The organism is Pandoraea thiooxydans, assembly GCF_001931675.1.
Taxonomy (GTDB): Bacteria; Pseudomonadota; Gammaproteobacteria; order Burkholderiales; family Burkholderiaceae; genus Pandoraea; species Pandoraea thiooxydans.
In genome coordinates, this window is sequence record NZ_CP014839.1 from 2,737,919 (window position 1) to 2,793,611 (window position 55,693).

Annotated in this window: 57 protein-coding genes (2 of these 57 cut by a window edge); 24 read left to right on the top strand and 33 right to left on the bottom strand. The window is 64.9% G+C overall.

Annotated elements, in window-relative coordinates:
- Both PATSB16_RS12570 and alaS read right to left on the bottom strand, forming a co-directional pair.
- A protein-coding gene (locus PATSB16_RS12570) for a YbfB/YjiJ family MFS transporter (protein ID WP_047214455.1) crosses the window boundary here: on the bottom strand, positions 1–1,116 show its 5' portion. Its footprint begins 99 nt before the window's first position; the window shows 1,116 of its 1,215 coding nt (coding positions 1–1,116); the start codon lies at positions 1,114–1,116; the stop codon falls past the left edge of the window.
- Between the two features lie 180 nt (positions 1,117–1,296).
- Positions 1,297–3,921, bottom strand: coding sequence for an alanine--tRNA ligase (alaS, locus tag PATSB16_RS12575; RefSeq protein ID WP_047214456.1), 2,625 nt, complete (start codon positions 3,919–3,921; stop codon positions 1,297–1,299).
- A gap of 205 nt (positions 3,922–4,126) precedes the next feature.
- Here alaS and PATSB16_RS12580 point away from each other — a divergent pair, with 205 nt between their 5' ends.
- Entirely contained in the window at positions 4,127–5,347 is a 1,221-nt protein-coding gene (locus PATSB16_RS12580) for a CaiB/BaiF CoA transferase family protein (protein ID WP_047214457.1), read from the top strand.
- 76 nt (positions 5,348–5,423) lie between these two features.
- Here the strand turns inward: PATSB16_RS12580 and PATSB16_RS12585 are convergent, their stop codons facing one another.
- Positions 5,424–5,624 carry a hypothetical protein gene (locus tag PATSB16_RS12585; RefSeq protein ID WP_047214458.1) on the bottom strand — a complete coding sequence of 67 codons (201 nt, stop codon included), beginning with the start codon at positions 5,622–5,624 and terminating at the stop codon, positions 5,424–5,426.
- A gap of 67 nt (positions 5,625–5,691) precedes the next feature.
- Positions 5,692–5,922, bottom strand: coding sequence for a hypothetical protein (locus PATSB16_RS12590; protein ID WP_047214459.1), 231 nt, complete (start codon positions 5,920–5,922; stop codon positions 5,692–5,694).
- A 200-nt stretch (positions 5,923–6,122) separates the two neighbouring features.
- Between PATSB16_RS12590 and PATSB16_RS12595 the strand changes: the two genes are divergently transcribed.
- Entirely contained in the window at positions 6,123–7,832 is a 1,710-nt protein-coding gene (locus tag PATSB16_RS12595) for a glutamine--tRNA ligase/YqeY domain fusion protein (RefSeq protein ID WP_047214460.1), read from the top strand.
- Positions 7,833–7,859: 27 nt separating this feature from the next.
- Positions 7,860–8,744: an urea transporter gene (locus PATSB16_RS12600; RefSeq protein ID WP_052892674.1), complete on the top strand. Its 885-nt coding sequence runs from the start codon at positions 7,860–7,862 to the stop codon at positions 8,742–8,744.
- A 140-nt stretch (positions 8,745–8,884) separates the two neighbouring features.
- On the opposite strand, the gene PATSB16_RS12605 is transcribed toward PATSB16_RS12600, so the two are convergent.
- From PATSB16_RS12605 to PATSB16_RS12675, 15 genes are all read right to left on the bottom strand, one after another.
- Entirely contained in the window at positions 8,885–9,580 is a 696-nt protein-coding gene (locus tag PATSB16_RS12605) for a methyltransferase family protein (RefSeq protein ID WP_083566770.1), read from the bottom strand.
- Positions 9,581–9,635: 55 nt separating this feature from the next.
- Positions 9,636–10,145: a MarR family winged helix-turn-helix transcriptional regulator gene (locus PATSB16_RS12610; protein ID WP_047214461.1), complete on the bottom strand. Its 510-nt coding sequence runs from the start codon at positions 10,143–10,145 to the stop codon at positions 9,636–9,638.
- Positions 10,142–11,107 (bottom strand): type II secretion system F family protein, encoded by a 966-nt coding sequence (locus PATSB16_RS12615; protein WP_047214462.1) that lies wholly within the window; start codon positions 11,105–11,107, stop codon positions 10,142–10,144. The genes PATSB16_RS12610 and PATSB16_RS12615 overlap by 4 nt, the downstream gene beginning before the upstream one ends.
- A gap of 52 nt (positions 11,108–11,159) precedes the next feature.
- On the bottom strand, positions 11,160–12,137 hold the full coding sequence (locus PATSB16_RS12620; protein ID WP_047216532.1) for a type II secretion system F family protein: 978 nt from the start codon (positions 12,135–12,137) through the stop codon (positions 11,160–11,162).
- A gap of 37 nt (positions 12,138–12,174) precedes the next feature.
- Positions 12,175–13,533 carry a CpaF family protein gene (locus tag PATSB16_RS12625; protein ID WP_047216533.1) on the bottom strand — a complete coding sequence of 453 codons (1,359 nt, stop codon included), beginning with the start codon at positions 13,531–13,533 and terminating at the stop codon, positions 12,175–12,177.
- Positions 13,534–13,564: 31 nt separating this feature from the next.
- A complete protein-coding gene (locus PATSB16_RS12630) occupies positions 13,565–14,740 on the bottom strand; it encodes a CpaE/TadZ family protein (RefSeq protein ID WP_047214463.1) in 1,176 nt (391 codons plus the stop codon).
- Positions 14,741–14,770: 30 nt separating this feature from the next.
- Positions 14,771–15,226, bottom strand: coding sequence for a TadE/TadG family type IV pilus assembly protein (locus PATSB16_RS12635; protein ID WP_047214464.1), 456 nt, complete (start codon positions 15,224–15,226; stop codon positions 14,771–14,773).
- Positions 15,223–15,708, bottom strand: coding sequence for a TadE/TadG family type IV pilus assembly protein (locus tag PATSB16_RS12640; RefSeq protein ID WP_047214466.1), 486 nt, complete (start codon positions 15,706–15,708; stop codon positions 15,223–15,225). Before PATSB16_RS12640 ends, PATSB16_RS12635 begins: the two co-directional genes overlap by 4 nt.
- Positions 15,709–15,718: 10 nt before the next feature.
- Positions 15,719–16,963 (bottom strand): pilus assembly protein TadG-related protein, encoded by a 1,245-nt coding sequence (locus tag PATSB16_RS12645; protein ID WP_047216534.1) that lies wholly within the window; start codon positions 16,961–16,963, stop codon positions 15,719–15,721.
- Positions 16,964–16,985: 22 nt separating this feature from the next.
- Complete coding sequence (locus PATSB16_RS12650; protein WP_047214467.1) at positions 16,986–17,285, bottom strand: hypothetical protein; 300 nt, start codon at positions 17,283–17,285, stop codon at positions 16,986–16,988.
- A gap of 79 nt (positions 17,286–17,364) precedes the next feature.
- Positions 17,365–19,257: a type II and III secretion system protein family protein gene (locus PATSB16_RS12655; protein WP_052892675.1), complete on the bottom strand. Its 1,893-nt coding sequence runs from the start codon at positions 19,255–19,257 to the stop codon at positions 17,365–17,367.
- Positions 19,258–19,304: 47 nt separating this feature from the next.
- Complete coding sequence (gene cpaB / locus PATSB16_RS12660; RefSeq protein ID WP_047214468.1) at positions 19,305–20,138, bottom strand: Flp pilus assembly protein CpaB; 834 nt, start codon at positions 20,136–20,138, stop codon at positions 19,305–19,307.
- Between the two features lie 57 nt (positions 20,139–20,195).
- Complete coding sequence (locus tag PATSB16_RS12665) at positions 20,196–21,620, bottom strand: ATPase (protein WP_047214470.1); 1,425 nt, start codon at positions 21,618–21,620, stop codon at positions 20,196–20,198.
- Positions 21,621–21,726: 106 nt separating this feature from the next.
- A complete protein-coding gene (locus tag PATSB16_RS12670; protein WP_047214471.1) occupies positions 21,727–22,275 on the bottom strand; it encodes an A24 family peptidase in 549 nt (182 codons plus the stop codon).
- An 87-nt stretch (positions 22,276–22,362) separates the two neighbouring features.
- Positions 22,363–22,542: a Flp family type IVb pilin gene (locus PATSB16_RS12675; protein ID WP_047214472.1), complete on the bottom strand. Its 180-nt coding sequence runs from the start codon at positions 22,540–22,542 to the stop codon at positions 22,363–22,365.
- A gap of 553 nt (positions 22,543–23,095) precedes the next feature.
- Here PATSB16_RS12675 and PATSB16_RS20885 point away from each other — a divergent pair.
- The 5 genes from PATSB16_RS20885 to PATSB16_RS12695 all read left to right on the top strand — a co-directional run bounded on the left by PATSB16_RS20885 (position 23,096) and on the right by PATSB16_RS12695 (position 27,678).
- On the top strand, positions 23,096–23,446 hold the full coding sequence (locus tag PATSB16_RS20885; RefSeq protein WP_156884741.1) for a hypothetical protein: 351 nt from the start codon (positions 23,096–23,098) through the stop codon (positions 23,444–23,446).
- A 450-nt stretch (positions 23,447–23,896) separates the two neighbouring features.
- A complete protein-coding gene (locus PATSB16_RS12680; RefSeq protein ID WP_047214473.1) occupies positions 23,897–24,913 on the top strand; it encodes a TadG family pilus assembly protein in 1,017 nt (338 codons plus the stop codon).
- A 299-nt stretch (positions 24,914–25,212) separates the two neighbouring features.
- On the top strand, positions 25,213–26,217 hold the full coding sequence (locus PATSB16_RS12685) for an OmpA family protein (protein WP_052892676.1): 1,005 nt from the start codon (positions 25,213–25,215) through the stop codon (positions 26,215–26,217).
- 95 nt (positions 26,218–26,312) lie between these two features.
- Positions 26,313–27,392: a DNA polymerase IV gene (gene dinB, locus PATSB16_RS12690; RefSeq protein ID WP_257786655.1), complete on the top strand. Its 1,080-nt coding sequence runs from the start codon at positions 26,313–26,315 to the stop codon at positions 27,390–27,392.
- An 82-nt stretch (positions 27,393–27,474) separates the two neighbouring features.
- A complete protein-coding gene (locus tag PATSB16_RS12695) occupies positions 27,475–27,678 on the top strand; it encodes a glycine zipper 2TM domain-containing protein (protein WP_047214475.1) in 204 nt (67 codons plus the stop codon).
- A 21-nt stretch (positions 27,679–27,699) separates the two neighbouring features.
- Here the strand turns inward: PATSB16_RS12695 and PATSB16_RS12700 are convergent, their stop codons facing one another.
- From PATSB16_RS12700 to PATSB16_RS12725, 5 genes are all read right to left on the bottom strand, one after another.
- On the bottom strand, positions 27,700–28,728 hold the full coding sequence (locus PATSB16_RS12700) for a CaiB/BaiF CoA transferase family protein (protein WP_047214476.1): 1,029 nt from the start codon (positions 28,726–28,728) through the stop codon (positions 27,700–27,702).
- 70 nt (positions 28,729–28,798) lie between these two features.
- The gene (locus PATSB16_RS12705) at positions 28,799–29,995 is read right to left on the bottom strand and encodes a CaiB/BaiF CoA transferase family protein (RefSeq protein WP_047214477.1); all 1,197 of its coding nucleotides are present in this window, start codon (positions 29,993–29,995) and stop codon (positions 28,799–28,801) included.
- Between the two features lie 24 nt (positions 29,996–30,019).
- Entirely contained in the window at positions 30,020–32,032 is a 2,013-nt protein-coding gene (locus tag PATSB16_RS12710; RefSeq protein WP_047214478.1) for an aconitase family protein, read from the bottom strand.
- Between the two features lie 206 nt (positions 32,033–32,238).
- Entirely contained in the window at positions 32,239–33,132 is an 894-nt protein-coding gene (locus PATSB16_RS12715; RefSeq protein WP_047216538.1) for a LysR family transcriptional regulator, read from the bottom strand.
- 338 nt (positions 33,133–33,470) lie between these two features.
- Positions 33,471–35,123 (bottom strand): ABC transporter permease, encoded by a 1,653-nt coding sequence (locus PATSB16_RS12725; RefSeq protein ID WP_335645842.1) that lies wholly within the window; start codon positions 35,121–35,123, stop codon positions 33,471–33,473.
- Positions 35,124–35,287: 164 nt separating this feature from the next.
- On the opposite strand from PATSB16_RS12725, the gene PATSB16_RS12730 reads away from it, so the two are divergent.
- The 3 genes from PATSB16_RS12730 (at position 35,288) to PATSB16_RS12740 (ending at position 37,762) form a co-directional block, all read left to right on the top strand.
- The gene (locus tag PATSB16_RS12730) at positions 35,288–36,349 is read left to right on the top strand and encodes an ABC transporter ATP-binding protein (RefSeq protein ID WP_072628643.1); all 1,062 of its coding nucleotides are present in this window, start codon (positions 35,288–35,290) and stop codon (positions 36,347–36,349) included.
- Positions 36,350–36,434: 85 nt separating this feature from the next.
- On the top strand, positions 36,435–37,229 hold the full coding sequence (locus tag PATSB16_RS12735; RefSeq protein ID WP_047214483.1) for a thymidylate synthase: 795 nt from the start codon (positions 36,435–36,437) through the stop codon (positions 37,227–37,229).
- A 41-nt stretch (positions 37,230–37,270) separates the two neighbouring features.
- Positions 37,271–37,762, top strand: coding sequence for a dihydrofolate reductase (locus PATSB16_RS12740; RefSeq protein WP_047214484.1), 492 nt, complete (start codon positions 37,271–37,273; stop codon positions 37,760–37,762).
- A gap of 63 nt (positions 37,763–37,825) precedes the next feature.
- Here the strand turns inward: PATSB16_RS12740 and PATSB16_RS12745 are convergent, their stop codons facing one another.
- The 6 genes from PATSB16_RS12745 to pmbA form a co-directional block, all read right to left on the bottom strand.
- A complete protein-coding gene (locus PATSB16_RS12745) occupies positions 37,826–38,539 on the bottom strand; it encodes an ABC transporter ATP-binding protein (protein WP_047214485.1) in 714 nt (237 codons plus the stop codon).
- Entirely contained in the window at positions 38,536–39,360 is an 825-nt protein-coding gene (locus PATSB16_RS12750; protein WP_047214486.1) for an ABC transporter ATP-binding protein, read from the bottom strand. The genes PATSB16_RS12745 and PATSB16_RS12750 overlap by 4 nt, the downstream gene beginning before the upstream one ends.
- A gap of 10 nt (positions 39,361–39,370) precedes the next feature.
- Positions 39,371–40,222: a branched-chain amino acid ABC transporter permease gene (locus PATSB16_RS12755; RefSeq protein WP_047214487.1), complete on the bottom strand. Its 852-nt coding sequence runs from the start codon at positions 40,220–40,222 to the stop codon at positions 39,371–39,373.
- A 101-nt stretch (positions 40,223–40,323) separates the two neighbouring features.
- Complete coding sequence (locus PATSB16_RS12760; protein WP_047214488.1) at positions 40,324–41,205, bottom strand: branched-chain amino acid ABC transporter permease; 882 nt, start codon at positions 41,203–41,205, stop codon at positions 40,324–40,326.
- 138 nt (positions 41,206–41,343) lie between these two features.
- Positions 41,344–42,498, bottom strand: a complete 1,155-nt coding sequence (locus PATSB16_RS12765; protein WP_047214489.1) for an ABC transporter substrate-binding protein — start codon at positions 42,496–42,498, stop codon at positions 41,344–41,346.
- Between the two features lie 170 nt (positions 42,499–42,668).
- Positions 42,669–44,027, bottom strand: a complete 1,359-nt coding sequence (gene pmbA, locus PATSB16_RS12770) for a metalloprotease PmbA (protein ID WP_047216541.1) — start codon at positions 44,025–44,027, stop codon at positions 42,669–42,671.
- 130 nt (positions 44,028–44,157) lie between these two features.
- Between pmbA and yjgA the strand changes: the two genes are divergently transcribed.
- Together yjgA and mog are read left to right on the top strand one after the other, a co-directional pair.
- Positions 44,158–44,757: a ribosome biogenesis factor YjgA gene (yjgA, locus tag PATSB16_RS12775; protein ID WP_047214490.1), complete on the top strand. Its 600-nt coding sequence runs from the start codon at positions 44,158–44,160 to the stop codon at positions 44,755–44,757.
- Positions 44,754–45,368, top strand: coding sequence for a molybdopterin adenylyltransferase (mog, locus tag PATSB16_RS12780; RefSeq protein WP_047214491.1), 615 nt, complete (start codon positions 44,754–44,756; stop codon positions 45,366–45,368). Before yjgA ends, mog begins: the two co-directional genes overlap by 4 nt.
- A 22-nt stretch (positions 45,369–45,390) precedes the next feature.
- Here the strand turns inward: mog and PATSB16_RS12785 are convergent, their stop codons facing one another.
- From PATSB16_RS12785 to PATSB16_RS12795, 3 genes are read right to left on the bottom strand one after another with little or no spacing between them, the layout of a single operon-like run.
- On the bottom strand, positions 45,391–46,023 hold the full coding sequence (locus PATSB16_RS12785; protein WP_047214492.1) for a DUF938 domain-containing protein: 633 nt from the start codon (positions 46,021–46,023) through the stop codon (positions 45,391–45,393).
- Positions 46,024–46,054: 31 nt separating this feature from the next.
- Positions 46,055–46,417, bottom strand: coding sequence for a hypothetical protein (locus PATSB16_RS12790; protein ID WP_047214493.1), 363 nt, complete (start codon positions 46,415–46,417; stop codon positions 46,055–46,057).
- The gene (locus PATSB16_RS12795; protein ID WP_047214494.1) at positions 46,414–47,166 is read right to left on the bottom strand and encodes a GntR family transcriptional regulator; all 753 of its coding nucleotides are present in this window, start codon (positions 47,164–47,166) and stop codon (positions 46,414–46,416) included. Before PATSB16_RS12795 ends, PATSB16_RS12790 begins: the two co-directional genes overlap by 4 nt.
- 175 nt (positions 47,167–47,341) lie before the next feature.
- On the opposite strand from PATSB16_RS12795, the gene PATSB16_RS12800 reads away from it, so the two are divergent.
- The 11 genes from PATSB16_RS12800 to PATSB16_RS12850 form a co-directional block, all read left to right on the top strand.
- Positions 47,342–47,623 carry a UxaA family hydrolase gene (locus PATSB16_RS12800; RefSeq protein WP_047214496.1) on the top strand — a complete coding sequence of 94 codons (282 nt, stop codon included), beginning with the start codon at positions 47,342–47,344 and terminating at the stop codon, positions 47,621–47,623.
- A gap of 46 nt (positions 47,624–47,669) precedes the next feature.
- On the top strand, positions 47,670–48,845 hold the full coding sequence (locus PATSB16_RS12805) for a UxaA family hydrolase (protein ID WP_047214497.1): 1,176 nt from the start codon (positions 47,670–47,672) through the stop codon (positions 48,843–48,845).
- Between the two features lie 81 nt (positions 48,846–48,926).
- A complete protein-coding gene (locus PATSB16_RS12810) occupies positions 48,927–49,877 on the top strand; it encodes a hydroxyacid dehydrogenase (RefSeq protein WP_047214498.1) in 951 nt (316 codons plus the stop codon).
- A gap of 13 nt (positions 49,878–49,890) precedes the next feature.
- Positions 49,891–50,904: an Ldh family oxidoreductase gene (locus PATSB16_RS12815; protein WP_047214499.1), complete on the top strand. Its 1,014-nt coding sequence runs from the start codon at positions 49,891–49,893 to the stop codon at positions 50,902–50,904.
- Between the two features lie 109 nt (positions 50,905–51,013).
- The gene (locus tag PATSB16_RS12820; RefSeq protein WP_047214500.1) at positions 51,014–51,733 is read left to right on the top strand and encodes a succinate dehydrogenase/fumarate reductase iron-sulfur subunit; all 720 of its coding nucleotides are present in this window, start codon (positions 51,014–51,016) and stop codon (positions 51,731–51,733) included.
- Positions 51,730–52,083, top strand: coding sequence for a succinate dehydrogenase/fumarate reductase transmembrane subunit (locus tag PATSB16_RS12825; RefSeq protein ID WP_047214501.1), 354 nt, complete (start codon positions 51,730–51,732; stop codon positions 52,081–52,083). The genes PATSB16_RS12820 and PATSB16_RS12825 overlap by 4 nt, the downstream gene beginning before the upstream one ends.
- Positions 52,080–52,433: a succinate dehydrogenase/fumarate reductase transmembrane subunit gene (locus PATSB16_RS12830; RefSeq protein WP_206093649.1), complete on the top strand. Its 354-nt coding sequence runs from the start codon at positions 52,080–52,082 to the stop codon at positions 52,431–52,433. The genes PATSB16_RS12825 and PATSB16_RS12830 overlap by 4 nt, the downstream gene beginning before the upstream one ends.
- Before the next feature lie 60 nt (positions 52,434–52,493).
- A complete protein-coding gene (locus tag PATSB16_RS12835) occupies positions 52,494–53,495 on the top strand; it encodes an ABC transporter substrate-binding protein (protein ID WP_047216543.1) in 1,002 nt (333 codons plus the stop codon).
- A gap of 24 nt (positions 53,496–53,519) precedes the next feature.
- Positions 53,520–54,290: an ABC transporter ATP-binding protein gene (locus PATSB16_RS12840; protein WP_047214503.1), complete on the top strand. Its 771-nt coding sequence runs from the start codon at positions 53,520–53,522 to the stop codon at positions 54,288–54,290.
- Positions 54,283–55,179 (top strand): ABC transporter permease, encoded by an 897-nt coding sequence (locus PATSB16_RS12845; RefSeq protein ID WP_047214504.1) that lies wholly within the window; start codon positions 54,283–54,285, stop codon positions 55,177–55,179. Before PATSB16_RS12840 ends, PATSB16_RS12845 begins: the two co-directional genes overlap by 8 nt.
- A 16-nt stretch (positions 55,180–55,195) precedes the next feature.
- Positions 55,196–55,693, top strand: partial view of a fumarate hydratase gene (locus tag PATSB16_RS12850; RefSeq protein WP_047214505.1) — the 5' portion only. Its footprint extends 375 nt past the window's final position; the window shows 498 of its 873 coding nt (coding positions 1–498); its start codon is at positions 55,196–55,198; its stop codon lies beyond the right edge, outside the window.

The following is a 55,693-nucleotide window of genomic DNA, read 5'->3' on the forward strand; positions in this document are numbered from 1 at the left end:
GCCGGTGTGCGCGACCAGCGGAGCGGCCACCAGCGGGCCGGCGATCTGACCGATGCCGTACACCGCGGTCATCAATCCCATCAGACTCGAGGCGCTGTTGCCGCGAATGCGGCGCGCCTCCCGCATCGCGAACAGTACCAGCGCAGTGAACGGCACGCCCACCAGCACGCTGCCCAGCGCGAACCCGGCGACGGTCGGCCATACGATGCCGATGATGATACCCAGCGCCTGCATCACATACAGGCCGGCCAGCAGCAGACGGTTATCCAGGCGCGTACGCACCGAGGCGGCGAGCACCGAGCCGGGAATCACCGCCAGCCCCAGGAGCGGCCAGAACAGATCGGGCCAGGGCGAGCCGGGCAACGCTTCGCGCGCGATCACCGGCAGGAACGTCGCGGTGATGATATAGCCGAACCCGGCCAGGCCATAGAGCACCACCAGCCAGGCCTCCTCGCCGCGCTCGCCGGGCGCTTGCGCCGTCGCCGCGGCAGCGCTTGGGCGCGAGCCCGACGCCAGCGCGGGGGCTTCGTCGGAAAACACCCGCCAGATCAGCGCCGACAGCAAAACGGCCAATACGCCGCACACCAGCCAACCGGACTGCGCCCCGCCGCCGGCTGCAGTGGTGCCGCTGCCGGCCAGGCCGGTCACGACAATCCCGACCCCCGGACCCGCAAAGATATAGCCGGCCAACGCCGGCCGCTGCAGTTCGGCCAGGCGCTGCAATCCCCAACTGGCCGAAAACACCATGACCCAGGCGCTGGCGATGCCGGCCGCAGTGCGCAACACGGCCCACAAGGTGTAATCGTGCAGCAGCCCCATACCGAGCGTGAGCACCACCGTCGCCGCCAGTCCCAGGCGAATCATGCGCGGGGAAGAAGCGCGCACGATCATGCATGACAGCGCGCCGACAAAGTACCCCGCGTAATTGAGCGAGGCCAGCCAGCTGCCGCCCTTGATCGTCACCCAATGGTCGCGCAGCATCATCGGCAGCAACGGCGTAAAGGCAAAGCGGCCGATCCCCATGGCCACCGCCAGCGCCAGCATGCACGCCAGCGCCGCCCGCCAGGCCGCGCGGTCGACGGAGAAGCGGGGGCGCTCGGAGGCGATACTGGACATGATCGGATGCGTTATTTGTTATCGAGCGGATACTTTACATCGAAACATTCATATTCGCGGGCATTCGCCCTGCCGGCGTTGCGGTCAACGCGTGTGAGCGGATTACTCAGGACACCTCACCAGAGCGATAAAAAAAGCGCGCGATGACCCGCGCGCTTTTTTTGCCCGGCGCAGACGCCGTCAGACTTTCTGAGCGACCCAAGCCGTCACGCCGGCCAGCGCGCCCGGCAACTTTGCTGGTTCGGTGCCGCCGGCCTGCGCCATGTCCGGACGGCCGCCGCCCTTGCCGCCGACCTGCAGCGCAACGAAATTGACCAGCTCGCCGGCCTTGACCTTGCCGGTGGCGTCGGCCGTCACGCCGGCAATCAGACTCACCTTGCCGCCATCGACCGCCGCCAGCACGATCGCGGCGCTCTTGAGCTTGTCCTTGAGCTTGTCCATCGTCTCGCGCAGCGTTTTTACGTCGGCGCCTTCGAGCTGGGCCGCCAGCACCTTGAGGCCATTGACATCGACCGCCTGGGCCGCCAGTTCGTCGCCCTGGCTCGACGCCATGCGCGACTTGAGCTGCGCCAGTTCCTTCTCCAGCGCCTTGAGCTGATCCTGCACCTGCCCGATGCGCTGCGTCAGCTCCGCCGGTTGCGCCTTGAGCGCCGCCGCGGCCTGATGGATCTGCCGATCGAGGGCCTGCACGAAATGCAGCGCATTGTCGCCGGTGATCGCCTCGATCCGGCGAATGCCGGCCGCCACGCCGCCCTCCATCACGATCTTGAACAGGCCGATATCGCCGGTGCGCGCCACATGCGTGCCGCCGCAAAGCTCGCGCGAGAAGCCGATGTCGAGCACCCGCACGCTGTCGCCATATTTCTCGCCGAACAGCGCCATCGCGCCGCCCTTGACGGCGTCGTCGAATGCCATCACCTGTGCCTGCGTGGCGGCGTTGCCGAGCACCTCCGCGTTGACGATCTCCTCGACACGACGGATCTCGTCGTCGCTCAATGGCGCGTTGTGCGCAAAGTCGAAACGCGTCTTGTCGGCATCGACCAGCGAACCCTTTTGCTGCACGTGGCTGCCCAGCACCTCACGCAGCGCCTTGTGCATCAGGTGGGTCGCCGAGTGATTGCGCACGGTGCGGGCACGGCGTACCGTGTCGACCTGCGCGGTCAGGGCGTCCCCCACCTTCAGGCTGCCTTGCTCCAGCGTGCCGTAGTGGCCGAATACGTCGGGCTGGATCTTTTGCGTGTCGCTCACCGCAAAGCGCGCGGCGCCGCTGGCCAGCACGCCGTGGTCACCCACTTGCCCGCCGGACTCCGCATAGAACGGTGTCTTGTCGAGCACCACGATACCCGACTGGCCCGCGCGCAATTCAGCGACACTGGTGCCGTCGGCATAGAGCGCCGTGACCTTGGCGCTGTCGAGCGACAGCATGTCGTAGCCGCGAAAATCCGTCTTGGCGCCGCTGTACTCGAGCGCCTGGGCCATCTTGAACTTGCCCGCCGCGCGCGCCTGCTCGCGCTGGCGCGCCATGGCCGCGTCGAACGCCGCTTCGTCGACAGTCATCTGGCGCTCGCGGCACACGTCGGCGGTCAGGTCCAGCGGAAAGCCGTAAGTGTCGTGCAGCTTGAAGGCCAGTTCACCGTCGAGTTCGGTCTTGCCCTGCTGCTGCAACTCGGCCAGCGCGCCGTCGAGAATCTCCATGCCGTTGGCGATGGTTTCGAAAAAGCGCTCTTCTTCCTGCCGCAACACATCGGTCACGCGCTGCTGCGCCTCGGCGAGTTCCGGATAGGCCGCGCCCATCTCGGCGACCAGATCGGGCACCAGCTTGTTGAAGAACGGCTCCTTGCGGCCGAGTTTGTAGCCATGACGAATCGCGCGCCGGATGATCCGGCGCAACACGTAGCCACGGCCTTCGTTGCCCGGAATCACGCCGTCGACGATCAGGAACGAGCAGGCGCGGATGTGATCGGCGATCACCTTGAGCGAATTCGCGCCCAGATCCTTGCAGCCGGTCTCGCGTGCCGCGGCCTTGATCAGGTTCTGAAAGAGATCGATCTCGTAATTGCTGTGCACATGCTGCAGCACCGCGGCGATACGCTCGAGCCCCATGCCGGTATCCACGCACGGCTTGGGCAGGCGCGGCATGTTGCCCTGCTCGTCGCGGTTGAACTGCATGAACACCAGATTCCAGATCTCGATATAGCGGTCGCCGTCTTCCTCGGGCGATCCGGGCGGGCCGCCCCACACCTCCGGGCCATGGTCATAGAAAATTTCGGAGCACGGGCCGCACGGGCCGGTGTCGGCCATTTGCCAGAAGTTGTCCGAGGCATAGCGCGCGCCTTTGTTGTCGCCGATGCGCACGATACGCTCGGCGGGCACGCCGATCTCGTTGGCCCAGATCCCGTAGGCCTCGTCGTCTTCCTGATAGACGGTGACCCACAATTTTTCCTTCGGCAGCCGGTAAACCTCGGTCAGCAACTCCCACGCATAATGGATCGCCTCACGCTTGAAGTAGTCGCCGAACGAGAAGTTGCCCAGCATCTCGAAAAAGGTGTGGTGGCGCGCCGTGTAACCGACGTTCTCCAGGTCGTTGTGCTTGCCGCCGGCGCGCACGCTGCGCTGCGCCGTGGTGGCACGCGTGTAGGGGCGGCTCTCCTGACCGAGAAAGACGTCCTTGAACTGCACCATCCCCGAGTTCGTGAACAGCAGCGTGGGATCGTTGGCCGGCACCAGGCTCGACGAGCGAACGATGGTGTGCCCCTTGGACTCGAAGAATTTGAGGAATTTTTCGCGGATTTCAGCGGCTTTCATAGCGTGCGGAGCGACGTTCGGGCGGCGCTTGAGATGGGTTTGATTAAACGTTTGATTATACGGGAAATCCCATCACCCCCAGTATCGCACCGGCGGCACTCGGGCGCGCAGGCCGCGCCGGCGCCCGCTGTGCGGAACGGCGCTTTGACCGATGCGGCAAAGCTCTTACACTCGGGGCATCCATTCCCCCGCTAGAAAGACCGTCATGGGCGCGCTCAGCCACCTCCGCATACTCGACCTGTCCCGCGTGCTGGCAGGCCCCTGGTGCACGCAGAACCTGGCCGACTTCGGCGCCGACGTGATCAAGATCGAGCGCCCCGGCAGCGGCGACGATACGCGCCGCTGGGGGCCGCCCTACCTGCGCGACGGCGCCGGTCAGGACACGGCCGAGGCCGCCTATTACCTGGCCGCCAACCGCAACAAGCGCTCGCTCACGCTCGACATCGCCAGCCCCGCCGGCCAGGCCATCGTGCGCGAGCTGGCCGCGCAAAGCGATGTCGTGGTCGAAAACTACAAGGTCGGTCAACTCAAGAAATACGGCCTGGACTACGACTCGCTCAAGGCCGTCAAACCCGATCTCGTCTACTGCTCGATCACCGGCTTCGGGCAGACCGGCCCTTACGCACCGCGCGCCGGCTATGACTTCATCGTGCAGGGCATGGGCGGCTTCATGAGCATCACCGGCGAGCGCGACGCGCTGCCCGGCGGCGGCCCGCAAAAGGCCGGCGTGGCGATTGCCGACCTGATGACCGGCATGTATGCGACGGTGGCCATCCTCGCCGCCCTGGCTCACCGCGACCGCACCGGCGAAGGCCAATACGTCGACATGGCGCTGCTCGACGTGCAGGTAGCCATGCTGGCCAACATGAACACCAACTTCCTGGCCAGCGAGCGCGCTCCCGTGCGCTGGGGCAACGCTCACCCGAATATCGTGCCCTACCAGACCTTCGAAACCTCGGACGGCTGGATCATTGTCGCGGTAGGCAACGACGGGCAGTTCCGCAAATTCGTCGAAGCCGGGCAACGCCCCGAACTCGCCGACGACCCGCGCTTCGCCACCAACCCCGAACGGGTGAGGCAGCGCGACGTGCTGGTACCGATCCTGGCCGACATGGTGCGGCAAAAAAGCAAGGCACAATGGATCGACCAACTCGAGGCGGCGGGCGTGCCGTGCGGGCCGATCAACACCCTGCCCGAAGTCTTCGACAACCCACAGGTCCAGGCGCGCAGCTTGCGCATCGACCTGCCGCATCCCAGTGGCGGGCAGGCCAGGCTGGTGAACAATCCAATCAAGATGAGCGCCACGCCCCCGCAGGCCGAGTCGGCGCCGCCCACGCTCGGGCAGCACACCGAGGCCATTCTGCGCGAGCGGCTGGCCTATGACGACGCACGCATCGCGGCGCTGCGCGCGGCGGGGGTGATTTGAGACGCATGAATGACGGCGGGGCTGGCTCGCAGCCCCGCCGCATCACTGAAGTCGCCCGTCGTATCCAGGCTTGAGCTCAGCGATTTGCCCCAATGATCCCGCCGACGGCCGCGCCGCCGACGATACCCAGGGCACTGTCGGTCAGCACCGCGCCGGCCACGCCGCCGAGCACCGTGCCGACGGCCACGCTCTTTTGCCGCGACGACAGCCGCATCGACGAACAGGCCCCCAGGGAAAATACCAGCGCGACGCCAATCAGCAACTTAACGACTCGCATCGTTCGACTCCTTTCTCGCTTAATTGCCGCAAAAATTAGCGATTCTCGTAGTCGGCCGCCATCCCTTTTACCGGATGTTACAAACCCCCGTGAGCCGCGGCGCGGTCGGTGCCCGCAGGCCGCAGTCGCGGGCCAGCCCACCGGTCGGGGCGCACTTGCCCGCGCCGGCACATGCGCGGCCCGAGCCGCCCTGTGCGTCGCGTCCGAGCAGGTATGCCCACAGCAGTGCCGCCTGACCCGGCTCGAGAATGCGCCGCGTCACGGCTTCGTGAAGGTCCTGTTTGTCGAGTGTCATCATTTACACCAGTTCGCTTGCAGTCAAAGACGCGCATCTTAGCGACGAGGCCGGCCCCGCCAACAGAGCGAACGCCCCGTGCGAGGCCAGGAGTTTTACCGGCTTCCGGCAAGAAATTTCCCGCACCGATAAGCGGAATCGGCCGCGCCGTGGCGCCGCCGGTACGGTAAAATGCCTCGTTAACCTTGAAATTCAGGACAGGCATGAGCAACGAGTCGACGGCGGCATCGAACTTTATCCGCACCATCATCGAGGACGACAATCGCTCCGGAAAATGGGGAGGCCGCGTGGAAACGCGCTTTCCGCCGGAACCCAACGGGTATCTGCACATTGGCCACGCCAAGAGCATTTGCCTGAATTTCGGCGTGGCCGGCGATTACAGCGGCGTGTGCCACCTGCGCTTCGATGACACCAATCCGGAAAAGGAAGAGACCGAATACGTCGGCGCGATCATCGACGTGGTGCATTGGCTGGGCTTTGCCTGGGAAAAGGACGGCCGCAGCCATGAGTACTACGCCAGCGATTATTTCGAGCAACTGTATCGCTACGCGGAAATTCTGATCGAGCGCGGCAAGGCCTATGTCGACAGCCAAAGCGCCGACGAAATGCGCATCAACCGCGGCACGCTGACCGAGCCCGGCAAGGATTCGCCGTTCCGCACCCGCAGCGTCGAGGAAAACCTGGATCTGTTCCGCCGCATGCGCGCCGGCGAATTCCCCGACGGCACCCACGTGCTGCGGGCCAAGATCGACATGGCCTCGCCCAACATCAATCTGCGCGACCCGGTGATCTACCGGATTCGCCATGCGCATCACCACCGCACCGGCGATGCGTGGTGTGTCTACCCGCTCTACACCTACGCCCATCCGATCGAGGACGCGATCGAGAACATCACGCACAGCCTGTGCACGCTCGAGTTCCAGGACCAGCGGCCGTTCTACGACTGGGTGCTCGGGCAATTGGCCGACGCCGGCGTGTTCAAGCGCCCACTGCCGCAGCAGATCGAATTCGCCCGGCTCAAGGTGACGTACGCCATCACCAGCAAGCGCAAGCTGCTGCAACTGGTCAATGAGGGGCACGTCGACGGCTGGGACGACCCGCGCATGCCGACCCTGGCAGGGTTGCGCCGGCGCGGCTTCACGCCCAGCAGCATCCGCCTGTTCTGCGACCGGGTCGGCGTGGCCAAGGCCGACTCCTGGATCGACATGGGCACGCTCGAACAGGCGCTGCGCGACGATCTCGACCCGATCGCGCCACGCGCGACGGCCGTGCTCGACCCGCTCAAGCTGATCATCGACAACTACCCGGCCGATCAACAGGAAGATTGCACCGCGCCGATTCATCCGCATCACCCGGAGCAGGGCCTGCGGCACTTCCCGTTCTCCCGCGAGCTCTGGATCGAACGCGAGGATTTCAACGAACAGCCGCCCAAAGGCTATTTCCGCCTGTTCCCCGGCAATCGCGTGCGTCTGCGCTACGGCTTCGTGGTCGAATGCACCGGCGCCGACAAGGACGCCGACGGCAAGATCACCGCGGTGCACTGCCAGTACTTTCCCGACAGCAAGTCCGGCACCGAGGGATCGAACAACTACAAGGTCAAGGGCAATATTCACTGGGTCAGCGCGGCCGCTGCGGTGCCGGCCGAGGTACGCCTGTACGACCGCCTGTTCGCCGACCCGTACCCCGATTCGGGCGACAAGAACTTCCTCGACGCGATCAATCCGAACGCCAAACGGGTGGTGCAGGCCTACCTCGAACCGGGCACCGCGCAGGCCCAGCCCGAAGATCGCTTCCAGTTCGAGCGGCATGGCTACTTCGTGGCCGACCGGGTCGATTCCCAACCGGGCAAGCCGGTGTTCAATCGCATCGTCTCGCTGCGTGACAGCTGGGGAACCGCCAAACCGACCCGGTAGGCCGCCAGCCGGCTTGGCATGCGCGTGATGAATACCTTTGGCATCCCCTGGCCCGCCCTGGTGCGCGGCAACACGTTCCTGCGCGCCTGCTGGCGGGGGCTGGCGCAAGTTTACTTTCAGTCCGATGTGTTCACCGGCATGGCATTCTTCGCCATTCTGGTGCTGGCCGCCCCACTCGTCGGGCTCGGCGGCGCATTGGGCAGCGTCGTCGCCACGGCCACCGCCGGGGCGCTGCGCCTGCCGCGCCGTGCCTTGCGCACCGGGCTGTACGGCTACAACGGCGCCCTCACCGGCATTGCTCTGGCCGCACTGTTCGAGCCCGGCATCGCGTTGGCGGTGTGGCTGGTGATCACCGCCGCAGCCAGCGTGGCCCTGACCCACCTGCTCCTCGCGCGGCGCGTGCCGGCCCTGACCGGACCGTTCGTCGGGATCATGTTGCTGACCATGGCGTATGCGCCCGCATTGGGTCTGGCCCAACGGCACTTGCTCGGCACCGGTTGCCAGCCCAGCGACCTCGGTTTCGTGTTCTGCTCGATCGGCCAGGTGGTATTCGTCGCACCGCTGGTTCTCGGTTTGCTGCTGACCTACATACTGGCCGTGCGCGATGCGCGGACCACCGGCTGGGCCATGCTCGGCACACTGCTCGTGTGGGCTGGCGCCGCAGTGCTCGGCCCGGGCTGGCCCGCGCTGGCGGCACAGATCGGCGGCATCGGCGTGAACAGCTTCCTCGCCGCACTCGGTTTGGGGATGTTCGGTTTCAATGTGCCCGCGCGAATCGCCGGCGCAATCGCAGCGAGCCTGTTGTGTTTGCTGTTCGGCGCGCTGGCATGGCCGTACTTCACGCTGCCGTTCAATCTTGCGGTGTGGGGGCTGTGGCTGTTGCGCGAGCGATCGCGCCGCATGGCACGGTAATTTCCCTAATCGGGCAAGCACCAATTGGCGCGGCGGCGCAGCCAACAGATAATCACTTCACCCTCTTACGTCCTTTTGAGGGTACTGCGACAACGTCATTAGCCCGCCTCTGGCGGGCCTTTTCTTTTATTCGCCTCGCCTCAGAACAACCCCGGCAAGACACGATAGCGAACCCGTTGCCGATAAGCGCGGTACCGCTCGTCGTCCGACAGCAGCCGCTCCTCGCGCCAGATCCGCCCGGCCTGAAGCGCGAACTGCGCGCCATACACGATGACATTGCGCACATCGAAATTCACCAGCAGGAAGCCGATATCGGTCAAGAAGTAACCCAGATACATCGGGTGCCGCATGAATCGATAGGCGCCGCCGGACACCACGCCGCGATTGGCCGGCAAAATGCCGAACGCGCGGCGCAGCGATGCCTTGGCGAACAATTGCCAGACCAACCCGAGCACCTGCAGCGTGGCACCCGCCCATTCCGGAATCAGATGCGTGCCGGGCGTCAATTGCACGGCCAGAAAATAGTAGGTGCCGCCCACCGAGAACAGAAACGCCATGGGCGTCCAGTCGCGCCTGGCCGGCACTTTCGAGAACAGCGATAGCCCGACGGTGACAAAGGCCGTCACGACCAGCAGCACGAGCGTGATGCGCGCGGGAGCGGCAAGCCACTGCCGGATCGCGCCATACGCAAAGATGCCCAGCAGCGCCGCGGATGCGCTGCGGCACGCCACTTCGATAAGGAATTCCCGTGCCGCCGGCGTCCTGGGCACGTTGCCATCGGGCGTCTCGACCGAGCCCGGAGATACCGCACCGGGTGCCACTTCATTGTCCCGCATCACGGCCTCCTTTTGGGATACCCCGGCGTGGCCGGCGCATCGTCACCCCCCACGGTCATTGTGAGGCTTCTTCGGTATTTTCTGCTTCCTCGAGCATGCCACTGTCGAGAATATCGAGCAACCCGGACAGATACCTCCTGACGCATTCGAATTCGTCCTCGGCCAGGGCGGCATCGAAGCTGTCAAGCCGCTCGTTGACGGCCTGGTAACACGCATTGAGCAGCGCGACCCGCGCCGGGACGAAGCGCAGCAAAATCCGTCGCCGGTCGGTCGGGTCGATTTCGCGTCGAATCAGGCCGCCTTTTTCAAGGCGCTTGAGCGAGACCGTCACGCTGGCGGGCGACAAGCCGATCAATTTCGCCAGGCGTCCCGGCGTAATCGGCTGCATCTCGTCGTGATAAGCCACTTCCAGGCACTTCAGGTCGGTCACGCTCAATCCCAGACGGCTCGCCACGAAATGATTGAACGCCGTCAGCTTCAGGCCGAGCATGAATCTCAGCTTGACGATATCCGCCTGTCTGCCGCCTTTGCCTTTGGTTGGCGTGCGTTTGGCGAGCCGGCTCATAAGTGCCCCACACCAGCGCCATGCGCTGTCAAGGTCGGCAACAGCACGCGCATCACCTGGATCACGGCGGGCCCGAGCAGGACCAGCATCAATGTCGGGAAGATGCAGAATATCAACGGGAACAGCAGTTTGACGCTGATCTTGCCGGCCGCCTCCTCGGCCCGCAGGCGGCGCTTGAGCCTGAGGTTTTCCGAGTGAACCCGCAATGATTCACCGACGCTGGTACCGAAACGTTCGGCCTGGATCAGCATGGCAACCAGCACATCGATGTCCTCCACCCCGGTGCGCAACGCCAGGTTCCGCAGCGCGACCTCCTTGCTCAGCCCGGCGCGCATTTCCAGCAGCACCAGCTGCAGCTCCTCGCTCAACGCGCGGCTCTTGATATGCATTTCGTCGGCCACTCGCGTGAGCGCGGCGTCCATGCCCAGCCCCGCCTCGACGCAAACCGTGAGCAAATCCAGCGCATCCGGAAAGTCTTCGAAAATGGTCTGTTGCCGCAGCCGCACCTGCCGCGACAGCACGCCGTTGGGCAGGTAATACCCGAGCGCGGCCAGCACCAGCAGCACCAGCAAAAACAGCCGTCCGTTGCCGCTGCTCAGATAGGGGCCGGCGAACACCGCGCACACCAGCGGCAAGCCCACCGCGAGGATCGTTTTGGCCGCGAAGTAAATCGCCGGGGCCGACGCCTCGCGCCAGCCGGCATTCACAAATTTGATGCGCAGCGGCGAGTTTTCCCAACCTTCCTTGGGAATGGAGAGCTTGGCAAACGGCCTCGATATCTGCACCACCGTCTCGACCCATGGCGCGCGTTCGGGTTGACCGGCAACGGCCGATCCGCCGTCGACCACCTGGGTCATGCGCCGCCGCACCGGATCGGGCGCCAGCAATTTGATGACCGCCAGCACGGCCACCGCGACGATGCCAAAGATCGCGGCCAGCAATAGCATTTGATCGATTCTCATGGCGACGTGGGGAATCTCCCCTCCTCCGAAAATTGAGCGCGAACACCGTGTGTCACACGTGAATGCGAATGATTTTCCTCATCCATAGGATCCCGAACAACATCATCACCATCGCGACTCCTACCATCTTGATGCCGGTCGGGTCTGTCCACAGGATGCGCAAGAATTTGGGGTTGACGATCGAAATGATCAGCGCCATCGCGAACGGCAGAATCCCCAGAATCCAGGCCGACAGACGCCCCTCGGAGGAGAGCACCCGGACCTTGCCCAGCAGGGCAAGCCGGCTGCGAATGATCTGGCTGATATTGCCCAGAATCTCCGCCAGGTTTCCGCCGCTCTCGCGCTGGATCAACACGGCAATGACGAAATAGCGCAGATCGCCGATCGGCGAGCGCGTGGCCAGCCCGAGCAGCGCATCGTTGAGCGGCACGCCGAAATTGATCTCGTCGAAGGCGATGCGAAACTCATTGCCGATCGGCGCCGGCATCTCTTCGGCGACGATACCCATTGCGGTGGAAAAGGAATGACCCGCCCGCAGCGCTCGGCTGATCATGTCGGCGGCTTCCGGCAGCTGCTCCTCGATCTGGCGCAGGCGCCTGGACTTGGCCCGCAACACGCGAAGTGGCATCACCAGGGCCGAAACGACCATCAGGACCAACACTGCCGGCCCGGGTACCGGCAGCAGCGAGCCGCCGAGCCAGATGCCCAGCGGCGGCACCACCACATAAAAGAGCAGGCCGCCGATCGTCAGATCCAGGCCCGACTGCGCCAACTGCCGATCCAGGGCATGAATCCGCGGGATCCGCATCAGTATTTTGGTCAGCGCCGGCGAGCGGCTCAACTCCCGCTGCTTGAGAATCGACAGCGTCTTGGCGTTGCCGTGCGCACCCGCCGACATCAAGCGGATGCGGCTCTCGATCCGCTTGGCGGCACTGCTGTGCTGGCCCTGCCACCAGAGATAGATGCCCTCGAGCGCCAGAATGCAGGCCAGAAACGCCAAGACGATAAAACCATAGAACGCAAGATTCATGGTCATGCCCCTTCAAATTGCCGATCGCCGCGCGACGCTACACCGGAAATTGCTTGGTCGGGTCATACAGCGAATCGGGCACCGCCACGCCGAAGGCCGCCAGACGCTCGGAAAACCTCGGCCGCACCCCGGTCGCACAAAAATAGCCGGTCACCTTGCCGTCACGGTCGAGCCCGACCCGCTTGAACGTGAAAATTTCCTGCAGATTGATCACGTCGCCCTCCATGCCGGTGATCTCCTGGATGCTGATGATTTTGCGGCGCCCATCGGTCAGGCGCGCAACCTGCACGATCACGCCGATGGCCGAACTGATCTGGTGGCGCGTGCCCTTGGTGGTCAGATTCAACCCGGCCATGCCGATCATGTTTTCGAGCCGTGTCAGCGCATCGCGCGGGCTATTGGCATGCACCGTCGCCAGCGAGCCCTCGTGACCGGTATTCATCGCCTGCAGCATGTCGAACGCTTCGGCGCCGCGCACTTCGCCGAGAATGATGCGGTCCGGGCGCATGCGCAGCGCATTGCGTACCAGCGAGCGCTGTGTGATCTCGCCCTTGCCCTCGATATTGGGCGGGCGCGTCTCGAGGCGCAGCACATGCTCCTGACGCAGTTGCAACTCGGCCGCGTCCTCGATCGTGACGATGCGCTCGTCGGCGGGAATGAAGCCGGACAGAATATTGAGCAGCGTCGTCTTGCCGCTGCCGGTACCGCCCGAGATCAACACATTGACCTTGGCGGCCGATAGCGCCTCGAGCACCTGCGCCATCGGCGGCGTCAGGCTTTGGTACTCGACCAGATTGTCCACCGTCAACGGATTGACCGCGAAACGGCGAATCGACAGCAGCGGCCCGTCAATGGCCGACGGCGGAATGATCGCATTCATCCGCGAACCGTCAGGCAGCCGCGCATCGACCATCGGCGTGGACTCGTCGATGCGCCGTCCGACCCGCGAGACGATCTTTTCGATCACCTTCATCAAATGCGCGTCATCGTAAAAAGTCACATCGGTGAGCTCGAGCTTGCCGCGTCGCTCCACATACACGTGCTTGGAGGTGTTGACCAGAATATCGGAGATGGTCGGGTCGGCCAGCAAAGGCTCGAGCGGTCCGAATCCGAGCATTTCGTCGCGTACGTCCCGCACCAGTTGGCGCCGCTCGACCTCGTTGATGGGGATACCCTCCTCGTCGACGATCACCTCGACCAGGCGCGCAAGTTCCTGCTCGATCTGCTCGCTCGACAGGCGCTGCAGCTTTTCCAGCTCGACCCGATCGATGATCGCCTGATGGACGTCCTTTTTCAGTTGCTGGTAGGCGTTTCTCGCCATGCGCTGTTTGCCCGGGCTCTGTCCTCCATACCCGGGCGAATCCGACGGCGAGAGAAACTGCTCACGTAGCGTCATCACGTTTTCCATGGTCATGGCTCCTGTGCTCTTAAGCCTTGCTCAATACCGGTTTGCCGAAGAATTTCCCCAAAATGCTGCCGCGCGGCGCGGCCTGCGGCGACGCCCCGCCCAGAAGCTGCTCGATGCTGCGGGCCACGGCGCTGGCTTTGGCCAGGCGCTGCACCGGTATGCCCTGGTTGATCGAGTCGGCCACCGTCACCGCGTCTTCCGGAATCAGGCCCGCCACCGGCACGCCCAATGCCTCTTGCCAGGCGGTCAAGCCGATCGGCCCCTTTTTGTCATAGCGGTTGATCACCACGCGGATCTTGTCGTTGCGGTAGCCCAGCGAGCGAAAGATTTCCAGCATGCGGCGACCGTTGCGCAGATAGGGCAGCGTCAGTTGCAGCACCGCGAAGATCGTGCTGCTCTGGTCCAGCGCGGCGATCGACACGCCGCCGATGCTTTGTCCGACGTCGAACACGATGAGGTCATACTGATGACGCACCAGATTCAGGATGCGCTGCACGTGCTCCGGCTTGATCTCCTTGGCCTTGGCCGGATCGGGCGCGCCGGCCAGCACGTCGAAATCCTTGCTCACGCGCAGCACGCAGGCATCGAAGAACGCCGCGTCGAGCCGCTCGATCTGAGTGCATATGTCGGCCAGCGTGGCCGGCGGAGTCTGCTCCGACACCAGAAACGCGGCCTCGCCGAACTGCTGATTCAAGTCGAACAGCAGGGTGCGCCGGCCCGCCAATGAAGCATCGTATGCGACGTTGGCCGCAACGAACGAGGTGCCGCTGCCGCCCTTGCACGACACGAACGACACCACCTGCCCCTCGCGCCGGCTGCCGGCGACCTTCTGCGCGACGCGCCGAATCGCCTGGCGCATGCCGTCGGGCTCGATCGGCCAGGGCTGCACGTCCCGCACGCCGGCGCGCATCGCGCGCATCAGCAGATCGGCCGAAGGCGCCGGCGCAATCAGCATGCATGCCATGTCGGAGCGCAGCGCGGCAATCGCGCCCAGCGAATCCAGGTCTTCCGGCGTCATGCTGGTGCCGTCGAATATCAGCAAATCGGTCTGCGCCAGGGCCTGCGGATGATTCAATATCGCGGCCAGGCCGGTGGATGTCGTTCTGAGTCGATGATGCGCATCATCGGCCACGACGGTTTTCTCGATCTCCGTGACGTGCTGCGGATCGGACGAAATCACGAGAATGTCGATCATGTCTGTCTACTCGCTCAAATGGCTTCAAACCTAGCTGCAGGTCGGGTTGGTTCCGTTGACGCTATCCAGACTCTCGCGCGGCAGCGTGGTCGCAAAGGACGGCATCGCGATCGAAATCGGCACGAACGGAATCAGCGTGTCGACCGTCACATTCACGATGCTCACCGTGACGTCGGTGCAGCTCGCCACATCGCACCCCGGCGGCGAATACGTCACATCGATATTGCCGTCCTGCAGGATCGAAAGCATGGTTTCCATCTTGGTCTTGATCGCGGGCGAATCGATATCGCACACCACCGCGACCCGCGCGCCCAGGCGCGTCGCCTCGGCGGCCGTATTCCAATAGAACATCACGCGCCCCATTTCCATGATCCCGATCAGCAGCGAAAAGAAGGCGACCGAGATCAACGCGAACTCGAGCGCAGCGGTGCCCCGCTGACGCGTCGGGGCGGCCCTGCCTTGGCGGTAACGGAGGCGTGAATTCATGACACTTGCCTCATGACGCAACTGATATCGCCAAAAACCAGATTGCCGATTTGAAAGAAACCGACTAACTGCGTAAAGGCAAATCCGGTGATCTTCACTTGGACCAGATTGATGGTGTCGCCGCTGGGGTCGGTTTGCACGTTCTGGTAGGTTCCGGTGCAGCCGCTGGTGTTGACCGGATCGCACACCACCACCATGGCGGTCGTCAGGCCCGGGGCCAGCGGTGAGCCGGAGCAACTGCCATTGCCGTAGACCGCATAGCATTTGGCGGCCGCCAACGGATAATCGCTGGAGGTCGGGCTGTAGGTCGACAACAGGCGCACCGCGTCGCGCGTGGACTTGACCAGCGTGTTGTACTGAAAGAACGCATAGCCGAAGTCGACGATCCCGCTGAGCAAAAGCGCCATCGGAATCGCCACCAGGGCGAACTCCACCGCCGCGACGCCGCGCATGCGCCGAATTCGTGAGAGCCGGTTGCGCATGATCGATCTCCTATTGCACCAGCACGGGCACCAGCGGCCCGATGCCGGCGGTGTTGCTGCCGGGAATGCCCTGGGTCGCGCAAGGCGAGCTCGGATCGGACGCGTCGCCGCGATACTCGAGATAGACGGTGCCGTTGAGCGCGCCGTTGATATTCTTTTCCATCGGATGCAGCATCAGCACACAGGCCCACGATTGCACCGGCGCCTTCTGGTTGTTCACCAGGCTCGGGCAACTGATCACCGGCACCAGCGCCAGCCGGCGGTCGGTGCCGCTGCTGTAGTAGCTGGCCGGCGGGGCGTTGGCACCGGCTTGCACACTGAGCCCCGTCACCGAATTGCCCTGATACTGCGCATGCTGCAATCGCCTGGTGACGAAATCGCTATAAGCGTTCGACTGCGGCCCGGGCGTCACCGGCGAGTAGGCGTAACCGGTCGAATCCGGCACGCCGGTCGGATCCGGCGGCGGACTGTACGGGTTCTGATAAATGCCGAAGCGCGTGTTCCAGGCAGCCGCCAGGCTCTGGATGTTGCCGGTCTTGCCGACATCGGTGCCCAGCGTGGGCAGATTGCACTCGCCCGCGCCTGTGAGCAGTGCCCGCATATCCGGCACCGTCGGGTTATCCGGATAGGCGACCCACATGAAATTGCCGGTGAGTTGATTGTTCGCCCCCACCTTGCTGGGAATCCACTGGCCCACCGTGTAGGGGGCCGAACTGGGCGCCTGGCAGATCCCCACCGGCAACGCGCAGGTGGTTTGCGACTGCGTGGTCGAGGCGACCGCGGTGGACGACACGCTCGACGACCCGAGGGCGGCGTCGAGCACCTGGATAAACCAGTTCGTGATGTTCGGGCGGCTCGCCGAACATCTCACGTATTTGATCTTGGGCAAATCCGCGGTCGTGAAATTGCCCTTGGTCTGATAGGGCCCGGTAAACGACTCGCTGAAGGTGACGTTGTCGTCCGGCGACATCGACACCGCCTCGCTCTGGAACAGTACCCGATTGCTCGTGCCGGTGGTAATGCCGGCCGCCTCCGCGGTGGCCAGCGGCTGCGCGGTGGTCAGGTCCCGCGCGGCGGCCAGCGCGCACGAGTCGGCCGCATTGGACAACTCCGTTTTGGCAATGTACAGCTTGCCCAGATCCAGCGACAGTCCGGCAAAGCCGATCAGCACCGCCAACGTGAGCCCGACCACGATCGCGACCGCCCCGCCCTGCCGGCGGCGGCGCGCGAGGCGGCTGGCAGAACAGCGTGGCATCGGTGCGCGCATGATGCTTCTCCTAACGCGAACCCGCGCTCGCGCCGCCCACGCCAATCGTGAAGGCGTTGGCATCTTGCTGCGGATGCACGAACGATTTCTGGTACTGGTCGATCGCGTGCTTGGCCGACACGCCGTCGATGCCCATCACCGGCGCCTGGTCTTGCGAGGCGTCGGGGTTCAGCGTCTGACGCGCCGTGGCTTCGGTCACGGCGTTGCCGAACTGGCTATCCCATTGCGGCGTGGACGTATAGCATCCGGCCAGTGCGCCGCCGAGGCACACGCAGGTGCCGGCGCGTATCAATATCGACAGAACTTTCATTGGATCCCCCGCAACTCATCGATGTGAAATCAAGCGTTTGTTCGAGCGTCTGCACAGCGCCTGTACCCCGTTCTTGCCCCTACGGAAGCGACCGGCCGCCGTTCGGCCCCACCACGCCCGGCGGTCGGCTCACCTGGGCGATGTCCTGTCTGGCGGCTGCCTGCCCGGTCGTCGGTCCGGTCGTCGGCCCCGCCGTGCCGGGCGGCACTTGTTGCTGGGTCGATGACGGCGCCACGGCGGGTGCCGGCAGTAGCGGCACGACCTGCGTCGCAGGCTCGGGCGGCACCGCCGCCGGCGTCGCGGGTACGGTCGCCGGAGCCGCCGGCACCGCTGGCCTGCCCGGTGCCGGGGCTTGCGCGGGGGCCGGCGCGGGCGCAGCCCCCGGCGCCTTCTTGCCCTCCATATCGCCCATCAACAGCACGCCCGGCGTATTGGTCTGGCCGAAGGTATCCGTCGGCAGGCGATAGTTGGTCCCGAGCGGCTTGGCCAAATGCGGCGTAACCACGAACATCAGCTCGGTCTTGTCCTGCTGAAAATTCGTGCTGCGAAACAATGCGCCCAGCACCGGCACTTCGCCGAGGCCCGGCAAGCCATTGACGTTGCTCGTCACGTTGTTTTTGATCAACCCGCCGATCGCGAAGCTCTGGCCGTCACGCAGTTGCACGGTGGTCGAAGCCCGGCGCGTGGTGATCAGCGGCAAAATCGTGCTGCCGCTGATATTGGGCGCGGTAAGCGTCACGCCGGTCGACGACAGCTCCGAGACCTCGGGCGCGACCTGCAGATTGATGCGCCCGCCCGAGAGCACGGTCGGCGTGAATTTGAGCGCGACGCCGAATTGCTCCTCCTGCAGGGTGATGGTCGAGCCGCCCGTGCCGTTGCTTTGCGGTACCGGGATGAACACCTTGCCGCCGGCCAGGAAGCTGGCGGTCTGCCCGCTGATGGCCATCAGGTTCGGCTCGGCCAGGATCTTGACCAGGCCGTCGCGCTTCTCGGCGTCCAGATTCAGGTTCAACGGCAGGTGATTGTTCTTGGTGGCGGAGATCAGGCTGGTCGCGCCGCTCAGGAAGTCGGCCAGCAGACCGAAGTTCCAGCTGCCGAGCGCCCCGTTGATATTGGCCGATGCCCCCAGTTGATCGATCAGCGTCTTGGAGACCTCGGCCACCTTGACTTCCAGCATCACCTGCTGCGGCGCGCCGATGCTGAGCATATTGACGATCCGGACATTGTCGCCGTTGGGCGGCGGTGCAGGCGCCTTTTGTTCATTTTTCGACTGGCAGTCATTTCCTTTTCGACAGCTATCTCTTGGAACATCTGGAGCCTCACGCCGTACAAAAGCGCTAGCGATCTCCACCACACGCTGCGCGGCCAGTGCGTCCGACACGGTACCGGCCAGCACCAGGCTGTCGGCCGCGGCCGATACATGGATATCCTTTTCCTCGGGCATCAACCTGGCCAGCGCCGCTTGCACCCCCGCCGGGTCGGCGCCGACCTCGACATCGATCACCGAACAGGCGCCGCTACGGCCCTGCACGATCATATTGGTTGAGCCGAGACTCATTCCCAGCAAGTAGAGTTCACGCGGCGATACTTGCATGGCCTGTAAAACTTGTGGATTGCCAACCGTACGATTGCGCACCGCTTCAGGCAAGGTCACGATGGTCGATTTGCCCACCGGCACCGACACCTGTGTGTGCTCGCGCAATTCGCCCACGCAATTCGGCCCCTTCAGGCTCACCGGGCGCGCCGGCGCGCGCGGCAGGCCCACGGTTACCTGCACCTGGCCCGGACGCACGACTTCCATGCGTTGCGACGGCTCGGCAGCGGCCATCGCCAGGGTTTGCGCCACGGCTTGCGTCGCCGCGAAGCCGGCGCACAACGCCATGCATGCCGCCACTACCGGCCAGCCGGTGCGCCGCTCGGCTTGCCGGTCGTTGGCCTCACGGCCCCAACGAAGATGATCAATACGGTCCATTTTGTTCCCCCGGTAAATTGCTGCCGTATGGCATCGCGGCGACGCGCTCAGAAGCACTCTTTGCTGCTATTTACGCCGTCGATCACACCCACGCAGTCGCCGCGCTGCGCCGCGACGCGCCTGACCACGACTCTCGGCGCCTTCTTGTCGGCCGGCGCCGCGGCCGGTACCGGCTTCTCGCCCAGCAGCATGTCCTTGGTGACCCCGACCGGGGCGACCGGATTCGGATCGGTCTGGTTGCGCAATACCAGCGAGAGCGTGCCGACGCTGCGCGCCAGATCGAGCTTCTCGGCCTGCTCCGGCGTGACCTCCAACGTCACCGCGTTGACCACCTTGGGTTTGGTTTCGTCGCGATTGACTTCCTGCGCGACGGCTAGCACCAGGATTTTTTCCAGAACGATCTTGGAGATGCTGGCGTCCTTGTTGGCATTGTTATTGCCGTCCTTTTGCGTGTTGACGATGATGTCGACGTAGTTGCCGGGCAAGGCGAAGCCGGCCACCCCGATCACGTCGTTCACGCGTACCGTAATGGCCCGCCGGCCATCCGGAATCACCGCCGATAGCCCGCCCTTGGTGCCGATCGGCGTCAGCTTGCCGGCCAGGATCGGCTCACCGCGCAGCACACTGCTGCGCAGCACCCGGCCATCGAGTTTCGCGGCATCGACAAACGATCCCGGCGGCATGCTGCTGGATGGCCAGGCGACCATCTTGATGAACTCCGGGTTGAGCCGCTGGCCCAAATTGATATCGACCGCGGCGACCGCGATCTGGGTCGTCATGGCCGACGACTTCTGCAGCAGCCAGCGCGAAGCCATCGCCACGGCCGCCAGACCGGCCAGCGCCGCGATCAGCAGCGCCACCAACGCGCGTACGTTCTTCATGATGCTTTCCCCTTTTTGATCTCGCCAGGCGCCCCGCGGTTTACCGTTTTTGGCCGTCTAGCCGGCCACGAGCTTTTTTGCCGGCCACTCCGATGCGCCATGCGGCGGCGGCAGGTTGTCGTTGTCGCCGACCACGGCGAAATAGCTGTTCCACGCCCGCAGCAGGCTGCTCCGGTCAGCCAGTGCGGGCTGTTCCAGATACCGCGCGCTGGCCAGCACGATGCGCAGCAGGTCGCCCGGATAGCACGCCAGCAGCGGCCGCCCGGCGGGCATGTGCAGGTGGTGAATCAGGTACTGGAAAGCGTCGTCGCTGGAGTCCACGCCAAGCTCTGCGCAGCGCTGGTCGTAGACCCGGCGGTAAGCCTCGATATCGAGCGCGCCCACGTAGAGCTTGCTGCCGAGCCGCCGGAAAAAGGCCTCGTCGCCGAGCTCCTCCGGCGAGAAGTTGCTGGAAAAGGCCACCCACACATCGAACGGCATCGAGAAGCGCATGCCCGTGTGCAGCGTGAGCATGTCGCGGCCACGGTCGAACGGTGCGATCCAGCGGTTGAGCAGATCGGCCGGCGCCACGCGCTGGCGCCCGAGGTCGTCGACCACGTACAGCCCGCCGTTGGCCTTGACGTGCGGCGGCGCCTGATAAAAGCCGCTCGACGCGTCATAGCGCAGCTCGAGCATCTCGAGCGTCAGTTCGCCCCCCGAAATGACCGCCGGGCGGCGGCAGCGCTGCCAGCGCGCGTCGAGCGGGGCATCCGTCGCGCCAGGCGCTTCGTCCGGCGCAGTTGGCTGATGAATCAGCGGGTCGAAAATCTGCACGACCTCGTTGTCGACGGCCAGCGCGTACGGCACGGCGATCGAACCGGGCAGCAATTTGCCCAGGCGCTCGGCCAGCGAGGTCTTGCCGCTGCCGGCCGGGCCGAAAAAGATCACCGGTTTGCCGCTGTTGACCGCGCCGCCAATGTCGTCGAGCAGTTCGCTCTTGACGATCAGGCCGGCAAATGCCGCCCGCAAGGCCGGCCGGGTCACGAATCGATGGGTGACCGACTGGCGCCGAATGACCTCCTCGTAGGCCGCCAGCGACACCGGCGCGGGGCCCGTATAGCGGCAGCGGGCCATGAATTCGGCGGCCCGGACCCGGCCGTTGTCGGTCAATTGCAACTCGACGTCGATGTCGTTGGCGCCGCGCCGGACGATCTCCAACAGGCGCTCGCGCACCGCGAAGGCGACCACCGCGTCAAGCACGCCGACGCCCAGCTTGAGGCGCTGAACCAGTTGGGTAAGCGAGGTCTTGCCGCCCAGCAGCACGCTCTTGGCGACCAGCTCGAGCAGGAAGTTCTGCGTCAGGCCGGTCTCGGCGATGGTCTTGGGCGCGCGCGCCAGCGGCCCGGATTCCGCGCCCGCGCCCTTGAATCGGGCCCGGCTGACATCTTGCAGATGGCTGACGTCGGCCGAGCTGCCCGGCACTGGCTTCAGGATGTCTGACATGTTCGTTCCCCCGGTTATCCGCGCCATGCGCGGCCATGCTCTTACTGCCTGTGCCTCTCTGCAGGAGGCTTACTTCACCGCACTGCTCGCCCGCAACGTCGCGCCGTCAAAGCACGTAGCCGCCGGCATGCAGGAGCATCACCCCCACGGTGCCCAGTGCAATGGCCACCGCATAGGGCATCGTTCCCATCGACGCATTGGCGTGGGCGCTCGCCGGCGCCGCGTGCCAGCGCGCTCGGCTGGTTCCGCTCAGAAAAATGGCCAACAGGCTGCTGCCCGCCGCGCGAATCGCGCGCTCGCGCACGATGGCGCCTAGCGCCAGCACACCGCCGATCGCCCAGGTGCCCAGCACGATTTCAAACGCCATGGCAGGCCCCACGAAGGCACCCACGGCGGCCATCAATTTCACGTCGCCGGCACTCATGCCCCGCAGCAGATAAATCGGCATGAACAGGCCGAAGCCCACCGCCAGGCCGGCAAGCCATTGCCCAATACCCGCGCTCACGCCGCGCAAACCCCATTGCACAGCGAGCGCCACGACCAGTCCAAGCAGCACCAGCCAATTCGGAATGCGCCGCGCATGCAGATCCCAGGCCGCCGCCAGGCCCACCAGACCCAATACGCAAGCGCCGATAGGAAATTCGAAGGCATTCATGGCATCCCCTCTTTGCTCAGATTGCGAGGTGCCCGCGTGGGCCCGGTGTACAGCCGGACCCACGACCACTCGCTGGGCTCAATTCTGTTAGCCCTGCGGCAACAAACCGGCGATATAGTTGAACATGCCGGCCAGATTGGTGCCGACAAGCCCCGCGGCAGCGATGATCGCCACCGCGATCAACGCGGCCAGCAAGCCGTATTCGATGGCTGTTACGCCCTCTTCGTCGCGTGCAAAGTCGCGGACCAGGTCAAGAGTTTTTTGCATTTGAAGCTCCTTGATTGCGAAAGAAGTTGTTGACTCAAGTACAAAACACATGCCCGCTGCGGGACCGAGCACTGCGATAAGGCCGTTACCGCATGGCCCCCGGGCGGGAGAGCGGTCCGGCCGGAACACGGGCGCGATACGCCGCATGCCCGCCCGAACCGCTCGCCCGCGCCTGCGTTTTGCTTCGCGTGCCGTGCCAGCGGCACGCGAAGCCCCCGGCCTTCGAAGCATGCGAACCGAGATGACCGGCCCAGCGAAGCGTCAAAGTTTTCCGGCGTCAAAGCACTGATTCCCCGACAGCAGTCCTGTGACTCCGGAAACCGGCGCGCCGTTGGTTACCCAGCCGACACGCCGCCGTTGCCCATGCCTCATGCGAAGACCGTGCCAGCGCGCGGAAATCGTTGTGAATACTGAATAATTGAAAAAGTAAAAGGCCGGCCGATCAGCGAATTGCGTGAAAATGTTTCATTTTTGATAACGAAAGCGCTGCGATCGGTCGGGAAATGACGTGACGGCCAGTCGAACATCCCCTTGGGTGGAGAAAAAAGCACGCATGGAGCGCGAGCGCGATGTGACTCTCGCGCAACAATTGGATGCCCGATACCATGCGCCAGATGCGCCCGGGACCGACTGCCAGCGCGGTTCGAACAGTAAAAAAGACCGACAATCCGATGGAGAGCACTATCTCCAAGAAAGTCAATTGAGAGTTAACCGTTTGCTGATGCCGGACAAACAAATGCATCGGACGGCCGGTCGCGGTCGGGCCAATAGCGCACATTCGAGCGCCTTCGGTCACGAATCGAAAGGCAGAAACAAAACGTTACAAAATGTTACGCAACTGATACAAACGCCTTTTGGGAGGCTTTTTGAGCGTGCCTGCGTCGGAAAAAGGCCCGGTTATTGAGGAATACTCACGGTCCGGTGCACGACTGAGCTGCCCGCAAGACCATATTTGATGGGCTTCGAACCGCTCGCGGGTCACTCGAATCGATGCCATTTCACTTTTGATACGTTTTTTGCCAGGCATGCCGGGCACGACGGCATGGCGCTGGCGCAAGGCACGCAGCCGTGAGGGTTATCGAGTCGTGGCATGTTTCATGCTTGATTTTCAGTACCAAAATCAAGCGGTCATTGGCGTGAACGGACCGTACCGAGTCAGTCTGAGTCAACCGGGGGAAGTGATGCGCAATACTATCTGGCGCCGTCTGGCGCGATTTCCATCATCCCGACCTTACCCGCCACGCTCGCTCGATGGACCGACGCGGTCCTGCGCGACAGCGGCTCCCGCAGCCCCTGCCGCCATTCGCGGCGATTAGGTCGCTGCGGCCCACTGGCAAGGCATCGGAGGTAATCGATGCGCACCCATTCGATCGGCAAGCGGGTTCAGCTACGCCAGCGCGCCTCGGCGGGCATGCTCAGCGCGCTCATGGCGGCCGTGCTGGTGAGCGCGGGCGTGCTGGCGCTCGATTTGGGCAAGCTTTGGGCGCTGCACGGCGAGTTGCAGAACGCCGCCGACGCCGCCGCCCTGGCCGGTGCCGGCGCGCTCGAACCGGCCTACCCTCGCCCTGACTGGTCACGCGCGCGCACGCTTGCCGCACTCGCCGTTTCGCTCAACAGCGCAGCGGCGCCCAAACTTGCCGTCGAGCGCATCCAGACCGGCTACTGGAACCTTGCGGAACCTCGGGCCAGCCTGCGGCCGAACGGCATCACGCCGGGCGCCAACGACCGCCCGGCGGTCATGGTGACGGTCAGCCACGCACCCGCTGGCCAACCGGGTGCGCCAGGGCGGCTGCTGGCCTCACTGCTGGCGATGGTGCACATCCCCGCGAGCGCCACGGCCGTCGCGGTCATCGCGGTCGCCGACCATGCGGCGGCGGGAACGCTGTTCCCGCTCGCGATTCCCGCCTGCCTGTATGACGCCTATTGGGACAGCGCCGACGCCAGACCGAGAACTGACCCTGCGACGGGCCGCCCGTTCGTTCTGAAAATCGGCGCCTCGTATCGTTATGGCGCATGCCCGTCGGGGCAGTGGACCTCGTTCGAGACCGACGCGCAAGGCACAGCGCAACTGCGCGAATTGATCGCGCGCGGCAACCCGACCGGCGTCAGTACCGGCGACAGCATATGGATACAGCCGCGCGCATCGGGCCTGGGCAACGCGGCGGTGGCCGCGCCGGCGGACGTGCTGCTGCCGGTCGTGGCTGGCCTGGACGGGCATCGCGCCATACCGATCGTGGCGTTCGCGCCATTTCGCATCACCGGCGCGGCAACCCGTGGCCGCCAATATATCGAGGGGCATTTCATGGCCGCCGATTCGGCACGTCCTCGGGCCAGCGGCGACGCGCTCGCCAGTCCGGCGCTGGTGCGATGAGATCACAGCGACAGAGATTGTTTTAGCGTTTAAAAAGGGGCGGAAAAAATCGCGCAGCCGAATCCAACGAATCCTTTAATCGAACGAATCGATCACACGCTCGGGCAAATCGCCGCACCTTGCTTTGACGGGTATGGCGAGAAAGCCACGACTCAGCGTATCTCTCTATGGCCGCACGCCGCCGCGCGCGCGACCATTCCATCCAGGCGGCGACGCACCACGGGGGCGTTGCGGGGGCTCGCCGCGGCCGCGATTGAACCACCGAATGTTCCGCACACACGACAAGGGGGATTGATCCAATGAGTCTGCCTCGCCTGGCCGCGACAGCGGCCGCAAGCGCGTTACTGGTCGCCTGCGCGGCGTCGAGCACCACCGCCGAGGCGCCAACGGCGACGGCCCGCCCGGCGCCAGCCGCCGCCTCCCAGCCCAAGCTGGTGCGCGCCTACGACTATGGGTCCAGCATCGTTCTCGAATTCGCCAGGGCGCCGTCGTCCCTGTCGGTGACCGATGCGAGCGGCGCGCCGGTCGGACTCACACGCGATGGCCCGAATTTTCGCATCGCCCGCAAGATCTACGATTTCACCATTCACACCGCCGCCGGCGCGACGCGCATTCATTTGCAGCGCCCCGCACCGGTCGCGGCAGGCGTGCCTCCCAAACCGCCTGCTCCTGCACCTGCACCTGCACCCTCGCCCGCACCTGCGCCGGCGGCCGCCGTCGCCGACAACGCAGCCAGTACCGCCCGAGCCCCGGCACCGGCGAGCGACGACGCTGTGGCGAGTCTGATCGAGACGGCCGCGCGCCAGCTGGCCGCTGCCCGGGCCGTCGTCGAGCATGGGTCGCCCGACGAGCACACGCTGCACGCGCTCAATCGCCGCCTGGATCGCATTCAGCATTTGCTGGAGGCGGCGTCGGCCGCCGTGCTGATGACGCATTTCGACGCTTATCAGACCGCCTTCCGGCCCAGTCCGGCGTTCTCGCAGTTATTGGTGTCGGCCGCGCGATCGGCCGACCGGATCACCCTGCGCGGCCGGACCGATTCGACGATACCTGGCCCGCTCGACCCAAAAATCGCGCTGCAGCGGGCGCTGTCGGTCAGGCAATTCCTGCTCGAGCACGGCATCGAATCCGCAAAGATCCATGTATTTTCGCTGCCGGCAGGCGACTTCATCGCGCCGGACACGACCCCGGCGGGGCGCGCCCTGAATCGCCGCGTCATGATCGAGGTCGTCAACCGCCGCATCGCCGAATTGACGCACCACGACCGGCTGCTGGCGCAACGCACCACCCTCGGCCAGCGCTAGGGCCGCAGGTCGCCTCGCACGCCGCCGCTCGCGGCGCGCGACGCGCGAGTGCTTCATAATACGCACACCGTTTGCGCGACCGGTGCGGCGCCATTTTGAAACCCGAGATTCCCCCCAGCGTTCCCAACAAGATCATTCATTGCGATTGCGACTGCTTTTACGCGGCGATCGAGATGCGTGACGACCCGTCGCTGCGCGGCATCCCGCTGGCGGTGGGCGGCCAGCCATCGCAGCGCGGCGTGATCGCCACCTGCAATTACGAGGCTCGGGCGTTCGGCGTGCGCTCGGCGATGCCGTCCTCGCAGGCGCTCAAACTCTGCCCCGCGCTGTTGATCCTGCCGCCGTCGATGGAGCGCTACCGCACCGCGTCGCGCCAGATCATGGCGATCTACCGCGATTACACCGACCTGGTGGAGCCGCTCTCGCTCGATGAAGCCTATCTCGACGTCACCGGCGTCGACCGCTGCCAGGGCAGCGGCACGCTGATCGCGCGCGAGATCCGCGCACGGGTGGCGCGCGATGTCGGCATCACAGTGTCGGCGGGCGTCGCGCCGAATAAATTTCTCGCCAAGATTGCCAGCGACTGGCGCAAGCCCGATGGCCTGTTCGTGATTCATCCACGCGAGGCCGACGCCTTCGTCTCGGCGCTGCCGGTCGAGAAGCTGTTCGGCGTCGGCAAGGTGACGGCCGCCCGGCTGCATGAACTGGGCGTCAAGACCTGCGGCGAGCTGCGCGGCTGGTCCAAGCTCGACCTGCACCGGCAATTCGGCAGCTTTGGCCAGCGCCTGTTCGATCTGTGCCGCGGCATCGACACGCGGCGCGTCAATCCCGATCAGGAGCGCAAATCGATCAGCGTCGAAACCACCTACGTTCACGATTTGCGCACGCTGGACGATTGCCGGCGCGAACTCGGCGTATTGATCGAGCAGTTGGCACGACGGATCGAACGCAACGATGCGGGCGCATGGATACACAAATTGTTCGTCAAGCTGCGCTTCGACGACTTCAGCCGCACCACTGCCGAGTGCGTCAGCGCAACACTCGATGCAGCACAATGCCTGCAATTGCTGGCCACCGGCTTCAAGCGCCGCAGCCGCCCGGTGCGGCTGCTGGGCGTCGGCGTGCGATTGGCCGACGATGCCGCAATGCGGCAATTCAAATTGTTCGACGATTGACCGGCCGCCGCCGACGGCCGTAAAACTTTCGGGAATCAGGCGGCTCTCATAAAATATCAGTAGAACTCACGGAGGTTCCAACATGAGCAAATTGACTCGGCTGTTGGCCGTGACAACGCTCGCGGCATCGATGGCAGGCTGCGCCAGCATGAGCCATCAGCAAAAAGGAGCGGCGATCGGCGCGGTGGCCGGCGGCGTGCTGGGCAACGTTCTGACCGGCAACGCGCTGGGCACCGTCGGCGGGGCCGCGGTGGGCGGCGTGATCGGCGCGGGCGTCAGCAAGTAAGCGAGCCGCCGCAGGCACCGGTCACCTGGCTTGCCCGGCGGTAAACAACGGGTGCGCGAACGCCTCCTCCAGGCGCAGCACCGGACTGACGCAGCAATCGGCCGGATCGAACAGCGCGCACCACGCTGCCTGCGTGCGGGTGGCGAAAATCGCGTCCAGTTCGGTCTTGAGCGCGCGGGCGGCATCGCTGCCCGGCGCCTGTCCCAGGCTCCAATGCAGTGTGCGCCATTGCGGCTTGCCGATCACCTCGCACAAGGTCTGCCAGAATTTCAGCTCGAGCGCGCCCACGGCCATCCAGCGATCGTCGCGGGTGCGGTACACGTTGTAGCACGGCACTCCGCCGTTGAGCAGGTCCTGGCCGCTGCGACGCGTCGCGCCGTGATCGAGCACGGCCACCGCCGGCAGCAGGTTGCTGCGCTGCACCGCATGCGTCATCGATATGTCGAGCGCGCGGCCTTGTCCGGTGCGCCCGACCGCGTACAGGGCGGCGAGGATTTCCTGCACGGCGCTCTGCGCGCCGCCGAACAGGTCGCCGATCTGGAAATTCGGCACGATGGGTGCATCGTCGGGCGCGGCCAGCTGATCCAGCACCCCGGCATAGCCGATGTAATTGATGTCATGACCGGCGCGCTGCGCCATCGGCCCGTGCTGTCCGTAGCCGCTGATCGCGCAGTACACCAGGCGCGGGTTGAGCGCGCGCAGCGTATCGTAGCCCAGCCCCAGGCGCGCCATCACGCCGGGGCGAAACCCCTCGACCAGCACCTCGCACTGCGCGGCCAGCGCCAGCAGGCGCGCGTGCCCGTCCTGGCTTTTCAGGTCGAGCCGTTCGATCGTCTTGCCCCGGTTGAGCAGTGTGTAGAACGTGCCCGGTTCGCCGGCCGCGCGCTGCGCCTCGGTCTGCAGCATCGCGCGCGCGGTGTCTCCGGCGCCGGGGTCTTCCACCTTGGTCACCTGCGCGCCCAGTTCCTGCAGGCGCAGCGTGGCCAGCGGGCCGGGCAGCAGCCGGGACAGATCGAGCACGCGCACGCCGCTTAAGGGAAGATCGGCCATCTTGCAGTTCCTTTGCTCAAAACCGCCACACTAACGGCTTCGACAGTACGCCGCAAGCATCTGGCAAGGTCTATTCGGTGGGCGTGCCGACGATACCGCGCGCGACCCACTGGGCGATTTGATCGTCGTGGTAGCCCAGTTCGCGCAGGATCGCGTGGGTGTGCTCACCGATGCGCGGCAGCGGCATGCGAATCGGCAGATGCTGGCCGCGCATGGTGATGGGCAGCAACGGCACGCGGGTGAGCTGGCCGTCGTCGGTGCGCAGCTCGCCGAGCGCGCCGCTGGCATTGAGATGCTCGTCGTCGAACAGGGTCTCCGGGCGCACGATCGGTGCATACGGCAGGCCGTGCCGCTCGAATGCCTGCTGCAAATAGGCCGCGTCGTAGCCCGCAATCACCTCGCGCAGCGCCGGCAGGAACCATTCGCGAGCCCGCACGCGATCATTATTGGTCGCCAGGCGCACATCGTCGGCCCACTGCGTCAGGCCGAACACGTCGCAGAAGGTGCGCCACTGTCCGTCGCTGACCACCGCCAGGAAAATCTGCGTATCGTCGCGCGTTGCAAACACGTCGTAAATGCCCCACGACGAGATGCGCGACGGCATCGGTGCGGCTGCCTGCCCGGTCACGGCGAATTGCTGCATATGCTGGGCGCTGAGCAGCACGCAGTTCTCGAACAGCGCGCTTTGCACCTCCTGCCCGCGCCCGCTGTGCTGGCGCTCGAACAGCGCGGCCAGCACGCCCAGCGCGCCGAACATGCCGCCCATGATGTCGTTGACCGAAGCGCCGGCGCGCAACGGCCGGCCTTCGGGCCCGGTCATGTAGGCCAGCCCGCCCATCATCTGCACGACTTCGTCGAGCGCGGTGCGATGCTCGTACGGCCCCGGCAGGAAGCCCTTGAGCGAGACATAGACCAGACGTGGATTGAGGCGCGCGAGGGTCGCATAGTCGAGCCCGGCCTGCTTCATCTTGCCCGGCTTGAAGTTCTCGCTGACCACGTCGGCCGTGGCGATCAGGCGCAACAGGATCTCGCGTCCCTCGGGCTGCAGCAGATCGATCGCCAGGCTTTGCTTGTTGCGGTTGAAAGCGCGGAAGAAGCCGGCCCCGGCGCCCAGCAGGCGCCGCGTGCCGTCGCCCACCAGCGGCTCGATCTTGATCACTTCGGCCCCCAAATCGCCCAGGATCATGCCGCACGTGGGCCCCATCACCATATGCGAAAACTCCACCATGCGGATGCCCGCCAGCGGCAATGCTTGTTGTTCTGTCATGCGTCGAATCTCTTTTCGTTTTTGTCAGGGTTGGTGCTGCAATGCGGGTTCGGCCGGCTGCGCAAGCGCTTGCCTGAGCTCGGCAAAGCTCGCGATACGACCGGCCAGCGCGCTGGCGGCGACCGTCGCGGGGCTCGCCAGCCACATCTGGGCGGGCCCCGAGCGCCCGGGAAAATTGCGGTTCTGCGCGCTGATGACGACCTGATCGGCGCGCCGCGAAGCGCCCGGCCCGGCGTTGACGCAAGCGCCGCAACTCGGCGCCACAAGCGTCACGCCGGCGGCGTCGAAGGTCGCCATGAATCCCTGCGACTCGCAGTAGGCACGCACGTCCTCGCTGCCGAACTGCAAGTAAAATTTAACGTGATCGGCGACCTTCATGCCATGCGCCAGGCCCCAGGCAAGCACCTCGTGGTAGCGGCGCAAATCTTCTCGCTTGCCGCCGGTGCACGATCCGCCATAGGCAATGTCGATGCGCACCGCCTCGCGCAGCGCCGAGACCGGCAGGCCGTTGCCCGGGTCCCCGGGCATCGCCAGCATCGGCTCGATACCCGCGCAGTCGACTTCGATGACATGCGCGTAGCAGGCCTCGGCGTCGCCCCGCATCCATGGCTCGGGGGCGAAATCGACGCCGCGCCGCTCGCGCAGGAAACGCTGTGTCTCGCGGTCCGGCGCGATCAACCCGGTCATGCCGCCGATCTCGGCGGCCATGTTGGTCAGCGTCGCGCGCTCGTCGGTCGACAGGCTGGCCACGGCCGGCCCCGCATATTCGATGATTTGCCCAATCGCCCGGCCGTCGCGGATATAGGGCAGGTGCAGCAGATGCAGCACCAGATCCTTGGCGCTGACGCCGGGGCCCAATTGCCCGTGCAGCTGGATCAGGCAAGTGGTGGGCACCGTCAGGCGCACGTCGCCGGTAAGCCACGCATTGGCCATGTCGGTGGTGCCCACGCCGAACGCCAGCGCGCCCAGCGCGCCGCAGTGCGTGGTATGCGAATCGGTGCCGGCGACGATCTGCCCTGGCAGAACATAGCGTTCAGTCATCAGGGCGTGGCAGATCCCCTCCGAGCCGCCCGTGGCGCTGCGTCCATGCAGCCGGATACCCTGGCGGGCACAGAAATCGCGCTGCACCTGGGCCATTTGCCCGGCCGCGTCGAGCAGGCCGAGCGCCCGCTTCTTTTCGTCGATCACCTCGGCCAGCAGGCTCAGATGGTCCTCGAAGCACAGGATCGAGGCCGGATCGTGCAGCGCGATACGCTGCGCCTGCGCGGCCGGCGAGCCCAGATGGCGGGACAGAAAGCTGACCGCCATGGGGGTCACGTATTCATGCGAGAAACGCCAATCGGTCTTGACGAAGACGCCGTCGCCCGGGCGCACGCACGCGACACCCAGCGCTCGCGCCAGCAACTTCTCTCCGTAGGTCATCGGGCCGGCCGGATGCTCCGGCAACGGCACGCTCAGCTCCCCGGCCAGGCGGCGCTGATTGAAACCGAACAGCCCGCCGCACCGAACGATCTGCTCGCTGAGCGCGTCGCAATCTTCCAGGAAGGCTTCGATAGGGATTGCCTCGCCGGCGCGAATGCGCTCGATCAGGCCGAAATCGGTCGAGGTCAGCAGTCCGAGATTTTGGCAGTTTTGCTGATAGATCCGCTCGAAGCTCTCGGCGATCACCAGGCGGATGCCGGCCGACAGCTCCGCAAACGGGCTGGCCTCGCGCGAGGAACCCTTGCCGCGCCGCGCACCTGCCACGCTGACGCTGAAACCGCCCTGTCTGATCGCACCGGCCCGGATCGGAAATTCGGCGTCGTCGCACGCCCCGTCGAGCGGCAGGCATTTGAGGCCAAGGTAGACGTAGTCGCCGAGTTTCTCGTCGTAGTGAAAACACACCCAGGCGGGCGTGATTTCGTCGGTAGAGAGCTGGTCGCGCAACGGTAGCGCGGCCTCCAGGGTGAGGTCCTCGCCCGCCATTTGACGAGCCATCGCCTCGCCCGCTTCGGCCAGGAACAGGATCCTGCCGTCGATGTGCACTGCGTCAAGCATGTCGGCCCCTTCTGTCGGATGCCCGATCCGCGCTCGCGCGCGGCCGGTGCGTCCGGATTGCAAAAACGTCAGTCCCGCGTGCCGCGCGCCCGTGCGGCGGGCGCCGGCTTTTTCTGGCCGCCCCGGGGGCGGCGCTATGTTTTCGATAGGATTACCAATGGCCGGGAATCGGGCAAGTCGCGATTCGCCACTCCTGCCATCGCGTATCACGATGAATCGGCGCGCAGATGATCGACCAGCAGCCGCGCCGGCACCGGCAAAGCCTCGTAGTCGCGCACGCAGATCACCTGCTGGCGCACCGCCCACGGGTCGCTCAGGCGAATCTGGTGCAGTCCGAACAGAGTGCGGTAGAGCGTGATTGCCTCTTCGGGCACGATCGCCATGGCGAGATTGGCGCGCACCATGCGACAGGCCGACTCGAACGTCGAGACATTGATGCGAAAGCGCAACGTCTTGCCGATTTGCGCCGCCAGCGGGCGTAGCGTGGCGTACATCATGCTGTCCGGATGCAGGCCGATCTGGTCGTAATCGAGGGTGTCGGCAAAAGCGAGCGCCGGACGCGCCGCCAGCGGATGCCCCGGGTGCATGACAGCCACCAGATGATCGGTTCGGTAGGGGAACACCTGCAGCTCGCGGGTATCGGCCTGCGCCCAGCAAATGCCGATGTCGGTGCTGCCTTCGGCGACCGCGCGCACCACCTGGCTGCTGACATGCTCCTCCAGGTCGATCTTGACGTTTTCGTGATGGGCCAGAAAGGTGCCGATGTCCTCGGAGAGTGTCTCGACCATCGATGAGATATTCGCGAACAGACGGATATAGCCGCGCACACCGCTGACGTATTCACTCAGCTCGCCCTGCATCTTTTCGAGGCTGCGCAGTACGTTGCGCGCATGATGCAGCATCGCCTCGCCGGCCGGCGTCGGGCTGACACCCCATTTGTGGCGCTGCAGCAACGCCGCACCCACCAACGTTTCGAGGTCGTTGATGCGCTTGCTGATGGCCGAGGCCGCGATGAATTCACGCTCGGCAGCACGCGCGATACCGCCTTCTTCGCACACGGCCACGAACAAACGCAGGGATACCAGGTCGATACGCCACATAGCACCGTCATCCGCCAGGACTGTCGTGCCGCGATTGTGGACTGTATCGTTGAAAAAATCCACGGCCGATGCCCGAACGGGCGGCCGAAGCCGATTGGTCCCGGTATTTTTGATTCTGCCGGTTCAATCCGTGTAGCTTACCGAGGCGGTCAGCGGATTCGCCGTGCCTCCGTCATACCCGATGATCGCCTGGGGCGGGATGGCGGCGACGGCAAGCGCTAGCCAGCACTTGCAAAGGACGATCGCAATCATTGCGTTGATCCCCGTAACGGCGTCCGTTCCCAATGAACGCCTGATTTCAATATAGACGATTGTGCGCGCGCCGCCAGCCGGACACATCACTGACGTGCACAAGTCGTGCGCGAAATCAAAAAAACGGGGATCAGCCCGACGCCCACCAGCGTCAGAGCCGGCCAGGCCGCCTCGCCCAGGCGTTCGTCGGCCGCAAACTGGCTGGCCACGACGGCCAGCGTGTCCATGTTGAACGGCCGCAACGCCAGGGTCGCGGGCAACTCCTTCATGACGTCGACGAACACCAGCAACGCCGCGCTCAGCACGCTGCGCCGAAGCAGCGGCACATGCACCGCGCGCAGCATGGTCCACCCCGACACGCCGAGGCTGCGGGCACTGGCTTCCAGGCTGGGGGATATTTTCGCCATGCCAGCTTCGACCGTATGTACGCCAGCGGCCATGAAGCGCACCAGATAGGCGTAGATCAGCACGCCCACGCTGCCGGTCAGCACCAGGCCCTGCGCACCGATGAGCCCCGCCAGCCAGGCGTCGAGCCGCGTTACCGGCGTGAGCAACCCCACCGCAATGACCGCGCCGGGTATCGCGTAGCCCGCGCCGACCAGGCGCGCAGCCCAGCGCGGCAGCCGCCCAGGCGAGTGCCGCTGCGCGTAGGCCAACACAGTCGCCAGCGCCGCCGCGAAGCCGGCGGTGACCCCGGCCAGTACCAGCGTGTTCCAGACCCATCCGGCGTAGCGCTCCCACGCCAGCGCATCCGCCTCGAGCCAGGCCAGGCGCAGCATGATCAGCGCCGGCAGGCCGAACCCCAGCAGCAGCGGCACACTGCACAGCGCGGTGGTCACCCACGCGGCCGCCCCGTGCAGCGGCACCGGTGCAGTGCGGCGCCCGCGTGCGCCGGTTGAATGAAAACGCAGCCGCGCACGACTGCGGGTCTCGAGCGCGAGCAATACGAGCACGAAAAGCAACAGCAGCGAGGCCAGTTGCGCGGCCGCCATGCGGTCGCCCATCGACAGCCAGGCACGGTAGATGCCCGTCGTGAAGGTGGGCACGCCGAAATAGGCCACCGCGCCGTAGTCCGCCAAGGTCTCCATCAACACCAGCGCGACGCCCGCGACTACCGCCGGGCGCGCCAGCGGCAACGCCACCAGCACAAAGCGGCGCCATGGCCCGCAGCCAAGCGTACGGGCCGCTTCGTCCAGGCGAGGATTTCGCTCGATGAAGGCGGTGCGCGCCAACAGGTACACATACGGATAAAAGGCGCACACGAACACCAGCGCCGCGCCATACCAGGAACGGATCTCCGGAAACCACGGCAGCCGCCGAACCCCCAGCCACTCGCGTAACGCGCCTTGCACGGGCCCGGAAAACTGCAGGAAATCGGTGTACGCATAGGCCATGACGTAGGCCGGCATTGCCAGCGGCAGGATCAGCGCCCAGGCAAAGAACCGGCGACCGGGAAATTCGTGCACGGCCACCACCCAGGCAGTCGCCACGCCAACCACCGTGACGCCGAGCGCGACCGCCAGCGCAATCGCCAGCGAATTCCTGACGTAACCGGGCAGCACGGTCGACATCAGGTGCGCCAGAATGTCGCGCGAGGCGGCATCGCCCTGCGCCCACGCGGCAACGATGCCCAATGCCGGCAGCAGCATGGCCAGCGCCAGTGCCACGGCCAGGCCGTCCCAGCCCTTGCCGGGTCGCCGGAACTGGCGAAGTGCAAACGTGCGGATGGCGGCTGACAAGGTTGGAATCGATCGCATGCGTAGCGGTAACACCAGCTAAGAACTGGATATATCTGAGAAAAATCGGGGACAAATCGCGAAACGGCAGGGGGAACCGCGCGAGGCCTGGATCGGCCAAACAGCTTGGAATTATACCCGCCCGCGCACGGAGCCCCATCAGCCGCATGAACCCAGACCATCTCGTCGTTGAAGACATTTGCGTTGCTTACCGCGCCGGCGCCGCCAGCCTCCCGGTGGCACGCGGCCTTTCGCTGAAGCTCGAGCGCGGCTCGATCGGCTGCCTGCTGGGGCCTTCGGGCTGCGGCAAAACCACCGTGTTGCGCGCGCTCGCCGGATTCGAGCCGCTGCGCGACGGGCGCATCGTGCTGGGCGGCCGGCATATCGCCTCGGCGACATGGGCTCTGCCGCCCGAAGCCCGGCGGGTCGGCGTGGTCTTTCAGGAACATGCGCTGTTCCCGCATCTCGATGTGGCAGACAACATCGGTTTTGGCTTGCGCCGTGCGCCGACGCGGCAGCGGCGTGAGCGTGTGGCCGCGTTGGCGGCGCTGGTCGGGCTCTCGGCCAGCCTGCGGCGCTTTCCGCACGAGCTCTCGGGCGGCCAGCAGCAACGCGTGGCGATTGCCCGCGCGCTCGCGCCGGCACCCGACCTGCTGCTGCTCGACGAGCCGTTCTCCAGCCTCGATCAGGAGCTGCGCGAGCGGCTCGCACTCGAAGTGCGCGACCTGCTGCTGGCCGACGGCACCACCGCGCTGCTGGTCACGCACGATCAGCACGAGGCCTTCGCGATGGCCGACCGGATCGGCGTGATGGACGGCGGCACGCTGGCCCAATGGGATACCCCGCAAGGCCTGTACCACGCGCCGGCCACCCATTTCGTCGCCGATTTCATCGGGCGCGGCGCAGTGCTGCCCGGCCAATGCAATGGCATTGCCGTATGCCTCGAACTGGGCGAGCTGCCGTTGCCGCCCGGCGCCGCGACAAGCAGGCGCGCGCTCGATGTATTGCTGCGCGCCGAGCACATCGTGCTCGACGAGGCCAGCCCGTATCGCGCCGAGGTCGTGCGGCGAGCCTTTCGCGGCGCCGACACGCTGCTCACGCTGCGGCTGGCTTCCGGCCGGCAGGTATTCGCCCATGCGCCGGGCGATCGCCGACTGGCGCCGGGCGACGCGATCGGCGTTCGCCTGGCGGCGCGGCATGCAGTGACGCTGGAACGGGCGGGGCCATAGGAATGCCGTCGGGCTGGTAGAATCGTCTGCTTGACGCTCCGTCCCGGAGCGTGGCATTGCCCGATTCGCGCTGCGAGCCCGCCCGATGAAACAATATCTCGACTTCATGCGCCATGTGTATGACCATGGCACCGAAAAAACCGACCGCACGGGAACCGGCACACGCTCGGTGTTCGGTTATCAGATGCGCTTCGACTTGCAGGAAGGCTTTCCGCTGGTCACGACCAAGAAGCTGCATCTGAAATCGATCATCTATGAACTGCTGTGGTTCCTGCAAGGCAGCACCAATGTGCACTGGCTCCAGGAACACGGCGTCTCGATCTGGGACGAATGGGCCGACGCCGACGGCGAGTTGGGCCCGGTCTACGGCTCGCAATGGCGCTCGTGGCCCACACCCGACGGCCGCCACATCGACCAGATCAGCGACGTGCTCACGCAAATCCGCGCCAATCCGGATTCGCGCCGCCTGATCGTCTCGGCCTGGAACGTGGGGGAGATCCCGCGCATGAAGTTGCCGCCGTGCCACGCGTTTTTCCAGTTCTATGTGGCCGACGGAAAACTGTCCTGCCAGTTGTACCAGCGTAGCGCGGATATTTTCCTCGGCGTGCCGTTCAACATTGCCAGCTACGCATTGCTCACGCATATGGTCGCGCAACAGACCGACCTGGCGCCGGGCGAGTTCATCTGGACCGGCGGCGACTGCCATATCTACAGTAACCATTTCGAGCAGGTGAAAACGCAACTGGCGCGTACACCCAATCCGTTGCCGCGCCTGGAGATCGCTCGCAAGCCCGCGTCGCTGTTCGATTACCGCTTCGAGGATTTCGCCATCGTCGGCTACGAGGCACACCCGCACATCAAAGCGCCGGTCGCCGTCTGAGCGGCCACCGCGAACCTTTTACGCCGTTTTCAGAGCATCCGATGACGATTCTCACGCTTATCGTGGCACGCGCCGCCAACGGCACGATCGGCCGCGACAACCAGTTGCCCTGGCGCTTGCCGGAAGACCTGGCGCATTTCAAGCGCGCCACGCTCGGCAAGCCGATCGTGATGGGCCGCAAGACCTTCGAATCGATCGGACGTCCGCTGCCGGGGCGCCGCAATATCGTGGTCTCGCGCAATCCGGAGCTGCAAATCGAGGGCTGCGAGGTCGCCAGCTCGCTGGTCGACGCCCTGCGCCTGTGCGTGGGTGCCGAGGAAGTCTGCCTGATCGGCGGCGCGCAGCTCTATGCCGAGGCGTTGCCCTCTGCCGACAAGCTGATCGTCACCGAAATTGCCCGGGAGTTCGAAGGAGACGCTTTCTTCCCCGCCCCCGACCCGGCAGTGTGGCGCGTGGCCGACGCCGAGCGGCATCATGCGCCGCCGCCCAACGATTTCGACTACGCATTCGTGACCTACCGGCGGCACGCCTGATCGCTGCATGAAAAATGGCCGGGGGCGTCCCGGCCATTTTCGACGTGCGTCCGAGCGGCTGGCTCAGGCGCCCAGGTAGGCCTCGAGCACGCGCGGATGGCCCAGCAGCGTGCGACCGGTATCGGCCAGCACGATCTCCCCGGTTTCCAGCACATAGCCGTGATGGGCGATTTTCAGCGCCTGCCGAACGTTCTGCTCGACCAGGAAGATGGTCAGCCCATCCCGGTTGATGTCGCGCAAGGTGCGGAAAATTTCCTGCACGATGATCGGCGCCAGGCCCATCGACGGCTCGTCGAGCAGCAGCAGGCGCGGCTTGGCCATCAGCGCGCGGCCGATCGCCAGCATCTGCTGCTCGCCGCCCGAGAGGTTGCCGGCCATGCCGTCGATGCGCTCCTTCAGGCGCGGGAACAGATGAAAGACCCGTTCCAGATCGCTGCCGACAGCCTGGCGATCCTTGCGGGTGTATGCGCCCAGTTCGAGGTTCTCCCGCACCGTCATGGTGGTCAGGATCGCGCGGCCCTCGGCCACTTGCACGACACCGCGCGCAACGATCTGATGCGGCGCCAGGCGGGAAATATCGTGCCCATCGAAACGCACGGTGCCGCCATTCTTTTTGACCAGTCCGGACAACGCCAGCAGCGTGGTCGATTTGCCCGCGCCGTTGGCGCCCACCAGCGTCGTGATCTCACCCTCGCGCAGGCTCAGGTCGATGCCCTTGACGGCCTGGATGTGGCCGTAGGCGACCTGCAATCCCTGTACTTCCAATAGTGCGCTCATGCCGTCACCCCCGTGCCCGCCGCTGGCTGGCCGGGCGGGTCGTCGCCATGGTCGCCCTCGTCGCCATCGTCGTCGCTGCCCAGATAGGCTTCGATGACTTGCGGGTTATTTTTGATTTCGTCGGGCTTGCCCTCGGCGATGATGCGGCCGAAATTGAGCACCGCGATGCGCTCGCACAGCCCCATCACGAATCGCATGTCGTGCTCGATCATGAAGATCGTGTAGCCGCGCGCGCGAATGTTTTCGATTTCGCCCATCAGGTCGACTTTCTCGCCGGTGTTCATGCCCGCCACCGGCTCGTCGAGCAGCAGCAGCTTCGGTTCGGTCGCCAGGGCACGCGCCAGTTCGAGCTTGCGCTGATCGCCGTACGACAGGTTGTCGGCCGTCTCGTGCGCCTTGTGATCCAGCCGCACCCACGAGAGCAGTTCGTGCGCCCGCTCGCGGGCGCGTTTTTCGTGGCGGCGATATCCTGGCAGTGACAACAACAGCCCGGCCGGACCGTAGTCGAGGTGACGGTGCATGCCGACCACCACGTTGTCGAGCAACGACATCTCCTTGAAGATGCGGATGTTCTGAAAGGTGCGCGCAATCCCGCGCTGGGTGATGCGATGCGGCTTATGGCCGAGCAGGCTCGCGCCGTCGAAGGTGATATCGCCGCCACTGGGCGCGAGCAAGCCGGTGATGAGATTGAATACGGTCGTCTTGCCGGCACCGTTGGGGCCGATCAGGCCGAAAATGGTTCCTTGCGGAACCTCGATGTTGACGTCCTGCAGTACGTGCAGGCCGCCGAAGCTTTTCGAGACAGATGAGAGTGTCAGCATGGCGCGCTCCTCAGGCTTTCTTGAACCAGCGACGCATGCGCGCGGGGTCCCAAATGCCTTTCGGCAGGAACAGCACGATGAGCACCAGGATCAGGCCGTTGGCTATCAGCCGGAAGTTGTCGAACGAGCGCAGCACTTCAGGCAGCAACGTCAGGATCACGCCGCCGAGCACCGGGCCGACCAGCCCGCCGATGCCGCCCAGAATCGCCATGGTCAGGATTTCCACGCCGCGCCCGAAACCGTATTCGTTGGGACCGATGAAGAAGGTCAGGTGGGCGTCGAGCCCGCCGGCGAGCCCGGCGATCGCCGCGCCCAGCACGAATGCGAGCATCTTGTAGCCGTCCACGTGAATGCCCATCAGGCCGGCTGCGGTTTCGTCTTCCTTGATGGCCTCGAAAGCCCGCCCGACCTTGGAGCGGCGCAGCCGGTACAGCACGGCGAGCGTGAGCACCACCGCCAGCGCCACGTGCCACCATTGGGTGAGCTGCGGGATGCCGTTGAGGCCGAGCGCGCCGCCGGTGAGCGAGTCGGTATTGAGCACGATCACACGCACCACTTCGCCGAAGCTCAGGGTGGCGATCGCCAGATACACGCCCGACAGGCGCAGCGTGGGCTTGCCGATGATGAACGCGGCCAGCGCCGGCATCAGCATGCCGCCGGCCAGCGAGACCGGGAACGGCATGTTGTAGTTCATCGTCAGCAGCGCCGCAGTATAGGCGCCGATACCCATGAAGGCGGCATTGGCCATCGCCAGCATGCCGCACGACAAGGTCAGATAGATCGACAGCGCCAGCAGCGCGTTGGTGCCAAGCGATAGCACCAGGTTGCTGTACACCGCCCAGAAATTACTCAACCAATCCATGGTTTCCCCGCAGAAAACGGTATCGTTGCGACGTGCTCAGCCACCGGCCGGACGTCTTTGGCAAACGTGCGAGCGCTTGGCGGCCGCTTCGTAGGAAGGTCTCATGCCTTGCGTTCCAGCACTTTGCCGAACAGGCCCTGGGGCCGCACCAGCAGGATCAGGAATAGCAGGCCGAAGGCCACTGCGTCGCGCATGGTCGAGCCGACATAGGCCACCGAGAGTACCTCGGCAAACCCCAGGAACAGGCCGCCGAGCATCGCGCCGCGAATGTCTCCCATGCCCCCGAGAATGATCACGGCGATGCCCTTTTCCAGCATCGGCTGACCCATCAGCGGAAAAATTGCATTCGAGTACAGACTGATCATGACCCCCGAGACGCCACCGAGCGCGGCGGCCGCAAACGAGGTCAACAGAAACAGGCCCTCGACGTTGATGCCGAGCAGGCTGGCTGCCTTGGGAGATTCCGCGATCGCGCGCAGCGCACGCCCCAGTTGGGTTTTGCGGATCAGGACCATCAGCACGGCCATCAGAGCGAACGACAGGAAGATGATGCCGAGTTCGAGCGTCGTCACACGCAGCCCGGCCACGGAGAGCGTGGCGTCGGAGATGGTGCCGTACGGATACCGCATGTTCTGCGCGCCGAAAATACCTTGCGCGCCGTTATTGATGATGATGGCCACGCCGATGGTGGCGATCATCGGCACCAGATGCGGCACATTACGCTTGCGCAACGGTTTGAGCACCAGCACATCGATGATCACGCCGACCACGCCACTGACGATGAACGCAAACACCAGTGCGGCCCACAGGGGCAGATGCAGATGCACGATCGCTTGCAGCGCCGCATAGGAGCCGACCATGAAGACGGCGCCGTGCGACAGGTTGATCACCCCGAGGATGCCGAACACGAGCGTGAAGCCGAGCGCAAACAATGCATACACGCAGCCCAGCGAGAGCGCGTTGACAAGTTGCTGATCCAGCATGATCTATTTTCCAGCCTGAAATGAAAGCAGCGCGAACTCGTGGCTCGCGCTGCCGAAAACATCGGGGTCGCAGGATCGCCTGCGCCCGCGTGTCGTGCGGCCGTTGTCGCGCCGCACGTGCCGCGCAATCGCGACTGCTTACTTCTCGATGGTGTAGTGACCGTCCTTGGTCACGCTGATGATCGGCTTTTGCAGTGCATCGTAACCAGCCGGCTTGCCGCCGCGGCCCTTGGCCTCGCGGAATGCAAACGGCCCAGTGGCGCCGGTCCACTTGATCGCCGGCAGCGCGTCGCGCAGCGCGGTGCGCTCGGCCTGCAGGTTACCGGTGAACTTGACCTGCTTCATCGCCTGGACCGCGATGTGCATCGCGTCGTAGGCTTGCGCGGCGAACTGGTCGGGCGCCATCTTGAACTTGGCTTTGTAAGCGGCGGTGAACTGTTGGTTCTCCGGCGTCTGGTTGTCGATCGACCACGGGCTGCCGACCCACAGATTGTCGGAATTGCCCTTGGCCAGGTCGAACACCTTGACCGAGTTCATGCCGTTGCCGCCGATGAACGGCACGTTCAGCCCCACCTGGTGGGCCTGCACCATGATCGGCGCGCCTTCGGCGATCAACGCGGAGAGCACCAGCGCATCCGGATGGGTAGCCTTGATCTTGGTCAGTTGCGCCTTGAAGTCGACGTCGCCCTTGGAGAACGTCTCGGTGGCGGTGACGGGGATCTTCAGGTCGGCCAGCGCCTTCTTGAAGTTGTCGTAGCCGCTCTTGGTAAAGACATCGTCGTTACCGTACATGATGGCGACTTTCTTGAGCCCGGTATGCTTGGCCGCGACCTTGATGGTCTCGGGCAACACATCGGCTTCGGTGACCGAATTACGGAACACGTAGTTGCCGATCGAGGTGATGCCGTCGGCCGTGTTGGACGTGCCGAACGCCACGGTCTTGGAGGCCTGGGCGATCGGGTCGGCTGCCTGCGCGGAATTTGACAGGGTCGGGCCGAACACCATCAGCACCTTGTTTTCGAAAATCAGCTTTTTGAAGACGTTGATGGCCTCGTCCTTCTTGCCCTGCTCGTCTTCGATCACCAGCTGGAGCTTGTTGCCGTTGACGCCGCCCGCGGCGTTGATCTGCTCGGCCGCCAGCTCGAAGCCGTTGCGAATCGCAATGCCATACTGCGCCGCGCCACCGGTGAGCGCCTCGGCCACACCGATCTTGATATCGGCAGCCTGCGCCGCGGCAACCACCCCCGTTGCCACGAGCGCCACCAGCAGTTTGTTCATGGTGCTTTTTTTCATCGTTGTCTTTCCTCCAGACATCAGGTCGTACATGCCGTACATGCTGTACATTTGATACGGCGACCCCCCGTGGATCGCCGCCAATTTATCAAGAAAGCTCCCAAGGATAGCGCAAAACGCGCCGGCATCGCTCGCGAAATACGCCGCTTACAGGGAAACCCGAATACCGGTCAATGCCCGGCAATCGTCATTTGCTCGATCAGGACCGAGCCGGTTTCTTTGGTGCCCCGCACAATCACGTCGTTGCCGATCGCCGCGATCTGGCCGAACATGTCGCGCAGGTTGCCGGCCAGGGTGATCTCCTCGACCGGATACTGGATTTCGCCGTTTTCGACCCAGAACCCGGCGGCCCCGCGCGAATAATCGCCGGTCACGTAATTGACGCCCTGGCCCATCAGCTCGGTAACCAGCAGCCCGGTGCCCAGTTTGCGGAGCATCGCGCGGAAATCGTCGCCGGCTTGCGCCTCGGTGCTGTAGAGCCGCAGGTTGTGCGAGCCTCCGGCATTGCCGGTGGTTTGCATGCCGAGCTTGCGGGCCGAATAGGTCGAGAGGAAATAGCCCTCGACCACGCCGGCGCGCACCACGTCGCGCGCCAGGGTGCGCACGCCCTCCTCGTCGAACGGCGCGCTGCCCATCGCGCGCGGCACGTGCGGATTTTCGCTGATGCCCACGTGCGGCGCAAAAACCGTTTTGCCCAGGCTGTCTACCAAAAAGGTGGCCTTGCGGTAGAGCGACCCGCCGCTCACGGCCTGCACGAAGGCCCCCAGCAGGCCGGCGGCCAGCGGTGCCTCGAACAGTACCGGGCATTTGCGGGTCGCTAGCTTGCGCCCGCGCAGGCGCGCCAGGGTTCGTTCTGCCGCGTAGCGGCCGATCGCCTCCGGCGCGGCCAGATCGGCCGCTGCCCGCTTGGAGCTGTACCAGTCGTCGCGCTGCATGTTGCCGCCCGACCCGGCGATCGGCGAGCACGAAATGTAGTGGCGCGAATACGGGTAGCCGGCCAGGAAGCCGCGGGTGGTCGCCAGCACGAACTGGGAGTGCTGGGCGGACACCCCGGCACCCTCGGAGTTGCGGATCAGCGGGCTGGTGTCGAAAGCGGCCTGTTCCGCGCGCCGGGCCAGTTCGACCGCCTCGTCAGGGGTCAGCGCCCAATGGTGAAACAGCGACAGGTCTTGCGGATCGGTCTCGAGCAATTCCGCCTCGGCCAGACCAGCGCAGTCGTCCTCGGCGGTAAAGCGGGCAATGTTGTACGCCGCGGCGACCGTGTCGCGTAGCGCCTGGGGCGAAAAATCCGAGGTGCTGGCATTACCGCGCCGCTGGCCGATGAAAACCGTCACACCGACCAGTTTGTCGCGATTGTGTTCGATGGTCTCGACCTTGCCGCGGCGCACCGAGACCGACAGTCCATCGCCTTCGGAGATTTCGGTCGCCGCATCGGTCGCGCCAAGCGCCTTGGCTTGGCGCAGGACCTCCGAGGCGATTTCCTTCAATTGATCCTGGGAATGCGGGAAATGCTGGGTCGACGATGACATGAGTGGCTGGGCGTAAAACAGAGGGAACCGCAATCTTAACAATTCCTGGCCCGTCCCGTTCCATGATTTGCCGCGCGGCGCGGCCGCCCTATCCCGCCAAGGGCCCTGCCGGCGCGGTACAATACGCGCCATGACGCACCAACAACGATTCAATCAAATCGCGCACAGCCCGTTGCCCGACCCCGATGCGCGGCCGAGCAAGTCGCAACTCAAGCGCGAAATGCACGCCCTGCAGGATATCGGCGAGGAACTCGTCGCGCTCTCGAGGGAGGCGCTCGGCCGGCTCGATCTGCCCGAACGCCTGTACGACGCGGTGCGCGAGGCGCGCAACATCACCAGTCATGAAGGCAAGCGGCGTCAGTTGCAGTACGTCGGCAAGGTCATGCGCTCGCTGCACGAGAGCGAAGTCGCGGCGATCCGCCGCGCGCTCGACGCCATCAAGGGTGTCAGCAAGGCCGAGACCGTCCGCCTGCACACCCTCGAGCGCTGGCGCGAGCGGCTGCTGGCCGATGACGACGCGCTGACACAGTTATTGGCGAGCCATCCGCAGGCTGACGCTCAGCAGTTACGCACGCTGATCCGCAATGCGCGGCGCGAACAGCAGCAGCAGCGCCCGCCCAAGGCGTTTCGCGAACTGTTCCAGGCGTTGCGCGAGTTGCTCGAGACGCCCGAGACCGCGGCCGGCGCGCCCGCCCCGGAAAGCGGCTCCAGCGAGGAGTTTCACGAATGAAAGCCCGCCGTCATCCGGATGAATTGCTGGTCGGCCTGGTGTCGGTCAGCGACCGTGCCAGCCAGGGGACCTACCAGGATCAGGGCATCCCGGCACTGCAGAGCTGGCTGGGCCGGGCGCTCGCCAGCCCCTGGCAGGCCGAAACCCGCCTGATTCCGGACGAGCACGAGACAATCGTGCGCACCTTGATCGAACTGGTCGACGAGACCGGTTGCGATCTGGTGCTGACCACCGGCGGCACCGGGCCGGCGCGGCGCGACGTCACCCCGGAGGCGACACTGGCGGCCGGCACCAAGGAAATGCCGGGCTTCGGCGAGCAAATGCGGCAAATCAGCCTGAACTTCGTGCCCACCGCGATTCTGTCGCGCCAGGCCGCGGTAATTCGCGAGACGCCTGCGCATGCCGCGTTGATCATCAATTTGCCCGGCCAGCCGAAATCGATCCAGGAAACCCTGGAAGGCCTCAAGGACGCTCAGGGCAACACGTTGGTGCACGGCATTTTTGCCGCCGTCCCCTATTGCATCGACCTGATCGGCGGACCCTATATCGACACGCACGACACCGTGTGCAAGGCGTTTCGGCCCAAGAGCGCGGTGCGCCAGCGGCCCTGACGGCGCCAATCCGGCCCGCGACTCAAACGCCGCTCGGGCTGCCCTTCCGAAATACCAGACTGAAATTATTGGCCGGCATCGGCACGGCTTCCTCCAACTGGAAGTCGTGACTGCCGGCCAGTTGCACCATCGCTTCGATGTCTCGCACGCCCCAGGCCGGATTGCGGGCCCGCAACTGCGCATCGAACGCCGCGTTGCTCGGCGCGGTATGCTCGCCGTCGCGCCTGTAGGGCCCATAGAGGAACAGTGCCGAGCCGCAAGCGAGCAATCGTGCGGCGCCAGCGAACAGCCCCTCGGCCGCCGCCCACGGCGAGATGTGAATCATATTGATGCAGACCACCGCCTGCGCCGAGGCGATCGGCCATGGATGGCGACACACGTCGAGCGCCAGTGGCGCGCGCAGATTCGCCAGCCCGGCATGGGCGCGCCAGGCAGCGATCGAGTCGCGCGCGGCGGCGTCCATGTCGCTGGGCTGCCACGTGAGATTCGGCAACGCCGCGGCGAAATGCACGGCATGCTGGCCGGTGCCGCTGGCGATCTCCAGCACCGTGCCGGCGCCCGGCAAGACGCGCCGCAGCACACTCAGAATCGCGTCGCGATTACGTTCGGCCGCGGGCGCGACGGCGCGCGCGTCGGAAGATCGAGGATCGGTCACGCTTGAATGTCTCCTCGCATCGGGTGCCGGCCTATTCGGTCAAGCCGTTTTCGCGCAGCAGTCGCTCGCACTCGTCGAGCAAATCGAACGCGATGTCGGAACGATAATTGGGGTCGAGCGCTTCCATCATGGCGTGCGCCGTGTAGAGTCCGGCTTCGCGCGAGAGCGTGCCCGCCAACTCACGCGCCATCTGATCGCTCAAATCCGACAGCAGCCGTCGCTCGGCGAGCGCCAACTGCAGCTTCGAGCGCGACAGCCATTGCGCCGCCAGCGTCGCGCCCTGAGGCCCGGTCATCCACTGGCCATATTCGTAAAACGCCGCAAGCCGCTCGGCCGTCAAAGCGAACAGCAGTGCCTTGCGCGTGTCGAGGTCGATGACGCGCGGCGCGTTCATGCGCCGGCCTCGCTCACGAGATACTCGTATTTCTCGGTATTCAGGCGCGAAATGCGCCACTCGACCGGCTGATCGTGATACGAAAATGCGATCCGGCGCAGTTCGATGAGCGGCGTGCCGGCCGGCACGCCGAGCAGGCGGGCCGAGTCGCCCTCGGCAAGCCCTGCCCGCAGGCGCTCGTCGGTGCGAATTACGTTGAGCCCGAAGACATCCTGGTAAAGGTTGTAGAGCGTAGTGGGACGATCGCGCAGATCGGCCTCGGTCAAGCCGGCGAACAGTGCCTCGGGCAATGTGATTTCATCGAGCATGACGATGTCGTCGTCGAGCATCAACCGGTTGGTGAACTGAAACACCCTGGCGCCCGTGCCCAGGCCCAGCTTCTCGCAAGCCTCACGGCTGGCCTTGGCCTTGCGAAAGCGCTCGAGCGCAACCGTGGGATAGGTCTTGTAACCGTCTTGCCGGACCACCCGGAAGAACCGGAAATAATGATGGTCGCGCGCATGCGTGGCGACGAAGGTGCCGCGGCCCTGATGGCGAATCAGAATATTTTCTGCCACCAGTTCGTCGATCGCCTTGCGCAGCGTCCCGATCGATACGCCGAAGCGCTCGCCCAGCTTGCGCTCGGCCGGAATGGCCTCGCCCGCCTTCCATTCCCCGCCGGCCAGCGCCGCCAGAATGCCGCGCTTGACCTCTTTATACAAAGTACTGCCGATCATCGCGGTGTGCGGCATTGCAATATCGTTGTTCATAGTGGAATCGGTCTCCTGCGGATGCGCGTATTCTAACATTCGGGACAATTCAATCAACTCATATAGATCACTTAGTTGACATTGATCTCACTTGTGCATACTATGCAACTCACCAGGACGACCCATCGGCGCCGGCTGCCTGGGTGAGGATGCCAATCAAAGTGAGGAGATAATCATGATTCATGCGGTATTGCACGAAGCCAAGGACACGGTTGCCGTGGCGGTGGTGGAAGGAATTCAGGCGGGCACCGAGCTCAATGCCTGGATCATGGACGAAGACAAGATCATTCAGGTCAAGGCACGTCAGGACATTCCGATCGGGCACAAGGTCGCGCTCAGCGACATGCAGGTCGGCGACACGGTCTACAAATACGGCGTGGACATCGGCAAGGTAGTCGCCCCGATCAAGGCGGGCGATCACGCCCACGTGCACAACATCAAGACCAAGCGCTGGTAAGCCGCGCATCGCCCACTCTGCTCAATTTCCTATCGAGGATTCCATCATGGCTGTCATAGACAAAAACACCACTTTCTGGGGCTACCGGCGCGAGAACGGGCGCGTCGGCGTGCGCAACCACGTCATCATTCTGCCCGTGGACGATCTGTCCAATGCCTCGGCCGAAGCAGTCGCCAACAATATCAAGGGCACCATGGCGATCCCGCATCCGTATGGCCGGCTGCAGTTCGGCGCCGACCTGGAGTTGCATTTCCGCACGCTGATCGGCACCGGCAGCAACCCGAACGTCGCGGCGGTGATCGTCATCGGTATCGAGGAAGGCTGGACCAAGCGCGTGGTCGACGGCATCGCCAAGACCGGCAAGCCGGTCGTCGGCTTCGGCATCGAATTGCATGGCGACCATGACACCATCATGCGTGCCTCGAAGAAGGCCAAGGAATTCGTCCACTACGCGACGGCACTGCATCGCACCGAATGCCCGATCGGCGAACTATGGGTCTCGACCAAGTGCGGCGAGTCCGACACGACCTCCGGGTGCGGCTCGAATCCGACCGTGGGCAATGCCTTCGACAAGCTCTATCCGCTGGGCAGCACACTGGTGTTCGGTGAAACCTCGGAGATCACCGGCGGCGAGCAGATCGTCGCCGAACGCTGCGCCAACGACGCGGTGCGCGAGAGGTTCATGTTCATGTTCAACCGCTACCAGGACATGATCAACCGCTGGAAAACCGACGACCTCTCCGAGTCGCAGCCGACCAAGGGCAATATTGCCGGCGGCTTGACCACCATCGAGGAAAAGGCGCTGGGCAATATCCAGAAGATCGGCAAGGTGTGCAAGGTCGACGGCGTGCTCGACAAGGCCGAGACGCCCACCGGCCCGGGACTGTGGTTCATGGATTCGTCGTCGGCGGCCGCCGAGATGGTCACGCTGTGCGCCGCGGCAGGCTATGTCGTGCACTTCTTCCCGACCGGCCAGGGCAATGTGATCGGCAACCCGATCCTGCCGGTGATCAAGCTGTGCGCCAATCCGCGCACCGTGCGGACGATGTCCGAGCATATCGACGTCGATTGCTCCGGCTTGCTGCAACGCGAACTCAATCTCGATCAGACCGGCGATAAGCTGCTCGAGTGCATGCTGGCCACCGCCAACGGGCGCTTCACCTCGGCCGAGGCGCTCGGCCATCGCGAGTTCGTGCTCACGCGGCTGTTCGAAAGCGCCTGACGCAACGGGCGCGCCGCGCCCTGCACCGGCCGGGCCGCTTTGCCGGCTCGGCCGCCCTCTTTCCCCCCGGGTCGAGGAACCATGCCGAAAATCGTCATTTCCGAATTCATGGACGACGCCGCCGTCGCGTGGCTGAGCGAGCGCTTTACCGTGCATTACGACCCCGCGCTGGTGGACCAGCCGGCCGCGCTGGCCACGTTGCTGAGCGACGCCGACGCGCTGATCGTGCGCAATCGCACGCAAGTCACCGACGCCCTGCTCGCTGGCGCGCCCCATCTGCGCGTGGTCGGACGGCTCGGCGTGGGGCTCGACAATCTCGACTTGCCGGCCTGCGCGGCACGTCGCGTCGAGGTGGCGCCCGCGACCGGCGCGAACGCGCGGGCGGTAGCCGAATACGTGATCGCCAGCGCACTGCTGTTGCTGCGCGGCGCCTATCGCGCCACCGAACAGGTCGCGCAGGGTGCCTGGCCGCGCACGGCGCTGTCCAGCGGACGGGAAGTCGCGGGCAAGACGCTGGGCGTGGTCGGTTTTGGCGGTATCGGCCAACTGAGCGCGCATCTGGCGCACTCGCTTGGCATGAGCGTGCTCGCTTACGACGCGTTGCTATCGCCGGATGCAGCCTGCTGGCAGGAAAACGGGACCACGCGCGCCACGCTCGACGATATTCTGGGGCAAGCCGACGTGGTGACGCTGCACGTGCCGCTGACCCCGCAGACCCGGCATCTGATCGATGCGGCCCGGCTCGATGCCATGAAGCCCGGCGCGATTCTCATCAATACCGCCCGCGGCGGTGTGGTCGATGAAGCTGCACTGGCCGCAGCGTTGCGCAGCGGCCGCCTGGGCGGCGCGGCGCTCGACGTGTTCGAGGACGAACCGCTGGCCGCGCACAGCGCGCTGGCCGGCGCGCCCAATCTGCTGCTGACGCCGCATATCGCCGGCCTCTCGCACGAGGCCAATCAACGTGTGAGCACGATGGTGGCGCAACGCGTGGCCGCCGTGCTCAATGCCCCCAAGCCTTCGAAAGCAACGTAGCCTTCAAGACACCATGGCCCATTTCACCGTCACCGAACTTACCGAGCTGGCCGAGCGCGTGCTGCGCCGTGCCGGCGCCAGCGATGCCGCGGCCGACACGACCGCGCGCGCACTCGTCTACGCGGAACTGTGCGGCTTGCCCTCGCATGGCCTGGCGCGCCTGCCGATGTATCTGGAGCACGCGCGCCACCAGCGCGTCGACCTGCGGGCCGAGCCCCGGCTGGCCGCCGGTCGCGACGCCGCACTGCTGGTCGACGCCGCCGACGGCCTGGCCTACCCGGCCTGCCGGCTGGCGATCGACACCGCCATCGAGCACGCGCGCCGGCATGGCACCGCCGTGGCCGGCATCACACGCAGTCACCACTTCGGCATGGCGGCCTACCACCTCGAGGCGGTCGCCGAGGCCGGTATGGTAGGGCTCGCTTTCAGCAATTCGCCGGCCGCGATTCCCGCCTGGCAGGGCCGGCGCGCGCTGTTCGGCACCAACCCGATCGGCGCGGTATTCCCGCGCGCGAGCGGCCGCCCGCTGCTGATCGATATGTCGCTCTCGGAGGTCGCGCGCGGCAAGATCATGATCGCCGCCAAGGAAGGCAAGCCGATCCCCCCGAACTGGGCGCTCGATGCCGAGGGCCAGCCGACCACCGACGCCAAGGCGGCGCTGGCAGGCATGATGCTGCCGTTCGGCGGCGTCAAGGGCGCCATGCTGGCGCTGATGGTGGAGCTGCTGTGCGTCGCGCTGACCGGTTCGCAGTTCGGCTTCGAGGCCGATTCCTTTTTCGAGGGAGCAGGCAACCGTCCGTGTCTGGGCCAGCTGTTCTGGCTGGTCGACCCCGGTGCGCTGGCGGGCAACGCCGCCTATGCGCAGCGTGTCGAGGATCTGATCGATGCGATGCGGCTGGACGAAGCAGTGCGCTTGCCCGGCGCGCGGCGCGACACGCTGCGCGAGCAAGCGCTGCAGCAAGGCATCACGCTGCCCGACGGCCTGGCCGGTCAACTGCGGGATCTGGCCGGAGACGGCGCGGCATAGCGCAGGCACGCAGACGCCAAGGCAGTTGCGGCGCGTGGGGCGTTGGCCTATACTGCAACACATACATATGATTTAAATCATAATAATAAAAACACCGACAGGAGACACGATGTCAGCGATGCTTGCCGTCGATGTATGGCGTGGTGATGTTGCGGGTGGCCATCTGCAACGCTTCACCGTGCCCCGCCTGACCAGCCAGACCGTGCTGGACGTGGTGACCGAAATCCAGCGCACGCAAGATCCCACCCTGTCCTATCGCTTCGCCTGCCGGGTCGGCATGTGCGGCTCGTGCGCGATGATGGTCAACGGCCGTGCGCGCTGGACCTGCCGCACGCATGTGGCCGAAGTGATGCAAGGCGATACGCTGGAGTTGCGCCCGTTGCGCAATCTGCCGGTGATTCGCGATCTGGTCACCGATATGTCGGTTTTTTTCGATAAGTTGACGCAGGCGCATGGGCGCTTCCAGGGCGCCCGCACCCGCCATGACGAGGTGGTGCCGGTGCAGCCCGCGAGCAAGGAGCGCCGCGCGGCCGACGCCAGCATCGAATGCATCGGCTGCGGTGTTTGCTATGCGTCGTGCGACGTGGTCGCGCAACGGCCTGATTATCTGGGCCCGGCCGCGCTCAACCGGGCCTGGAGCCTGGTGAACGATGAGCGCGACGTGGGCAACGCGTCCCGCCTGGAGGCGGTGCTCGATGCCGCCGGCGCGCCGGCCTGCCATACCCAAATGAATTGCACCGCCAATTGCCCCAAGCATTTGCCGCTGACCGGCGCGATCGCTGGACTCAAGCGCGTGGGCACGCGCGCCTGGCTGCGGAGCGAGCCATGAACCCCGCCGCGCGCGCCGAACTGCAGCGTTTCGCCGCACAGCGGCTGAGCGCGGTGGTGCTGGCCTGCTGCGTGGCCGCTCATCTGGCGACGCTGATATACGCGGTGCGACATGGCCTGAGCGCCGCGGCAATTCTCGAGCGCACTCGCGCCAGCGTGCCGTGGACGCTGTTCTACGGAACCTTTGTACTGACCGTGGCGATTCATGCCCCGCTCGGCTTGCGCAATATTCTGTTGGAATGGACGCGCTGGCGCGGACGCTCGCTCGACACGACGTGCGTCCTGTACGGCACGCTGCTGGCCGCGCTCGGTCTGCGCGCGGTGTACGCGGTGTGCTGGGGAGGAGCATGACGATGCGCACGCACCATCTGCAACGGCCGTCCTCTTGGTGGATGTATTTGATACACCGTGTGTCCGGACTGGCGTTGGCGTTGTTCCTGCCGCTGCATTTTCTCGTGCTCGGTCAGGCACTGGCAGGCGCCGCACCGCTGCAGACGGTACTCGACCTGACTCGCGCGCCGCTGGTGCGCACCCTGGAATGGGCGGTGGTGGTCGCCCTGGCGGCGCATCTGGCGGCCGGCCTGCGCGTGCTGTGCATCGAGTTCTTCGCCTGGCACGCGCTGCAAAAGACGTTGTCCACTATCGCAATCGCTTTCACCGCACTGTTCGGCCTGGCTTATCTGCTGGCTTTGATCCGTTGAATCCGTCAAATGATGAGCGGCACCCATGCCGCCATCGCTTGCACCTGGGAGGAGGGAACCATGAAAGTGTGTCGTTCGTTATTGGCCGTTGCTCTCATTCTGGCTTGTGCTACCGCACGCGCCGAAATGACCGAAATCAAGATCGCCCGTCAGTACGGCGTCAGCTATTTGCCGTTGATGATCATGCAGGATCAAAAGCTGATGGAGAAACAGGCGGCGGCCGAGGGCATTCCCAATCTCAAGGTCGATTGGGTGAAGTTTGCCGGCGGCAACGTGATGAATGACGCGCTGCTCTCGGGATCGCTGCAGATCGCCTCGGGCGGCGTCGGACCGCTGGTCATGATGTGGTCGCGAACAGCCGGCACGCCGCTGGCGGTCAAGGCGCTGTCGTCGATCAACTCGATGCCGCTGCTGCTCAATACGAGCAACCCGAAGGTCAAGACCATCAAGGACTTTACCGACAAGGACAAGATCGCCTTGCCGGCCGTCAAGGTATCGATTCAGGCGATCACGCTGCAGATGGCCGCCGAGAAAGCGTTCGGCCCGGGTAAGGAAAACGCGCTCGATCATCTGACGGTCTCGCTCTCGCACCCCGACGCCCAGCAGGCGCTGCTGTCGGGCGCCAGTGAAATCGACGCGCATTTCGGGTCGCCGCCGTTCCAGGAACAGGAACTGGAGAAGAAAGGCATTCATACCGTGCTCAATTCGTATGATGTGCTGGGCGGCAAGTCGACGTTCAATCTGGTGTGGTGCACCAGCACTTTCTACAAGCAAAATCCGAAACTCGTGAAGGCCTTCATGGGCGCTCTCGAGAAATCGATCGAGATGATCAACCACGACAAGAAGTGGGCCGCGCAGACCTATCTTCGCCTGAGCGGACAGAAGAGCGACGTGGCGGAAATCGAGCACATGATCGATACCCCCGACGTTTCGTTCACCACGGTGCCGCACAACGTCATGAAGTATGCGACGTTCATGTTGCACACCGGCCTGATTCAGAAAAAACCCGACAGTTGGCAAGCCATGTTCTTTCCGACCATGCACAGCGCCGACGGCAGTTGATCTCCCACCACGAGGATTCGTCGCATGAGTCATTCGCAAGCGTTGTTGGATGTGTCGGGCGTCACCTTGCAATACAAGACGCCGCGCCATTTGGTGATGGCCACCTACCGGGTCAGCTTCCAGGTCCTGCAGGGTGACCGGTTCATCCTGCTGGGCCCGTCGGGCTGCGGGAAATCGACCCTGCTCAAGGCGGTGGGCGGGTATCTGACGCCCACCGAGGGCGAGATGCGCCTGAAAGGGCAGTTGATCCGCAAGCCCGGGCCCGACCGCATGATGGTGTTCCAGGAGTTCGATCAGTTGCTGCCCTGGAAGACGGTGCGCGAGAACGTCATGTTCCCGCTGGCCGCGGCGCGCCGCCTGGACCGCAAGTCGATCGAGGAGCGGGCGATGCACTATATCGATAAGGTGGGTCTGACGAAATTCGCGCAGAGCTACCCGCACACATTGTCCGGCGGCATGAAGCAGCGCGTGGCGATCGCGCGCGGCATGGCGATGGAGCCCGACATTCTGCTGATGGACGAACCGTTTGCCGCGCTCGACGCGCTTACGCGCCGCAGGATGCAGGATGAACTGCTGGCATTGTGGGAAGACACACGCTTCACCGTCCTGTTCGTGACCCACTCGATCCCGGAGGCCATCAAGATCGGCAGCCGCATCCTGTTGCTGTCGCCGCATCCCGGCCAGGTGCGCGCGGAGTTGGACACCGCCACCGACAGTGCTTCGGCGCAGGTGCTCGAGCAACGTATTCAACAGATGCTGTTTTCCGAAACGATCGAGGAGGCGGAGAATGTCTGACGGCACCGTGAATTCGCGCGCCCGTCCGCTGCCGGCGGCACGCGCCGAGATCGTGCGGCAGGCCGAGGAGGCCAAGCACTTCAGCGTGGTCGAGAAGCCGCTCTCGGGGTTCGAAAAGCTTTACAACCAGGCGTGGCTGCGCAAGCTCTTCATCCTGGTCATTCTCGGGCTGTTGTGGGAGGGCTATGGCCGCTCCCTCAATAATGCGCTGCTGCTGCCGACCCTGGGTGCCACGCTCGGCGCCCTGTGGCACGGCATATTCAGCGGCGTGCTGCTCGAGCGCGCCTGGACGTCGATCCACGTGCTGCTGGTGGGCTACGCGGCCGGTATCCTGCTCGCCGCGCTGCTCACGGCACTGGCGATCTCGTCGCGCATCGGTACCGATTTTCTCGAGACGATGACTTCCATGTTCAACCCCCTGCCGGCAATTGCGCTGTTGCCGCTGGCGTTGATCTGGTTCGGCCTGGGCACCGGCAGCATCGTGTTCGTGCTGATCCACTCGGTCACCTGGTCGGTCGCGCTCAACACCCATTCGGGGTTTTCTTCGGTCAGCACGACGTTGAAGATGGTCGGACGCAACTACGGGTTGCGCGGGCCGGCTTACATCACCAAGATTTTGATTCCGGCGGCCTTCCCCAGCATCCTGACCGGCCTGAAGATCGGCTGGGCCTTTGCATGGCGCACCTTGATCGCGGCCGAGCTGGTGTTTGGCGTGAGCTCCGGCTCGGGCGGGCTGGGCTGGTTCATCTACGAGAACAAGAACCTGCTGGACATCGCCAATGTCTTTGCCGGGCTGCTCACCGTGATTCTGATCGGCCTGGCGGTCGAGAACCTGATCTTCCGCGTGATTGAACGCCATACGGTGCGGCGCTGGGGCATGCAGTCCTGATGGAGGAATTCCACTGATGAAAATCGACCCCGCCGCCGTCGAAGAGGCGGCTCGTCTGCTCTACATTCGCGCCCTCAAGATTCTGCCGGATGACATCAAACAGGGCTTCACGCGGCTTCAGGCCGCCGAGCGCAGCGCGACGGGACGTCGCGTGCTCGACACCATGGTGCGTAATATCGCAGTGGCCGAGCAAACCGATAATCTGCTGTGCCAGGACACCGGCATTCCGATCTACAACGTGGTCGTCGGCCGCGGCGTCGAGTTCGACGGCTGGGCGCTGAAGGAAGCGATTGCCAGCGGGGTGGCACGTGCCACGCGCGAGCATCCGCTGCGCTCGTCGGTGGTGCACCCGCTGACCCGGCAGAATCTGCACACGTCGTGCGGCACGCGCATTCCGGTCATCCATATCGATTTTTGCGAGGCGCCCGACTGCCTGACGCTGGAGATGATTCCGAAAGGCAGCGGCTCGGAGAACAATTCGTGGCTGAAGATGGCGCTGCCGGCCGAGGGTGTC

Excerpts from the sequence above, each read along its gene's own strand:
- PATSB16_RS12655 (WP_052892675.1), bottom strand. The coding sequence starts at position 19,257 with ATGGACCGTATTGATCATCTTCGTTGGGGCCGTGAGGCCAACGACCGG.
- PATSB16_RS12710 (WP_047214478.1), bottom strand. The coding sequence starts at position 32,032 with ATGCTTGACGCAGTGCACATCGACGGCAGGATCCTGTTCCTGGCCGAA.
- PATSB16_RS12840 (WP_047214503.1), top strand. The coding sequence starts at position 53,520 with ATGAGTCATTCGCAAGCGTTGTTGGATGTGTCGGGCGTCACCTTGCAA.
- PATSB16_RS12700 (WP_047214476.1), bottom strand. The coding sequence starts at position 28,728 with ATGGCCGATCTTCCCTTAAGCGGCGTGCGCGTGCTCGATCTGTCCCGG.
- PATSB16_RS12665 (WP_047214470.1), bottom strand. The coding sequence starts at position 21,620 with ATGTCAGACATCCTGAAGCCAGTGCCGGGCAGCTCGGCCGACGTCAGC.
- PATSB16_RS12810 (WP_047214498.1), top strand. The coding sequence starts at position 48,927 with ATGCCGAAAATCGTCATTTCCGAATTCATGGACGACGCCGCCGTCGCG.
- PATSB16_RS12600 (WP_052892674.1), top strand. The coding sequence starts at position 7,860 with ATGAATACCTTTGGCATCCCCTGGCCCGCCCTGGTGCGCGGCAACACG.
- PATSB16_RS12580 (WP_047214457.1), top strand. The coding sequence starts at position 4,127 with ATGGGCGCGCTCAGCCACCTCCGCATACTCGACCTGTCCCGCGTGCTG.
- PATSB16_RS12630 (WP_047214463.1), bottom strand. The coding sequence starts at position 14,740 with ATGATCGACATTCTCGTGATTTCGTCCGATCCGCAGCACGTCACGGAG.
- PATSB16_RS12695 (WP_047214475.1), top strand. The coding sequence starts at position 27,475 with ATGAGCAAATTGACTCGGCTGTTGGCCGTGACAACGCTCGCGGCATCG.
- PATSB16_RS12740 (WP_047214484.1), top strand. The coding sequence starts at position 37,271 with ATGACGATTCTCACGCTTATCGTGGCACGCGCCGCCAACGGCACGATC.
- PATSB16_RS12800 (WP_047214496.1), top strand. The coding sequence starts at position 47,342 with ATGATTCATGCGGTATTGCACGAAGCCAAGGACACGGTTGCCGTGGCG.
- cpaB (WP_047214468.1), bottom strand. The coding sequence starts at position 20,138 with ATGAAGAACGTACGCGCGTTGGTGGCGCTGCTGATCGCGGCGCTGGCC.
- PATSB16_RS12605 (WP_083566770.1), bottom strand. The coding sequence starts at position 9,580 with ATGCGGGACAATGAAGTGGCACCCGGTGCGGTATCTCCGGGCTCGGTC.
- PATSB16_RS12835 (WP_047216543.1), top strand. The coding sequence starts at position 52,494 with ATGAAAGTGTGTCGTTCGTTATTGGCCGTTGCTCTCATTCTGGCTTGT.
- PATSB16_RS12745 (WP_047214485.1), bottom strand. The coding sequence starts at position 38,539 with ATGAGCGCACTATTGGAAGTACAGGGATTGCAGGTCGCCTACGGCCAC.
- PATSB16_RS12820 (WP_047214500.1), top strand. The coding sequence starts at position 51,014 with ATGTCAGCGATGCTTGCCGTCGATGTATGGCGTGGTGATGTTGCGGGT.
- PATSB16_RS20885 (WP_156884741.1), top strand. The coding sequence starts at position 23,096 with ATGGAGCGCGAGCGCGATGTGACTCTCGCGCAACAATTGGATGCCCGA.
- PATSB16_RS12765 (WP_047214489.1), bottom strand. The coding sequence starts at position 42,498 with ATGAAAAAAAGCACCATGAACAAACTGCTGGTGGCGCTCGTGGCAACG.
- PATSB16_RS12615 (WP_047214462.1), bottom strand. The coding sequence starts at position 11,107 with ATGAGAATCGATCAAATGCTATTGCTGGCCGCGATCTTTGGCATCGTC.
- PATSB16_RS12755 (WP_047214487.1), bottom strand. The coding sequence starts at position 40,222 with ATGGATTGGTTGAGTAATTTCTGGGCGGTGTACAGCAACCTGGTGCTA.
- PATSB16_RS12635 (WP_047214464.1), bottom strand. The coding sequence starts at position 15,226 with ATGAATTCACGCCTCCGTTACCGCCAAGGCAGGGCCGCCCCGACGCGT.
- PATSB16_RS12795 (WP_047214494.1), bottom strand. The coding sequence starts at position 47,166 with ATGAACAACGATATTGCAATGCCGCACACCGCGATGATCGGCAGTACT.
- PATSB16_RS12610 (WP_047214461.1), bottom strand. The coding sequence starts at position 10,145 with ATGAGCCGGCTCGCCAAACGCACGCCAACCAAAGGCAAAGGCGGCAGA.
- PATSB16_RS12675 (WP_047214472.1), bottom strand. The coding sequence starts at position 22,542 with ATGCAAAAAACTCTTGACCTGGTCCGCGACTTTGCACGCGACGAAGAG.
- PATSB16_RS12790 (WP_047214493.1), bottom strand. The coding sequence starts at position 46,417 with ATGAACGCGCCGCGCGTCATCGACCTCGACACGCGCAAGGCACTGCTG.
- PATSB16_RS12585 (WP_047214458.1), bottom strand. The coding sequence starts at position 5,624 with ATGCGAGTCGTTAAGTTGCTGATTGGCGTCGCGCTGGTATTTTCCCTG.
- PATSB16_RS12830 (WP_206093649.1), top strand. The coding sequence starts at position 52,080 with ATGACGATGCGCACGCACCATCTGCAACGGCCGTCCTCTTGGTGGATG.
- PATSB16_RS12620 (WP_047216532.1), bottom strand. The coding sequence starts at position 12,137 with ATGAATCTTGCGTTCTATGGTTTTATCGTCTTGGCGTTTCTGGCCTGC.
- PATSB16_RS12670 (WP_047214471.1), bottom strand. The coding sequence starts at position 22,275 with ATGAATGCCTTCGAATTTCCTATCGGCGCTTGCGTATTGGGTCTGGTG.
- PATSB16_RS12760 (WP_047214488.1), bottom strand. The coding sequence starts at position 41,205 with ATGCTGGATCAGCAACTTGTCAACGCGCTCTCGCTGGGCTGCGTGTAT.
- PATSB16_RS12815 (WP_047214499.1), top strand. The coding sequence starts at position 49,891 with ATGGCCCATTTCACCGTCACCGAACTTACCGAGCTGGCCGAGCGCGTG.
- PATSB16_RS12715 (WP_047216538.1), bottom strand. The coding sequence starts at position 33,132 with ATGTGGCGTATCGACCTGGTATCCCTGCGTTTGTTCGTGGCCGTGTGC.
- mog (WP_047214491.1), top strand. The coding sequence starts at position 44,754 with ATGAAAGCCCGCCGTCATCCGGATGAATTGCTGGTCGGCCTGGTGTCG.
- PATSB16_RS12730 (WP_072628643.1), top strand. The coding sequence starts at position 35,288 with ATGAACCCAGACCATCTCGTCGTTGAAGACATTTGCGTTGCTTACCGC.
- pmbA (WP_047216541.1), bottom strand. The coding sequence starts at position 44,027 with ATGTCATCGTCGACCCAGCATTTCCCGCATTCCCAGGATCAATTGAAG.
- PATSB16_RS12645 (WP_047216534.1), bottom strand. The coding sequence starts at position 16,963 with ATGCCACGCTGTTCTGCCAGCCGCCTCGCGCGCCGCCGCCGGCAGGGC.
- PATSB16_RS12845 (WP_047214504.1), top strand. The coding sequence starts at position 54,283 with ATGTCTGACGGCACCGTGAATTCGCGCGCCCGTCCGCTGCCGGCGGCA.
- PATSB16_RS12750 (WP_047214486.1), bottom strand. The coding sequence starts at position 39,360 with ATGCTGACACTCTCATCTGTCTCGAAAAGCTTCGGCGGCCTGCACGTA.
- PATSB16_RS12705 (WP_047214477.1), bottom strand. The coding sequence starts at position 29,995 with ATGACAGAACAACAAGCATTGCCGCTGGCGGGCATCCGCATGGTGGAG.
- PATSB16_RS12735 (WP_047214483.1), top strand. The coding sequence starts at position 36,435 with ATGAAACAATATCTCGACTTCATGCGCCATGTGTATGACCATGGCACC.
- PATSB16_RS12825 (WP_047214501.1), top strand. The coding sequence starts at position 51,730 with ATGAACCCCGCCGCGCGCGCCGAACTGCAGCGTTTCGCCGCACAGCGG.
- PATSB16_RS12640 (WP_047214466.1), bottom strand. The coding sequence starts at position 15,708 with ATGCGCAACCGGCTCTCACGAATTCGGCGCATGCGCGGCGTCGCGGCG.
- PATSB16_RS12650 (WP_047214467.1), bottom strand. The coding sequence starts at position 17,285 with ATGAAAGTTCTGTCGATATTGATACGCGCCGGCACCTGCGTGTGCCTC.
- PATSB16_RS12590 (WP_047214459.1), bottom strand. The coding sequence starts at position 5,922 with ATGATGACACTCGACAAACAGGACCTTCACGAAGCCGTGACGCGGCGC.
- PATSB16_RS12625 (WP_047216533.1), bottom strand. The coding sequence starts at position 13,533 with ATGACGCTACGTGAGCAGTTTCTCTCGCCGTCGGATTCGCCCGGGTAT.
- PATSB16_RS12680 (WP_047214473.1), top strand. The coding sequence starts at position 23,897 with ATGCGCACCCATTCGATCGGCAAGCGGGTTCAGCTACGCCAGCGCGCC.
- alaS (WP_047214456.1), bottom strand. The coding sequence starts at position 3,921 with ATGAAAGCCGCTGAAATCCGCGAAAAATTCCTCAAATTCTTCGAGTCC.
- PATSB16_RS12685 (WP_052892676.1), top strand. The coding sequence starts at position 25,213 with ATGAGTCTGCCTCGCCTGGCCGCGACAGCGGCCGCAAGCGCGTTACTG.
- yjgA (WP_047214490.1), top strand. The coding sequence starts at position 44,158 with ATGACGCACCAACAACGATTCAATCAAATCGCGCACAGCCCGTTGCCC.
- PATSB16_RS12805 (WP_047214497.1), top strand. The coding sequence starts at position 47,670 with ATGGCTGTCATAGACAAAAACACCACTTTCTGGGGCTACCGGCGCGAG.
- PATSB16_RS12595 (WP_047214460.1), top strand. The coding sequence starts at position 6,123 with ATGAGCAACGAGTCGACGGCGGCATCGAACTTTATCCGCACCATCATC.